General features: G+C 65.9%; 41 protein-coding genes and 5 pseudogenes. 21 read left to right on the top strand and 25 right to left on the bottom strand.

All coding sequences use genetic code 11. From position 1 onward, the window contains the following. Nucleotides 1-129: 129 nt before the first annotated feature. The gene (locus Q7514_RS31450; protein ID WP_017681400.1) at nucleotides 130-717 is read right to left on the bottom strand and encodes a hypothetical protein; all 588 of its coding nucleotides are present in this window, start codon (nucleotides 715-717) and stop codon (nucleotides 130-132) included. 129 nt (nucleotides 718-846) lie between these two features. Between Q7514_RS31450 and Q7514_RS31445 the strand changes: the two genes are divergently transcribed. Next, nucleotides 847-1,029 (top strand): hypothetical protein, encoded by a 183-nt coding sequence (locus Q7514_RS31445; protein WP_006936872.1) that lies wholly within the window; start codon nucleotides 847-849, stop codon nucleotides 1,027-1,029. A gap of 262 nt (nucleotides 1,030-1,291) precedes the next feature. Here Q7514_RS31445 and Q7514_RS31440 read toward each other — a convergent pair whose 3' ends face one another. Beyond that, nucleotides 1,292-2,035 (bottom strand): methyltransferase domain-containing protein, encoded by a 744-nt coding sequence (locus Q7514_RS31440; RefSeq protein ID WP_017681401.1) that lies wholly within the window; start codon nucleotides 2,033-2,035, stop codon nucleotides 1,292-1,294. Nucleotides 2,036-3,291: 1,256 nt separating this feature from the next. Between Q7514_RS31440 and Q7514_RS31435 the strand changes: the two genes are divergently transcribed. From Q7514_RS31435 to Q7514_RS31420, 4 genes are all read left to right on the top strand, one after another. Then, entirely contained in the window at nucleotides 3,292-3,813 is a 522-nt protein-coding gene (locus Q7514_RS31435; protein WP_017681402.1) for a hypothetical protein, read from the top strand. Nucleotides 3,814-3,967: 154 nt separating this feature from the next. Beyond that, nucleotides 3,968-4,276, top strand: coding sequence for a hypothetical protein (locus Q7514_RS31430; RefSeq protein WP_026137924.1), 309 nt, complete (start codon nucleotides 3,968-3,970; stop codon nucleotides 4,274-4,276). 664 nt (nucleotides 4,277-4,940) lie between these two features. Next, the gene (locus Q7514_RS31425; protein WP_330137165.1) at nucleotides 4,941-5,969 is read left to right on the top strand and encodes a PDDEXK nuclease domain-containing protein; all 1,029 of its coding nucleotides are present in this window, start codon (nucleotides 4,941-4,943) and stop codon (nucleotides 5,967-5,969) included. A gap of 831 nt (nucleotides 5,970-6,800) precedes the next feature. Further along, nucleotides 6,801-7,661 (top strand): hypothetical protein, encoded by an 861-nt coding sequence (locus Q7514_RS31420; protein ID WP_330137164.1) that lies wholly within the window; start codon nucleotides 6,801-6,803, stop codon nucleotides 7,659-7,661. A gap of 1,076 nt (nucleotides 7,662-8,737) precedes the next feature. Here Q7514_RS31420 and Q7514_RS31415 read toward each other — a convergent pair. Next, on the bottom strand, nucleotides 8,738-9,679 hold the full coding sequence (locus tag Q7514_RS31415) for an AraC family transcriptional regulator (RefSeq protein ID WP_330137163.1): 942 nt from the start codon (nucleotides 9,677-9,679) through the stop codon (nucleotides 8,738-8,740). 548 nt (nucleotides 9,680-10,227) lie between these two features. Here Q7514_RS31415 and Q7514_RS33345 point away from each other — a divergent pair. Continuing rightward, a pseudogene (locus tag Q7514_RS33345) lies at nucleotides 10,228-11,428 on the top strand (IS701 family transposase); the annotation flags it as partial. Between the two features lie 101 nt (nucleotides 11,429-11,529). On the opposite strand, the gene Q7514_RS31395 reads toward Q7514_RS33345, so the two are convergent. The 10 genes and pseudogenes from Q7514_RS31395 to Q7514_RS31350 form a co-directional block, all read right to left on the bottom strand. Next, nucleotides 11,530-12,723 (bottom strand): NAD(P)-dependent malic enzyme, encoded by a 1,194-nt coding sequence (locus Q7514_RS31395; protein ID WP_330137162.1) that lies wholly within the window; start codon nucleotides 12,721-12,723, stop codon nucleotides 11,530-11,532. A 1,217-nt stretch (nucleotides 12,724-13,940) separates the two neighbouring features. Further along, nucleotides 13,941-14,279, bottom strand: a pseudogene (locus Q7514_RS31390) (4-hydroxyphenylacetate 3-hydroxylase N-terminal domain-containing protein); the annotation flags it as partial. 837 nt (nucleotides 14,280-15,116) lie between these two features. After that, nucleotides 15,117-16,187, bottom strand: coding sequence for an alcohol dehydrogenase catalytic domain-containing protein (locus Q7514_RS31385; RefSeq protein WP_330137161.1), 1,071 nt, complete (start codon nucleotides 16,185-16,187; stop codon nucleotides 15,117-15,119). A gap of 31 nt (nucleotides 16,188-16,218) precedes the next feature. Continuing rightward, nucleotides 16,219-17,211, bottom strand: a complete 993-nt coding sequence (locus Q7514_RS31380) for a 2Fe-2S iron-sulfur cluster binding domain-containing protein (protein WP_330137160.1) — start codon at nucleotides 17,209-17,211, stop codon at nucleotides 16,219-16,221. After that, on the bottom strand, nucleotides 17,208-18,245 hold the full coding sequence (locus tag Q7514_RS31375) for an aromatic/alkene monooxygenase hydroxylase subunit beta (protein ID WP_330137159.1): 1,038 nt from the start codon (nucleotides 18,243-18,245) through the stop codon (nucleotides 17,208-17,210). Before Q7514_RS31375 ends, Q7514_RS31380 begins: the two co-directional genes overlap by 4 nt. A 1-nt stretch (nucleotide 18,246) precedes the next feature. Continuing rightward, nucleotides 18,247-18,552, bottom strand: coding sequence for an MmoB/DmpM family protein (locus Q7514_RS31370; protein WP_159927694.1), 306 nt, complete (start codon nucleotides 18,550-18,552; stop codon nucleotides 18,247-18,249). Between the two features lie 9 nt (nucleotides 18,553-18,561). Beyond that, nucleotides 18,562-18,930 carry a Rieske 2Fe-2S domain-containing protein gene (locus tag Q7514_RS31365; protein ID WP_159927696.1) on the bottom strand — a complete coding sequence of 123 codons (369 nt, stop codon included), beginning with the start codon at nucleotides 18,928-18,930 and terminating at the stop codon, nucleotides 18,562-18,564. After that, nucleotides 18,927-19,172: a toluene-4-monooxygenase system B family protein gene (locus Q7514_RS31360; RefSeq protein ID WP_330137158.1), complete on the bottom strand. Its 246-nt coding sequence runs from the start codon at nucleotides 19,170-19,172 to the stop codon at nucleotides 18,927-18,929. The genes Q7514_RS31365 and Q7514_RS31360 overlap by 4 nt, the downstream gene beginning before the upstream one ends. A gap of 16 nt (nucleotides 19,173-19,188) precedes the next feature. Then, nucleotides 19,189-20,658: a ferritin family protein gene (locus Q7514_RS31355; protein WP_330137157.1), complete on the bottom strand. Its 1,470-nt coding sequence runs from the start codon at nucleotides 20,656-20,658 to the stop codon at nucleotides 19,189-19,191. Between the two features lie 466 nt (nucleotides 20,659-21,124). Beyond that, nucleotides 21,125-21,535, bottom strand: a complete 411-nt coding sequence (locus tag Q7514_RS31350) for a hypothetical protein (RefSeq protein WP_330137156.1) — start codon at nucleotides 21,533-21,535, stop codon at nucleotides 21,125-21,127. A gap of 1,068 nt (nucleotides 21,536-22,603) precedes the next feature. On the opposite strand from Q7514_RS31350, the gene Q7514_RS31345 reads away from it, so the two are divergent. Then, the gene (locus Q7514_RS31345; protein WP_330137155.1) at nucleotides 22,604-22,732 is read left to right on the top strand and encodes a hypothetical protein; all 129 of its coding nucleotides are present in this window, start codon (nucleotides 22,604-22,606) and stop codon (nucleotides 22,730-22,732) included. A gap of 346 nt (nucleotides 22,733-23,078) precedes the next feature. Here the strand turns inward: Q7514_RS31345 and Q7514_RS31340 are convergent, their stop codons facing one another. Then, nucleotides 23,079-24,254 carry a PucR family transcriptional regulator gene (locus Q7514_RS31340; RefSeq protein WP_330137154.1) on the bottom strand — a complete coding sequence of 392 codons (1,176 nt, stop codon included), beginning with the start codon at nucleotides 24,252-24,254 and terminating at the stop codon, nucleotides 23,079-23,081. A 374-nt stretch (nucleotides 24,255-24,628) separates the two neighbouring features. Between Q7514_RS31340 and Q7514_RS31335 the strand changes: the two genes are divergently transcribed. The 8 genes and pseudogenes from Q7514_RS31335 (at nucleotide 24,629) to Q7514_RS31300 (ending at nucleotide 35,682) form a co-directional block, all read left to right on the top strand. Continuing rightward, nucleotides 24,629-25,471 carry an alpha/beta fold hydrolase gene (locus Q7514_RS31335; RefSeq protein WP_330137153.1) on the top strand — a complete coding sequence of 281 codons (843 nt, stop codon included), beginning with the start codon at nucleotides 24,629-24,631 and terminating at the stop codon, nucleotides 25,469-25,471. Between the two features lie 38 nt (nucleotides 25,472-25,509). Beyond that, nucleotides 25,510-26,370, top strand: coding sequence for a VOC family protein (locus Q7514_RS31330; RefSeq protein WP_330137152.1), 861 nt, complete (start codon nucleotides 25,510-25,512; stop codon nucleotides 26,368-26,370). Between the two features lie 108 nt (nucleotides 26,371-26,478). Beyond that, nucleotides 26,479-28,290: an FAD-dependent oxidoreductase gene (locus tag Q7514_RS31325; protein WP_330137151.1), complete on the top strand. Its 1,812-nt coding sequence runs from the start codon at nucleotides 26,479-26,481 to the stop codon at nucleotides 28,288-28,290. After that, nucleotides 28,283-29,980 (top strand): FAD-dependent monooxygenase, encoded by a 1,698-nt coding sequence (locus Q7514_RS31320; protein WP_330137150.1) that lies wholly within the window; start codon nucleotides 28,283-28,285, stop codon nucleotides 29,978-29,980. Before Q7514_RS31325 ends, Q7514_RS31320 begins: the two co-directional genes overlap by 8 nt. After that, nucleotides 29,977-32,097, top strand: coding sequence for an acetate--CoA ligase family protein (locus Q7514_RS31315; RefSeq protein WP_330137149.1), 2,121 nt, complete (start codon nucleotides 29,977-29,979; stop codon nucleotides 32,095-32,097). The genes Q7514_RS31320 and Q7514_RS31315 overlap by 4 nt, the downstream gene beginning before the upstream one ends. Further along, nucleotides 32,094-33,794, top strand: a complete 1,701-nt coding sequence (locus Q7514_RS31310) for a (2,3-dihydroxybenzoyl)adenylate synthase (RefSeq protein WP_330137148.1) — start codon at nucleotides 32,094-32,096, stop codon at nucleotides 33,792-33,794. Before Q7514_RS31315 ends, Q7514_RS31310 begins: the two co-directional genes overlap by 4 nt. Further along, a pseudogene (locus Q7514_RS31305) lies at nucleotides 33,791-34,856 on the top strand (cupin domain-containing protein). The gene Q7514_RS31310 and the pseudogene Q7514_RS31305 overlap by 4 nt, the downstream one beginning before the upstream one ends. A gap of 4 nt (nucleotides 34,857-34,860) precedes the next feature. Continuing rightward, on the top strand, nucleotides 34,861-35,682 hold the full coding sequence (locus Q7514_RS31300; protein ID WP_330137147.1) for a fumarylacetoacetate hydrolase family protein: 822 nt from the start codon (nucleotides 34,861-34,863) through the stop codon (nucleotides 35,680-35,682). 63 nt (nucleotides 35,683-35,745) lie between these two features. Here Q7514_RS31300 and Q7514_RS31295 read toward each other — a convergent pair. From Q7514_RS31295 to Q7514_RS31250, 10 genes and pseudogenes are all read right to left on the bottom strand, one after another. Further along, nucleotides 35,746-35,943: pseudogene (locus Q7514_RS31295) on the bottom strand (transposase); the annotation flags it as partial. Nucleotides 35,944-35,981: 38 nt separating this feature from the next. Continuing rightward, nucleotides 35,982-36,719 carry a GntR family transcriptional regulator gene (locus tag Q7514_RS31290; protein WP_330137146.1) on the bottom strand — a complete coding sequence of 246 codons (738 nt, stop codon included), beginning with the start codon at nucleotides 36,717-36,719 and terminating at the stop codon, nucleotides 35,982-35,984. A 96-nt stretch (nucleotides 36,720-36,815) separates the two neighbouring features. Beyond that, nucleotides 36,816-37,514, bottom strand: coding sequence for a GntR family transcriptional regulator (locus Q7514_RS31285; protein WP_330137145.1), 699 nt, complete (start codon nucleotides 37,512-37,514; stop codon nucleotides 36,816-36,818). Between the two features lie 81 nt (nucleotides 37,515-37,595). After that, on the bottom strand, nucleotides 37,596-38,126 hold the full coding sequence (locus Q7514_RS31280) for an NAD(P)/FAD-dependent oxidoreductase (RefSeq protein ID WP_330137144.1): 531 nt from the start codon (nucleotides 38,124-38,126) through the stop codon (nucleotides 37,596-37,598). A 42-nt stretch (nucleotides 38,127-38,168) separates the two neighbouring features. Further along, entirely contained in the window at nucleotides 38,169-38,960 is a 792-nt protein-coding gene (locus Q7514_RS31275) for an enoyl-CoA hydratase/isomerase family protein (protein ID WP_330137143.1), read from the bottom strand. Further along, the gene (locus Q7514_RS31270) at nucleotides 38,957-40,774 is read right to left on the bottom strand and encodes a CoA-transferase (RefSeq protein WP_330137142.1); all 1,818 of its coding nucleotides are present in this window, start codon (nucleotides 40,772-40,774) and stop codon (nucleotides 38,957-38,959) included. Before Q7514_RS31270 ends, Q7514_RS31275 begins: the two co-directional genes overlap by 4 nt. Continuing rightward, on the bottom strand, nucleotides 40,775-41,524 hold the full coding sequence (locus Q7514_RS31265; protein ID WP_330137141.1) for an SDR family NAD(P)-dependent oxidoreductase: 750 nt from the start codon (nucleotides 41,522-41,524) through the stop codon (nucleotides 40,775-40,777). After that, on the bottom strand, nucleotides 41,521-43,479 hold the full coding sequence (locus Q7514_RS31260; RefSeq protein ID WP_330137140.1) for an NAD(P)/FAD-dependent oxidoreductase: 1,959 nt from the start codon (nucleotides 43,477-43,479) through the stop codon (nucleotides 41,521-41,523). Before Q7514_RS31260 ends, Q7514_RS31265 begins: the two co-directional genes overlap by 4 nt. A gap of 88 nt (nucleotides 43,480-43,567) precedes the next feature. Then, a complete protein-coding gene (locus tag Q7514_RS31255) occupies nucleotides 43,568-45,160 on the bottom strand; it encodes a class I adenylate-forming enzyme family protein (protein WP_330137139.1) in 1,593 nt (530 codons plus the stop codon). A 198-nt stretch (nucleotides 45,161-45,358) separates the two neighbouring features. Further along, entirely contained in the window at nucleotides 45,359-46,309 is a 951-nt protein-coding gene (locus Q7514_RS31250; RefSeq protein WP_330137138.1) for an alpha/beta hydrolase, read from the bottom strand. 291 nt (nucleotides 46,310-46,600) lie between these two features. Between Q7514_RS31250 and Q7514_RS31245 the strand changes: the two genes are divergently transcribed. The 6 genes from Q7514_RS31245 (at nucleotide 46,601) to Q7514_RS31220 (ending at nucleotide 50,489) form a co-directional block, all read left to right on the top strand. Next, on the top strand, nucleotides 46,601-47,986 hold the full coding sequence (locus tag Q7514_RS31245; RefSeq protein WP_330137137.1) for an MFS transporter: 1,386 nt from the start codon (nucleotides 46,601-46,603) through the stop codon (nucleotides 47,984-47,986). A gap of 382 nt (nucleotides 47,987-48,368) precedes the next feature. Next, on the top strand, nucleotides 48,369-49,163 hold the full coding sequence (locus Q7514_RS31240; RefSeq protein ID WP_330137136.1) for an SDR family NAD(P)-dependent oxidoreductase: 795 nt from the start codon (nucleotides 48,369-48,371) through the stop codon (nucleotides 49,161-49,163). Next, entirely contained in the window at nucleotides 49,160-49,705 is a 546-nt protein-coding gene (locus Q7514_RS31235; RefSeq protein ID WP_330137135.1) for a nuclear transport factor 2 family protein, read from the top strand. Before Q7514_RS31240 ends, Q7514_RS31235 begins: the two co-directional genes overlap by 4 nt. A gap of 2 nt (nucleotides 49,706-49,707) precedes the next feature. Continuing rightward, complete coding sequence (locus Q7514_RS31230) at nucleotides 49,708-49,887, top strand: hypothetical protein (protein ID WP_330137134.1); 180 nt, start codon at nucleotides 49,708-49,710, stop codon at nucleotides 49,885-49,887. A 133-nt stretch (nucleotides 49,888-50,020) separates the two neighbouring features. Beyond that, complete coding sequence (locus Q7514_RS31225; RefSeq protein ID WP_330137133.1) at nucleotides 50,021-50,272, top strand: hypothetical protein; 252 nt, start codon at nucleotides 50,021-50,023, stop codon at nucleotides 50,270-50,272. Between the two features lie 28 nt (nucleotides 50,273-50,300). Further along, nucleotides 50,301-50,489, top strand: a complete 189-nt coding sequence (locus Q7514_RS31220) for a hydantoinase/oxoprolinase N-terminal domain-containing protein (RefSeq protein ID WP_330137132.1) — start codon at nucleotides 50,301-50,303, stop codon at nucleotides 50,487-50,489. On the opposite strand, the pseudogene Q7514_RS31215 reads toward Q7514_RS31220, so the two are convergent. After that, nucleotides 50,470-50,601: pseudogene (locus tag Q7514_RS31215) on the bottom strand (IS481 family transposase); the annotation flags it as partial. The gene Q7514_RS31220 and the pseudogene Q7514_RS31215 overlap by 20 nt on opposite strands.

The following is a 50,601-nucleotide window of genomic DNA, read 5'->3' as shown; positions in this document are numbered from 1 at the left end:
TTCACCCCCCGCCGCGGGGGCACGGGCCTCCCGGGGGGATACGGCGACCCGCGCTGAAGATGGCGGCGGGAACGTTGGTACCTCGTCGTGTCGAGCATCCTTGGGGTCCGCGTAGGGCTGCGGCCGGTGTCACGGTGACGGTCCGATCCCGGGTCCCGGGGGCATTCCCGAATCCGTGGTGCGGGGCAGGGGGGGGGGTAGTGGTCCGCTGTCCTTCGCGCTTCTCTGCCGCACCGCGCCGCGGTGACCACCGAGTCGCTCGCGCCGCAGCTGCCCGCCCGCGGTGTCGGCGTACGCGATCAGGTCGCCGTCCCACCGCAACTCGTGCGCGTGCCGGCGGTCAACCCTCGCCCGGACCGTCGTGGGCGCCCCGATGTGGGCGAGGGCGCCGGTGAGCGCCGCGAGATCCTGCGTGTCCTGGGCGCAGGATTCGACCAGGATGCGACGCGCCCCGAGCCCGGCATTGTGTACCGCCACCGCGGCCGGCAACCGGCCGGGGGACCTGCCGGTGCCGGCGACCGGCGATCGGGGCGGTGAACAAGGGAGTCTGCCGGATCGGCGGTGTGCGGGCGAAGGCCGCCACGATCCGCCGCCGGTCACCCCCAGCCCGCCCCGCATCGGCCGGTGCTTCGCGACCTGCCCGGTCCGGATCGGCTGTCCGTCGACGCCGTCGCGGGCGCGCTGCGCGCCGTGGCCGGTCCTGCCGGCGCGACCCACGCACGGCTCCTACCTGGTCGGAGCCTGCTCGGCGCGCCTACCCGAGAACCGGTGCCGCCTCGGTTACGGTCGCGGCAGCTCACGAGTTGAGGGGCGAGAGCGCCCCCGGTCATCGAGGGGGCGCCCGGCATGGAGACCGACGAACAGCTGCACCAGTGGGCGTGGCAGCTGCGCCACGACGGCCACGACTGGAGCGAGGTCGCCACCGAACTCGGCTGCACCGAAGACCTCGCCCGCGCCATGGCCGACCGGCACCGCCGCGACACCGAAGCCCAGGCCCAGGCCGACCAATTCTCGCTGTTCGACCTGTAACCCCGGCCGGATCTGCACTCCTCGGTGCGGCCACCCGCAGCGTGCCTCGGTGCTGCCGGTGACGTCGGTACGCTCGCCGCCGTCCCCAGCGGAACCGGCGCGCGCCCGCCCGAGAAGGCCGGATCCGTGCGGTTCGCGATACCTGGTCAGCAGCACTTTCGGCGGAGGCGATGCAGAGCTTTCCCGGAATGCTCCAGAGCATTACCCGTCCTGCTCGGCGAGGGCCCACCCTGCGGACTTTCTGGCCGAGATGTGAGTGCGCTCAGACAGAACCTGCAGCCACCGAACCGTGTGAGGCGATGTGGCGGCACACCAGCATGTGGTGAGCACCCCTTTGGAACCGATAGCCGACCTCGACGACTTCACCGGCGATGTCGTGGTTCCGAAGGTCGGTGAGGAGATCGTCCAGGCGCGGATAGCGAACCGACGATCCTGAGGCCACGAGCGGAAAGACCCGCAGGTCACCGCGGGCGACCCGCATCAGTTCGCGGATCGCGTCGAGGTGGAAGGTGTGGTCGAGGCGGTCGGAATAACTGAACAGCAGGTGTGAGCTGAGTACGAGATCGAAAGCGGCATCGGGGAACGGCAAGGACGGCAATCGCCCGGCGACGTAGTGGCGCGGATTCAGGCGGATATCGGCGGCGAATTCCTGGACCGCATGCCGGCGCACGCGTGCATGCTGGTCGGGGTCGGCGAAGAACGCCCAGTCGAAGTGCTCCGTGTGGGCTCGGATGTACCGGTTCCCACGTTCGGTTTCAGCTGCCGCAACGACGGCGAGTTGTTCGGTGTCGCGGTCGAAGTAGGCCCTATCGCAGGCCGTCACGTCGCCGCCGAGGCGGTTCACTGCGCTGGTGAACCCCGCGGCGCCGCCAGGACAGTCCAGGATTTTCCGGGACAGGTCCTCGTCGGTGAGGTGGAACATCGACCGGTACTCGTCCAGCGAACGGGAGCTGATCAGCATCTCGCCGATACCTGTCGCGTGGGCAGTATCGCCGTTGTGGGTCACGGGTGGTTCCTCTCGGATCGAGACCGCCTCACCCGCCGACCGGTATCACTGTCGTGCAGAGACGTGAGCGTCATCGACCGCGGAGAAGGCGGCCGGACAACACAGTTCACAAGGCCGCTAGAAGTACGGCCACCAGTGCTGTGTCAGGGTCATCACCGCCCTATTGCAACACGGCAAAGATCGAACCGGTGCACCGGTCAGAGTCGGATCGCCCGTCCGATCGATCAACGAATACGAGGCCATGACCTCTTTCGAGTTCGTGACCTCGTTCGTCGCAGTTCGTGGAACTGCTCGATCCGCGCCGCGATGGAGAACGGCACGCGGACACCCGTCCGACGCGCCCGCAGCAAGCCGCGTCCGCTGCGGCCGCGGTGACGGTGTCCTCGACAGGGCCCAGCTCCGGCAGGTTCGTCGCGGTGGCGGGCCCGGCGAACCGTGGCCGCTTCCCGGCGCCGAATTGAGGCGTTGTAGCGCTATAACGCCCGGTGCGGATCCTCTCAGGCTCCGTATGCCGCGGCCCGACCGGAATCTCCCTCCGGCTGCGCATTTCCCGGAGCGTACAGTCCTGCAGGCCAGCATTACTCGGCTACGCACGCCCGCCCCATGGCAGAATCTGCCGCCGGGCTGTCACCCGGTCGACACACCTGCGCGGCACCGGCACACCACAGGGGAGAGGGCCGACCGGCTGCGCCGTCGGCGCGACGGCTCGAGCACGCCGGCGCCGCGGTCATGGGTGATCCGTTGACCCGGGTGAAATCGGGCGTGTCTCACCACGAGGGCGGATCTGCCACGAGCCCGCCACTCGCCGTGGGATTCCGCAGCGAGGATTCGAGACCCGCCCCGCAGCCACGTCGAATGCCATCTCACCCGAGCGGGGCATCGGGCCATCGAGGGGCCATCCCAGAGGAGATGTGGCCACGAGTCTCGAGGCCCTGCAGTGTCGTCGACATCGTGCGCGGTCCTTGGTGCGCCTGCGGCGCACACCGAATCGAGCTCCGCTGCGCTCCGCCCTGTCGAAGAGCCTGATTTTGCCCTTCTGGCCTTCCGATTTTGACCGGCGGTCCGCTACGCGCAACCCCTGGGCGCTACGCGGCCTGACGGCCCGGAAAATTCTCTTCTCCGCTGCGCTCCGGCGAGATTTTTCCGTCCCAGAAGTTGCACTCCACGGCCCTCATGCCGGTCCAAATTCTCCGTGCCAGAAGGGCAAAAGAACAGGCGGACCCGCGCCGGTTCTCACCTCGAGCAGGAAGGTCGCCATGACCCCGTCGCAGACCCCGAGCTTTCCGAGCTTGACCACCCGCACCACCATCATGATCGCCGGAGCGTCGCAGCAGGTGCGGCTGGATGTGACCAGCGCCCTGACCGCAGCCGCGGCGGTGTTTGCCACGATCGGCGCGGTGCGGATGGTCTTCACCGACCCGGCGGTCGCCCGGGGCCTGGTTGCGGTGCTGCGCCGCCCGGCCACCGGCGGGTTTCTTATGGCACTGCCCGAGCAGTTCCTGCTGCGCCCGGACCGCTTCACGACCGACGAGCATCTGGTGACGGTGAACTGGTCCCAGGTCCCCACCTCCAAAGTCACCGCCGGTGGAGCGTTCGATTCGCAGCGTCGCCGTCACGTCCACTGGGTCGACGTCGAGGCCGGTCCGCTGACCTTCCGGTTCTTCGACAAAGCCGGACACACCGCGTTCGTCGCCGAGCTGGCCCGCACGGTGCAGGTGGCCCGGTCGGTGCTGCTCCCGGCCGACGAGAAGGCCCTCGCCCAGGGCGGTGGCCGCTGACCCCTCCAGCGAATTGTCCACAGTGAGTTATCCACAGTAGGGCCGGTTCTCCACAGAACCGGCCCTACCGCCTGTGTGCGCCCCGGTCGCGGCCGGGGCGGCCGGGCACACTGGCGTGCACCGAAGCAGTACCGACCAGAAGGAGGACGCGCTCGTGCACACCTGGACTGTCACCTGCGATCCGGCCGTCGCGCAGGCTTCCGGCACCGCCGCCACCGAAGTCGACGCCGTGATCGCCGGCGCCGCCGCATTGCGCCGCCTCCTACGTACCACCCGCCAGCCGGGGCAGGACTCACCCTTCGTGCATCTGAGCATCGACACCCGTCCCCGGATCGGGATCACGGCCGGGGTGGACGGTCCCGGCGCCGTGCTCGAGTGGATCGACGACTACGAACACCAGGCCACGCTGGCGGCCGCGGTCAACGACAGCATCCTGGACCGCACCCACCGCGAGGCGCGCTGACCCCGGATCCCACGCCGACCACGACAAGGACACGAGGAGCAGCTACCCCCAACCTGGACACCGAGCCGGCTCCGCGGCGCCCGGTCTCGCTGTTCCGGTCTCGTCGCCTCTCGTGGCCGCCGGGCCGGTACCGGAGCAGCAGAGGCGGATCCCGGAGCCGGTACTCGACCGGGTCCGGCGCCTTCCGGCGCACCGATGCGTCCGCGGGCCGCGGCTGTCGGACCGGGGTACCTCGTCTTCTCGCCAGGGCCGCGTCGGGACCACCGTGGCATGGGGGAGGTCGTCCACGAGGGCGCCGGTCGGACGGGGCGCACCGCACGACGGGGAGGACACCCCTCCTGAAGGACCTCGCCGCAGTGTCCGACCACGACGGTGGGGGCGCCGACGCGTTCGCCGAAGCGGTCGAGCCGGGTCACCCGACCGCGGCCTGGAGGCTACCGCGCCGGGACGGGTCCTGAATCGAGGGGAGCAGGCGCCGGTGCAGGTCCTCGAGCTCGTCGTCGCGCCGGCCGCGCTCGGCGGCCGGCTCGCCGAGCGCGCGGACGGTGAACCTGGTCGACGGCGCGGGCCGACAGGCCCGCCACCCGCCGGGTCCGGGCGAGCCGTTCCGCCGCCCCCGGGGAGGTGCCGTGGCGGGGGCGGCGAGGTCCACTAGCGTCGAGGAATGTCCTCCCTCGTCCCGACCGACTACGCCGCCACACTCGAGAGCATCAAGCGGCTCGTGCACGAGGCGCGCTACATCGCCCAGCGCCGGGTGAACACCGAACTGCTCCGGCTCTACTGGCAGATCGGTGCGACGATCATCGAGCGACAGAAGACAGCCCCCTGGGGCAGCAAGGTCCTGGCCCGGCTCTCCGCGGATCTGCGCGCCGAGTTCCCCGGGGCGAAGGGGTTCTCCCCGGCCAACCTCAAGTACATGCGCCGGTTCGCCGAGGCGTGGCCCGACCCCGAGGCAATCGGTCAACGACCCGTTGGCCAATTGCCCTGGGGCCACGTCATCGAGTTGCTCGAAAAGCTCGACGACGCCGAGTTGCGCGACTGGTACAGCGCCAAGGACCTCGCCCACGGCTGGAGCCGGCCCGTGCTGGCCCACCAGATCACCACCCGTCTGCACCTGCGGGAGGGGGCGGCCCCGTCCAACTTCCCGCACGCGCTCGAACGCCCCGATTCCGAGCTCGCGCAGCAGATCACCAAGGATCCGTTCACCCTCGAGTTCCTCGCCATCGACGGCGACGCCGTCGAGCGAGAGCTCGAGGATCGACTCGTCGAGCGCATCATCGACACCCTGCGCGAACTCGGACCCGGGTTCGCGTTCGTCGGCCGCCAGGTCCACTTCGAGGTCGAGGGCGACGACTTCTTCGTCGACCTGCTGTTCTTCCACGTCGAGCAACTCCGGTACGTGGTCATCGAACTCAAGACCACCAAATTCGACCCGCGCGACGCCGGCCAGATCGGCTTCTACGTCACCCTGGTCGAGGACCGGCTGCGCCGGCCGCAGCACCAGCCCACGGTTGGGATGCTCCTGGTCGCCGACAAGAACGAGTCCGTCGTCCGGTACGCCCTGGCCGGCACCACCCAGCCGATCGCCGTCTCCCGCTACGACCTCACCCCCGCCGAGCAGGCCGCGCTCCCCGCCGAGGACGCCCTCACCCGCGCGGTCGCCCTCGAGCTCGACGACCCCACCCCGCAGTAGGCACCCCCCTCGGCACCCCACGTCCCGGGGTGGATCCGGTGGGTGAAGAGGGGGTTCGTGTCCGACAGGGGGAGCGTGCGGTCCGGCAGCGCCCACCGCTGGAGCCGCCACGAGCAGCTCCCCTCCACAGCGGGGGGACAGGACCGGCGACATGGCCCCACGGAAGTCCCCCGCCGGCCGGCTCCGCGTCGTCCCTCCACGGCATCGGCGTGGTGCACACCTCGAGCAGCCGGGTTGCCACCGGCCTCGGCTCAGCAGCGGGGGATGCGGGCAGGACGGCATGGTGCGGTCGCCCTCGCGCGTCCCACGGCCAGCCCCACACCTGCGACCCGAGGCCGACCGCCGAGGCCTCGAAGTCCCACGCCACCAGATGATCCCGCTCGACCCACGCTTCGAACCCCGCGCTGCCGGCCCGGCGCCGGGCGCGGCACCGGCCCCCCGGAAAGCTCCGCTGCTCGCGCCGGGGTGCGAGCGCCCCGACCGAACCGGCTCGTCGGCCGCCGCCGGCAGCCACTACCCACGGCACCGTCGCTCCACACCGCGCTCGGCCCATGGGCACCGTCTCGACCCCCCGTCGGCCCAGCAGCCCTCCTCTGCATGTCCCGGCACCGAGGCATCATCTCCGGCCACATCCGTGAGAAGCGTGCCAACCCCGGCACCCGGTCCGGTGAGAAACGCGCCGCCCCCCCTTGGGCGAGAACCGGCAGCCGACCCCCGACCCGGGCATCGGGCCGGGCAACCCAATCGTTCGTACGTATCATGTTACGTACGAAACGGTACGTTTGAGGTAAGATCACGCGCGGCTCAGGAGGCGAGAGGGAGGGCGGGGCGATGACCGAGGGCAGTAGGGGAGGGCGGCGCCGCGAGTACGCCTCGGACGCGGACCGGGTCCGGGCCTGGCGGCAACGACAGAAGGAGGCGGCCCGCGCCGAGCGGCTCGAGGCGGCCACCCCGACCGATCCGGCCCAAGCCGTGTCCACCCTGGCCGAGGCGGTCCCGCTGCTGCGGCAGGAAACCCAGGCCGCCCTCGCACGCCTGAGCGAGGTGGCCGCGTCGATCACCGCGGCCACCGCGCTGCTGGCCGACCCGGCCGCGCTCGACGCGCACCTGCGCCGGGTGCAGGCCGACGCCGACAAGGTCCGCGCCGACGCCGGCGCCGAGATCGCCCGGCTGCGTGAGCAACTCGACGCCGCCTCCGACGACCGTGCCGACGCGGATGCGGCCGCGGCCGCCGCCGTCGCGCAGGCCGACGACGCCGCCACCGCGCTCGCCGCGGCCCGCCGCGAACACCAGAGTGAACTCGACCGCCTGCACGCCGACCACACCGCAGCCCTGGACGCGTGGACGACCCGGTTCGAGGAATCGGAGGCGGCGCACCGTCGGCGAACCGCCGACCTCGAGGCCCTCGTCGAGGAGCAGCGCGACCAGCTCGCCCGGCTCCGCGCCGCCGCCGATCAGGCCACCGCCACCGTCGGCCGGCTCGAAGCCGACCTGGCCGCCGCCCGCGCCGAGACCGCCGCCGAGCGCGATCGCACCGAGGCCGTGCGCGCCGACCTCGCGGCCGCCCGCGCCGAGACCGCCGCGGCCCGCGCCCAGGCCGAGGCCGCCCGCGAACGCGCCGACGAACTGCGCACCGAACTGCGCGACCTGCGCACCGCCGCCACGAGATCGGAGCCGACCGCACTGCGCTGACCTCCGAGGGCTGCACTCACCGTGGGGGCATAGATGGCCGCGAATCCGCCGGATCGGTGACGGGCGGATGCCGAGGCTGCCGGTCCGACCTCCCCGGGGGCCCCCAGGGTGCTGGTCATCCCGGTCGACGAGGGGGGACCGTGAATTGAGGTGCTCGGCTTCCTCCACCATTCCGAAGTCTGCAGAATACGGAGATCAATAATTCTCCGAACCTCATGTCCGCTACCCGATATCCCACACTGGAAGAGGCTGGCTATGCTCGATCCGACCAGATTCGGCGGGGTACCGGTGACGTTCGATCCGTCCCCACCGGTACGGTCACCGGCGGCACGGCGACGCCTGCGCGTTGTGTGCTCGGCTGTCCGCTCTGCGCGTCGACGGAGCCCGTCGAATGCTCGGTGTCGTCGCCGGCTGCCCTCATGTGATGGAGGTAACACCGAACCGGAGGAATAGGGAAGGGAGCGCGCCGTCACCACGCACGACGTTCGGGCACTGGCCGCCGGTGCTAGCCAGGCTCGGACATGCCTCGGCGGCAGTCGCGGTGTGTCGTGTCAAGCGTGCCGCCCTGCGTCACGGCTCATCCGTGTTCCGGTCCGGATAGAAAGCAGGAATCCGATTGCGCGGCCGTCGATCTGCCCGCGTAGGAGATCCCCGGTTTGCCGGTCGATCGGTGTGCTTCGACTCTTCCGGCCCTTCCGCGACAAACGGCCTACGCGGCGGACCCGAGATGAAATTCGGCGATCTTCAGATCGGTCAACTCCGAAACTCGCATCCCGGTGGTCACCGCGGTCTGCAGTAGTGCGTGGTCGTGGTCGCTCGGCCTGTGTGGTTCGGTCGGGTGCGGCCAGAGTGCGGAATTTTCCGCGGTCGTCAGGTGGTCACGTCGGTGCGTTGGCGTCGTTTCGGCGGAATGGCCAGGACGCGGCCGAACGTGCCGGCATGTTCCGGATAGCGATAGGCGGCGTAGGCGATCAGCGAATGCACCGCCAGTTGGGAATTGCGGGTGGTGACCGCGTTGCCGCGGTCCGCTCATCGCTGGAGCGCTACGCCGGTGACCCGTTGGTAGTCGTACCGCGTCAGTGAGGGAGATTCTTTGATGTCGACTTGCGTAGTGTCTCCGAGGGCGCCTCGCCGAACTTGTTGCGATAGGCCACAGCAAAGCGACCGAGGTGCGCGAATCCCCATCGGTACGCAGTGTCTGACACTGACGTCCACAACGCCGGGTTGCTGAGATCCGCGCGCACACGCTGAAGGCGGACCTCACGCAAATAGTAGGTCGGGGATACGCCGACGTAGCGTTGGAAACCGTCCTGCAGCGTCCGGGCGCTGACCCCTATCGCACGAGAGAGATCCGACATCGACCATGGTTGGTCCGGTTGCTGTTCGAGCAGGTCGATCGCCTGCTTCACTGCACGCGGCCGAGCGGGTCCGTGTGTGCTGAGTAGCAGCTCGGAATAGTTGTGCGGCTGGCCGACCAGTAAGCCGGTCATCACCAGTTCTTCGATTCGTGCAACCAGCAGCGGCTCGTGACCCGTCTCCGCGTCGCATTCCATCTGAGCTTGCAACAGCCTGACACTGTCAACCCAGGTGCGCAGTGACGGGGAGGTCAGATCCATGCTGAAGTCGAAGCACAGCGGTGCCTTGATCTCGCGGCACAGCAAACCTTCGAGCTGCCGTTCCAGGGCGTGGCGTTCGATGCGTACGAAAATCATGCTGTAGTCGGGGCTGAGGGTGATCATCGAGGGGTCTTCGGCCCGATACGCCACGCCGAGGGACGGTGTCGATGCAGCGGTCTCGTGCTTGCCCCGCTGAGCTTCCGCCTTTCCGGTGAGCGGCAGCGTGAAAAAGTACAGCGCTTTGGTCGTCGGCGCCTCCAGCGTGATACGAGATTCGTACCTCAAATACGCAAGAGTCGTGTTGCCGAGCTTGGCCGCGTTCATACGGGCATCCGAAGAAACCGCACCTGAGGCCTTGACGTAGTGCGGAACGAGTAGCCGCCCGCCGACATCGCGGATCACATCGAGGTCACCGGTACGGAACTGAGAGCAATGTGCGAGGGGTTCCGTCGACATGTAGAAAAATTCACCTCTACCTCTATGGTTCCCCCGCGCAAGCGCGTGCCATTGGGGGGCGGACGCACCGACCTACGCAAGTATGTTGTGACTCGCGTCACGACATTATACGCCAGATGCGGTTCGAGCGGATCGGTACCTCTGAACGGCCCCCGAACCGACGATTCCTCGGCGTGCCTGCTGCCGCATGCTCCGCGTGCTTCGATGGCGATGAGCCTCGCAGCGGTCCTCACCGTCCTCGCCGTCCGGTGTGTGCCACGCCGAAGCTGAGGACACGGCAAAATTATGGGAAGTCGTTTTGAACTCGTAAGTGGTGGGACGAGCGGCTTCGCCCACCACTGCCCATCACTGGTCAGCGACTAGTAGGACCTTGTTAGGTCTATCACGGTTGGGTGCGGGGTCTCGAGTTTCGGCGCGATCTTCGAGACGATGATCGGGTGGATGCCGCAGCCCTGTCCGAGGTCGATGAACGTCTCGATTCCTTTGTCGGTTAGGTGTTCTCGTCGCTGTCACGGAAGGACAGGATGGCGACGGCTGGGGTATACACGCGGGGGTTGATGCACAGTGGTGAGCGCAAGTCGATGCAGCCGATGGCGGCTCGGCTCGGTGTCGATCATTAGGGGTTGCAGCAGGTCGTGACCACCTCGCCGTGGAAAGTCGAGCCGGTACGGATGGTGCTCTCACGCAAGGCGTGCGAGCTCATCACACCGGACACGTGGGTGGTCGATGACACGGGGTTCGGCAAGGACGGCGGTTCCTCCCCGTGTGTGGCCCGGCAGTACTCGGGCACGTTGGGCAAGGTCGGCAACTGCCAGGTCGCGGTCAGTGTGCACGCCGCGTTCGACGCCGCGTCGTGTCCGTTGAACTGGCGATTGCTCCTTCCGTAAAGCTGGGACGAGACCTGCGCCGATGGTCCGGATACCGCGCGCGTCGTCGCGGCACGCCGGAAGAAGTCGGCGATACCCGACGGGGGAACGGCACCGGCGGAAATGGGAGATGGCGGTCGAGATGATCGACGAACTGATCGCTTGGGGCCGTCCCCGGCCCGATATCGTCGGTCACCGACGCCCGGCTACGGCGAGGGCGCACAGTTCCGCGCGGAACTCTCCGACCGCGATATCCCTTACATGGTGGAAGTCAAGGGGGCGACCGGCCTCGACCCGGCCGACGCCCAGCCCGAGACCCCGCCCCGAATCGGCCCCGGCCGCCCTTTCACCGCCCGTTACCGGGTGCCGAAGTCCAGCTGCAAGGACATGGTCATCGCCGCCGGACCGGATGCGGCACGAGACGTGTCGTGGCGGCGCGGCACCAAGACCACACCCGGCAATCCTGACGCCGTCATGCGCTCCCAGTTCGTCGCCCTGCGGGCCGACCCGCCGGCCACCGAGTCCCTCGCGCCACCGACGGGTCGGTCGAGCAGGTGTGGCTACTGTCCGAATGGCCCATCAGTGCAACAGAACCCACCGACTACTGGCTTCCACCCTGCCTGTCGACACCCCGATCGACGAACTCATCCGCCTTGCGAAACTCCGCTGACACATCGAACACGACTACCGCGAACTCAAAGTCGCCCTCGGTCTCGACCACTTCGAAGGCCGCTCCCGGCTCGGCTGGCACCACCACGCCACCCTCCTAACCGCCGCCCACCTGTTCCTGACCACTCTGCGACCGACCCAAAAGCCGGTGGGCAGGGCTGACCCTCTACGGCATCGTCCGCGACATCCAACGCGCACTCGCCATCTGGATCGGCACCTGCCCACTGTGTCACCACAGGCTTCCAACCTAACAAAGCCCTACTAGTCGGTGACGCCTTCTGCACGAGCAGCGGCGGCGACTGCCTCCGCGACAGCGGGGGCGACGCGAGGATCGAGCGGGCTGGGAACGATCTTGTCTACAGTCAGCTCGTCACCGACGACTGTGAGGATTGCCTCGGCGGCGGCGAATTTCATACGTTCGGTGATCCGGCGGGCACCGGCATCGAGCGCACCACGGAACACACCGGGGAAGGCCAGCACATTGTTGATCTGGTTCGGGAAGTCACTGCGCCCGGTGGCCACGATCGCCGCATGCTTGCGGGCGATGTCCGGGTGGATCTCCGGGTCCGGGTTCGACAACGCGAACACGATCGACTCCGTCGCCATCGTCGCGATGAGCTCCTCCGGCACGGTGCCCCCGGACACCCCGAGGAATACATCCGCCCCGTTAAGGGCTTCGACGATGCCGCCGCGGCGGCCGGTCGGGTTGGTGCGCGCGGCCAGATCCGCCTTGACCGCGTTCAGGTCCTGCCGGTCGGCGGAGACGATGCCCTTGGAGTCGAGGACCGTCACATCGGCGATCCCGGCAGCGAGCAGGGTGTTCGCGCAGGCCACACCGGCGGCGCCGGCACCGGAGATGACCACCCGCAACTCGTGGAGGTCGCGGTCCTGGACCTTGACCGCACCCTTGAGGGCGGCCAGGACGACGATGGCGGTGCCGTGCTGGTCGTCGTGCATGACCGGGCAGTCCAGGGCCTCGATGAGGCGCTTTTCGATCTCGAAGCAGCGCGGCGCGGAGATGTCCTCGAGGTTGACCGCACCGAAACTCGGGCGCAGCCGGGTCAGGGTCTCGACGATCTCGTCGGGGTCCCTGGTGTCGAGGACCAGCGGGATCGAGTTCAAACCCGCGAAGTTCTTAAACAGGGCGGACTTGCCCTCCATCACGGGAAGAGAGGCGCGCGGGCCGATGTCCCCGAGGCCGAGCACCGCGGAACCGTCGGAGACGACCATTACCAGGCGGTTGGTCCAGGTGTAGCGGTCGGCGAGGGTCTCGTCGAACGCTATCGCGCGGGAAACCTCGGCGACACCAGGAGTGTAGGCGATGGACAGGGCGCGCTGCGTATCGAGGGCGGTCGTGGTCTCGACCGAGAGCTTCCCCCCGATGTGGCCGGCGAAGATCTCCTCGTCGGTCAGCTCGACCTTCTGGGGTGCGGTCATTTCCGAAACGATAGACATGTCACTCCTGTGGTATGGGGTTCGGCGTGGATCTGGACCGAGCGATGATCGATGCCTGTGATTGAGATTCTGGGAGCACGCACCGTCCCGGAGATGATCATTCGGGAATCGGGATTGATCAAATGCCAGCCCGCCAACAAACTAGTTGGGAAGGTACACCAATGCTCACGGTATTGCAGGACCTGTCCAAACGATGAGCTGCGGTGCCTGCCCGACGTTGCTCGACAAGATTGTCCCGCGACAGCGCACGGCAGGCACTCGATATCATATAGTGCGCGAACGTCGCCGTCGATATGTCGACGTCTGTTGACAAACGCCGACCCAGAATGGGCGACGTCTGTTGACGCGCAACGCCTGTCACGAACGAGCGGGATCTGCTCACCGTAGTGTGGGCGACAGATGTGAAGGTCTCCGCGTATGAGCGGCAAGCGGATGCATACCGACATCTCTGCACAGTGATGGGCTTCCTCATTGTCTGTCTGCTTGGGGCGCACACCGAACGTGAGAACTACTGCGGGGAAGCCAGTTTGCGTTCCCCATCCCGCCCCGCGGCCAGTGCTCGGTGTTTGGAAAGGGGCAAATGCAGCCCTGTCGGCTTCCGTCGGTGGACTTCTCCCACTCCCGGATCCACCGTGTTCTCGTGGATTGCACATGAGGTAAGGCGACGGAGATAGGCGTGGTGGTGATTCTGTGCGGGAATGTGCAATGAGCCAGCAGGATCCTTCAATTCTCGTCTGGCCAAACGGATTGTTCGCGTCGCCGCGCATTGGGTCGATCGAGGCCGCGAAACTGGCGCTCCGACCGGATGCCATTGCACGTATCGTATTTTCTCGAGACCTGATCAGTCGCCCCATGCCGACATTGCACTGGCCAGGCACTCGGGATCTACGCGGTTGGATTCGCACCGCATGCCAATCCGGCTCCCCGACCTCGGAATAGGAGGAGGTAATCATCGTGCTGCCGCCCCTGGTGATCGTCGATTGTCCGGCCCTCACCCGCGCCCTGAAGGCACCGACCCTCCCGGGCCTCGATCCCACCTGCCCAGCTGTTCAATTCGACGAGGAGGTCCTCCATCGGCATCGTTTGGGTCACACTGTCCGCGGCTGCGTCTTTCGTCCGAAGCGGCGCCGATTCGGCGCGGTCACATCCGATCCGACAAGCGGCGTGGCGAGCTGAATCGCCTCCCACACCGTGGCGAACGGTGGGGTATGCGAGAGATCGATCGTGGCAGGGTCGTCGATGCTCATCATCGTCACGCCACCGCTGCCGGTGCCCGTGGGAGTCGTCAGCGTGTAGACGTGCTCACCGGTGTATATGGCGTCGTAAAGGCGGGCGGTCGTCCGGTCGGGGCTGCGGGATACCGGATGCGTGGTGACATCCGTCGCCCCTTCCCCGTGCAGCCAGAGCTCGCGGTCGACGCGCAGCGACTCGCTGTACTCGTCTCCGGTCATCGGGCGCGACGCGAAGTTGGCGGTGCGGTTGGCTTCGCCGTCTGCGGCGGTATTGACCTTGGTGCGGTCGACGGTGATCTCGGCGCCAGATTCGGTGGTGGTCATGGTGTTCCCTTCGGTCAGGACTATGAGGCAGCCTGAGCGAGCTGCAGGTGGTGCGGAGTGAGCGATGCGGCGGCGTCGAACCATCATCTGTGGGGGCCCGTCGAGCCAGCCGTTCCACGCCGTGCTGCCCCGAGACGGCACCGAGATTGTGGAAGGTGCTGCGGTAGAGGGCAGTGGGTCCGTCCGCGAGGCGCCGGACGCATCGAGGTTCACGCCGATGAGGATGACGTGTCACCGCCGTCGTAGGAAGCCCGGGGCGAACACGTCAGCGTCGCCGGATGGCCGGACAAGTGCGGGAGCGATCGGGGCGCCCGTGTTGAGCGATTCCGGCCATCCGGGTGCGTACGGCAACATCCCCTGACCGGTCGCATCGTGTCCGTCACCGGCGGACGGGAAGTTTCGGCGTCGGAGCTGGCGGCAATTTACTGCCCGGCATCTGTTCGGCAGAACTATCGGACGCAATCGACCGGACCCTCGTCTAACACCGGCGACCCTGCCCGGACTCGACGCGAAAGGCACAGTGGAACAACCCAACACGAGACGGCGGATGATCAGCCACGGCCATGCGCCCGTCCCATGCCGTACACCGAGGCTCGCAGTGACCAGAGCCGTGAATCGGTGTTTTCGGGCTTAGCCACTCACTCTGCGGCACCGTACAGGCTCCGGTCTTGCGCCGCCCCCCTTATAGGTTGGTCGGCGTGACGTGCCGAGAACTCTGCCCTCCTGTTCTCCGGGGGGATTCGTTGGCCGCAGTCCTGCGGCCTGGTGCCGTCAAAGAGCACGGGCGGCTACCCTGCGTTGTGTACGCGTCGGCGCCACCATGGCCGTCAGGCCCAGTTACGGTGTTATCAACGCTTTGAGGAATCCTTCTTCACGCGTAGTGAACTGTTCAGCTGTAGAAGGTAATTCGGACAGGCTTACGCGATGTGTGAGCACCGCAGTGGGATCGATCACATTGTTTTCGATGAGCTGCATCGCATGCCATTGGGCGGTGTGGGCATTGGCGAATCCGTTGAGCACCAACCTTAGGTTCTTGAAATGCATGTCGAAGAGTGACACCGGGTGATCGCGCTCGACGTAGACGCCACCGCCGCTGATCGTTCCGCCGGGCCGTGCGAGAGCCACCGAGAGATCGAAAGCGTCACCGCGGCCCGCAAACTCAACGACCTTGTGTACTCCGTGCCCGTGTGTTGCATCGAGGACCGCCTGGATTGACGTGTTTACAGCGTCCGCGCTGGCATCCATCGGCACCGCACCGAGTAATTCGGCTCGTTTGCGGCGGAAAGGCACGGGATCGAACGCGTACACCGTTGCGTTGGTGTGACGGCGGACCAGGTCGAGTGCCAACAGGCCCGTGGCCCCGCAACCGACGACCGCGACGGTATCGGTCAGTTCGATCTCTGCCGCGTGTACCGCGATTGCGGCTGCCGGCAGGTTGCATGAGAGGAACGGAACGACGTCATCGGGGACCGAGTCGGGAACATGCTCGAGGTGGTCGTCTGCCAACGGTGACCGTACATACTCTGCGTGGCTTCCCCCGAGGTCTCCGAATGCTGTGCCGAAGCCGTAGATCGCCTTGCCTGAGGTCAGGCAATGCGCGGTCTGGCCAACTCTGCAGGACTGGCAGCGACCGCAGCTGACCGAGTAGGGAAATGTCACCCGGTCCCCGACGGCGAAGCGGTTGACGGCTGATCCGACTTCGACCACCTCGCCGCAGATCTCGTGCCCTAGTGTTGTGTGACCGGGCGCAACAAGTTCCTCGACCTCGCCGTTGTAGAGGTACAGATCGGATCCGCACATGGATGTGGTGATCATCTTGATGATGACGTCGCCTGGCTGTTCGATGCGTGGATCGGCCACCTTCTCGATCCTGACGTCCTTGGGTCCGTGGTAAACGGCTGCTCGCATGTCTGCCTCCCTTCTCGGGTAGTGAGTTGACTTACCCGAAACGGTCGTAGTGGATGGTATCGATTGATTGGCCGCCTGTACTCAGTAGCTTCAGGACTGCGTCTACCATTGGCGGTGGTCCGGCCAGGTAAATCCGCCCACCTGCGAGGCTGTCGGCATGTGCGGCGAGCGCGTCGGTCACGTAACCGCTGGACGTTGAGACGTCCGCGGACGGAGTCGATGAGGTGGTGTGAAGGCGACCGTCGGGCAGTCCCGCCAGGAGGTGGGCCAGTTGCGACCGACCGACCAGTTCGGTGACGGATGTTGCGCCGTAAAAGGCCCGCACGGGACGGGGGTCGTTGGTTGCCGCCAGTTGGTGCGCAAGGGCGAGTATCGCCGACACTCCTGTGCCGCCGGCAATCAGGAAGATGGGCCGCTCGTCTTGGCGTAGCCACATGTCGCCGTATGGCAACTCGATGGGAACAACCGACCCCAGGGGCAAGGAGAAGAGGCGTTCGCTACCTCGACCGCCCGTGTAGCGCTTGGCGATGAACTCGACGTGATGATTCCCGGACGTGGCCGCCATCGAATAACATCGCCGTAGATCCGGGCCGAGTTCGAGAACTGCGAATTGGCCTTCTCGGTACTCTGCCCGCCGATCGAGCCGGAAACGGAACCGGCGGATGTCGGGAGCGAGCTCGTCCACCTGCGCCAAGTGCGCGGTGTAGTCGCCGGTTCCGAGATGAGTCCGCGGGGATTCATCGGTCCGGGTTGCCTTGACGACAAGGTCTGAGCCGGCCGCGCTTTGGCACGCCAGGATTCGTCCTCGCCTGGCGTCCCGCGGATGAATCGCTGGCGCGGTGTCGAAGAGCGTGTCGGTCTGGCCCTCGATGAGCGTGAGCTTACATGTCCCACAGGCTCCCCAGCCGCACTCGAAGGGCAGCCAGACCCCGGAGCGCCGGGCAGCGGCGAGAATGCGCTCACCCTTGCGGATTTCGAACTCCTCACCGCCCGGCGTCACCCGTACTCGATAGGCTGATGTCACGGCTCGTTGTCCCCGGACGGCACCATGAGGCCGCAGGCCTGCAGGTGCTGATGCTGTGCGGATGCGACGGCCTCGGTCAGTTCGATGGCCGCCAATGGCTGTGGCGCCTTCTCGAACATCTGACCGAGATTACTGACGGCCTCGAGCATGAGCGGTTGCCATTGCGCGACCCAGCCGCCGAGCACGTCCGCCAGCTGCGGGTCACGCTCGAGGGAGTACCGGACGAGCGCGGCTGACCAGGTCTGACTGCGAGTGCTGTCTTCGCCGAACTCGGTGAAGAGCGTCCGCAGGAACTCGTCTCCGTTCTCCCCGGCCAGAGCGGCGAACTGCACGTTGAACACCGTGTCGAGAAGTGGCTTGATCACGAGGTTCAAGGCCGCAAAGCTTTCGCCCCAGTCGTACGCGATCAGGAGCCGTTCCAATGCCTCGCGCGTCGGCTGCCACAGGGGATCGTGTTCCCAGCTGGTCCGCGCGACGTCCGTGGATGCGAGCCGGTCCCCGTGGGTGTTCGCGAGAACCTTGGTCCAGTAGGCCACGCGCTGAATGCGGCGCAACTCATCCGCGGCCTGGAAGTTAGCGCAGTTGGTGATGAAGGATGATGGGGCCATCTGGCCTACGTACAGTCCCGTCATCTGCAGGATGTGCAGCGGAAAGCGTAGTGGTACGAGTAGCCGTTCGAGCGTCGCCACCCACTCCGGAGTCAGGCCCCGGGCAGACTCAGCGTGTTCGTGTTGGTCGATGAGTTTGTCGACGAACACTTCCCGCTCGTCCTGCAGTGCGACGTAGTCCTTATAGGTGAGTTTGTATGGGTCGCGGAACTGCTCCCAGTCCTCTACCTGGAATGGTGATCCTTCCCGGTGCTGCAGATACCAACCGTTGAGGGGCATTCCTGCATGTTCGAACGGTTGCGGATTGCGACGGAAGTGGGTGTGAAACTTCGATGTGACGACCTCGTACGGCGACGGCTTGCGTCGCACATCCCCCAATAGGCTCCATGTCTTGGGTTTGGGTTTGATCCGCGCGTTGGACGCCATCTCAATCTTTCCTTTCCAGAAACCAAATGATCTCATCGTCTTTGACCTGCTTCATGCGACCTGCGAATCCGCTCAGTGCTGGTTCGAGTTCCACCAGTGGAAAGGCCCGCCCGAGTTCGCGCTCCAGGCTGAGTTGGGTGAGCCGGCAGTACTCGGGTACTTGAATGCGGACATACCCTCCCTCATCGTGAACCTGGACATCGGAGTCCGGATTGTCAGCGATGATGGCTTCCGCAACGGCGTCGGCGAGATCCATGTCGAGTCCGCGCATGAGCGGTCCCACCATCTTGAGTGTCACGTCTGTCATCTCCGCCTTCTAGCTGTCATTCGCTCGGTTGTGGTGTCGTACGCCGTCGCACGGTATTCCAACTTGGATCTGTTCATCGGCGACGCGGACGGGGAACCGGTAGAGCCGGCAGCCTGTGGGATTGAGCCCGTCTCCAGTTCGCATGTCGAACTGCCAGTGATGTCCGGGACATTCGAGGACACCCGATTCGTCGTTCCAGTTCCCGTCGGCGAGCAACACTTCCTGGTGCGGACACATGCCCTGGAAAGCCAGGATCTCGCCACCGGCGTGGTGCACCAACAGAACCTGCTCCCCATGCAACTCCACGTCGATGATGTCGCCTTCCCACAGTTCACCGAGTTCGAGTGCGTCGGCCCATCCGACCTCGACGTCACTCATCGATATCCCACCTGCAGCACATCGAGCGGGGCTACCCCCGCATCGGCCACGGTGGCGGTTTCCGCCAGTACCTGGCCGTGGAACCGGACTTGCAGAGGCCCGGACTGGGGAGCGACGCGTCGGCCGGCGGCGTGGTGTGCAACCTTCTCCGCGACGACTGACATCGGGTCCGCGTCGTCGATCGGTATGAGCATGACGACGAAGTCATTATCGAATATCCCTTGTACAGGATACAAAGCCATCTCGAGCACCCTTCTTTCAGCTGAAGCGGCCGCTGCCGGGTTGGCCGGCGAACGCCCACGCGTAGTTCGTTGCGTCCTGTCCTTGTTCCTCCGGAGACAGACTCATGTAGTCCAGGGCGCCGTCGATAGTCGGTGGCTGGATGACCCCGCTCAAGAAGCGATCGATGATCGTGAGTTGCCCGGCGAAGCGCTCCGGGTTCTGCTCATAGACCCACTTGCATGGTTCTGAACAGAAAACGAGGCGCCGATCCTCCGTGTCGACCATCAGCGGCTCGGGGGTGTCCAACTTGCCGACTAGGAATCCGGCTGGGTTGACGAGCGGGATCTGGCACATGTTGCAGACCATCGGAAACGTTTCTGGCAGTGTGAGTTCGGTCTTGCCGGCGCGGACGTTCTCCGTGATGACGTCCCACTGCTTGCCGAACGTATCGTTCCAGCCGGGGTACTTCTCCTCGAGCCATACGCGTTCCTCGGGCGAGACACCTGCATCAGGGTTCCACCAGACGGTCGGTCGCCACGTCCATACGCCAAGATGAAGGCCGTGGTGATACCAGTCCAACTCCTCGAGGAAGTAGTCCTTCCAATACCACGGAACCTCGAGCCCGAAGTCTCGGAACTGGTCCATGAACTGTTTGATCACCATCTCGCTCATGAACTCCTTGAACGAATGCTTGCGGTGCTCAAGGGGCGTGTAGTAGTCCATTGACAAACCGGTCAGCAGAGCGAAGATGTGCCAGGTGCGCCAGAACATATGATCGACGAGCTTTTGCGCGATGTCCGCTTGGCCGTTGGCGATGAGGACCTTGATCGTCGGTTCCCCCTGCTGAGCATGCCGGGCCTCGTCCGTTTGGATCGACGAGATCAAGGATGCGAAATCGACATCGCCGACCTTCATCGCGTCGGCGGCCATTCCGAGGAACTGCAGGTTCGTGAACCCGGTCTCGAAGGTGAAGGTCAGCTGGATGGCCGTGGATACAGCGTCATTAGCCGTGAACATGTCGTCGAAGAGGCTGCGCGCTGCGATCGCGCCCCATTCGTTCGTATGAAGCGCCTTGTGCGCCCAGTCTGCTCGAGGTTCCTTTGCCAGCAGTCCGTGGGGAACGAATGTCTGGATCTGGCCGTGCCTGGTCTCGTCGAGCGTCCCGTAGGTGGCCATGTTCCGCCACGCGGCACAACGACCGAACCGCCCCATGCGGGCTTCACCGATACCGGCGAGATACTCAGGAACTGCGATGGCACCGTAGTGCGCTAGGATCGCCGATTTCCATCCGGGGTCGAGGCTTTCGTACATCGCCGACCGGGCGAGTATGGAATTCACTGCGTATACCGATACGTCTTTGTCGACCTGATTGTGGACGTACTCCGGATATGTGATCTTGTACGGTTCGTCCCAGGTCCACCACTGTTCCGCAGGTACGCCGTAACTGTTGGACTGAACCTGCGGCCACACCTGGTCTTCCTCGACATATCGGAGTGTCCAGTTCATGTCCCGCGTTAGGTCGTACCATTCGGATCGCGCCAATTGTGGCATGTTGTGTCCTTACCCTTCTTCTTGTTGTGCGGACCGGAGGCGGCGAGATCCACGTCCGCTGTGGGGGAGTCTCATGGCCTCGGGCGCGGGTGCCCTGCATCGGGCTCGTATTGGTGATGTGAAAGAGAACGTTCGTCGAATGCGTCCGACAAGTAGAAGGCACAGATCCGGCGGATTGGGCCGTCCGAGCTGCATGCCGACCCAGGCGCTTCCGGTGTGGCCTAGGGGGAATCAGCCAAGGCGACGTCTCTTGTTCTATCGGGGCTTACGCCCTGCAGCGAACGGTTGCGTAACGATTGCTGCGTTCGATTCTCGTACGTATCCCACTGTCAAATCAAATGCAGCAAGAGTGCCGCGGGCGACTTCAGTCACCCGAGGTGACCGAATGCGCAGTCGGTAGTTCTCGCCGATCTGATCCCGCCTATCCGTGCGTTCGATGTATGACGAAGGTGTGCAGCACAACGAGCGTGCCGTCCCCGAGGCGGGATGGTCGAATAGCAACCTCGGCTTCGCCGATGGGGAGGGTGTCGTCGACGACCAGCGAGAACTCGCACCGGTCGTATCCGGGCGCACTCACGTATATCTCGATCACATTGGTGCCGGCACATGAACCATGCGCCAATATCTCGAATCCTCCCTCGGGTTCGGCGTCGAGAAGTACACCCCACACTCCGACGACGGCGCCGGGCACCGCGATGCCATCCTCGCCGACAATCTCACCTGCCAGAAGGATTTCAGTTGTCCCGATGTCAATTTCACGCATCGTGAGCGCCACAGGGGAGGCGAGGTGTGTGGAGTTTTCGCCGGGTGACGTGACGCTGGTGACAGCCATATGAATCCTCCTTTTTCTCAGGTCGGCAGTCCTATCGAGTCTGATCCATGCGGGGAACGCCGGGAATGCACATGAAGCGGGACGATTACACAGGTACACAGAGTAATTCGCACGCTTCGGCAGTCGCGCCGCGGATCGGCATGCGACCAAATGGCCGTCATTGCACGTACCAGTCCTCCGTTGTCAATCAAGTCCTTCGCGGGTCCCGGACCAGGCGGCTCGATCCGTCCAACCAATGCGCGTTCTCCGTCAATCCATGACCGGAAGGGGCGTTGGTGTGCCGGCGCGGCGTTTTGTACCGTGTCGGGGCTTGACGGAATATCGCCATGACGCTCGATCTTCTTTCATAGCTACGTCCCATTGTGTCTCGCTCCTGTGGCAAGACGTTAGATGCGTCACACGTCGGTGACTGTCCACCGTGCGCAGGGACTGTCCGGATCGCGCAGAGACTTCGGAATCGCGGGGTTTGTCGTTTACTACGTTCCTTGCAGGGTTTTGCGTCGGCGGTTGCCCGCCTTCGGTTGTCGGTATATCGGCCGAGGTGTCGGAAACCCCAGCGGTAGACCATATGGGCGACCGCATCCTGGAACGGATCCGGCCTGAATCAGGTCCTGATGGGTGTGTTCGAGCTGGATTCCTCGGAGAAGGTCAGCGGTGAGTGACCGTGTACCGCGTAAATCCGTCCTGCATGATGCGCACGCTGGCGCCGACGAAGTGTGCCCAGTTCGCTGACGGTCCACGGCTCCTCGGGGCGGGCGTGGATCGGTTCGATGGCCAGCCCCCCGACACGGGCATCGCGGCGCTCCGAGGAAGCCCGCAGGAAGGGGTCGATTCTCCGCGCTCTCGACACCGTGAAGGTGGGGGAGGTCGGGCGCATCGTCGCGCCCAGCGCGGAGCCCCGGAGTACCGCCCAGCGACTGCGGGAGGCGAGCAAGGTCCTGGGTCTGTCGCTCGGCCAGCGCCTCGACTACCACTACCCGCAATTCCAGTTCGATGAACAGCGTCACGAGGTGAAACCGATCGTCGCGTACGCCAACGTGCGGTTGGGCGCGGTCGGTGATCCGGGGTGTGGCCTCGTGGTGGATCAGCCCGAGCGAGCTGTTCGACGGACAGTCGCCACTGGATCTGCTCAAGCAGAACAGGCTGACGGAGATCGCGGTGGACAACGTCGCCGCCGACGACGCCGAAGGCATGTGAGTGCGGGCCTACAACAACAGACCCGCGGAAACAGCGTTAATACCCGCCGACTCGCTCTGGGCGGACTTCGGGCTGATCGTCGGCTGACCGGTAGCACAAAACCGACCCTGCCAGGGTAAACGTCGTAATATCGGGTACCGGCACCAAGGTGCGGCAGGCACTGCGAGCGCGCCATCCGAGTCCGGTGAGCGGCTTCAGGGGCGAATCAAGGCACTCCCGATGAGCCCCAAACCCGGCCACCGGCCCTTTCCGCCCACTTTTCGAGGCCGGGGACATACCGAACGTGGCGACCGTAGCCCCTGGTGCGGGACCACCCGGGAGGTGCTGCGGTGGCGCGGCCGAGTTCTCACCCACGGAGCCACAGGGCTGAGAGGCGGGCGACCCGTAACCCGGCGTGCAGGTCCAGTCGGGTCACGCCGTCGGAGAGTTCGCAGCCGGTGACCTCACGAATGCGGTCCAGTCGGTAGTACAGCGTGCTGCGGTGGACGTTCAGGTGCTGGGCGGTGCGCTGAACCTCGCCGCCGTTGTCGAGGTAGGTCTCGAGTGTCGAGGCAAGTTCGCGCCCGTTGGGTGCTGCGAGCAGGCGCTGTACCCCGGGAGGGAGGTCGTTCGGAGTCAGGCGGTCCAAGGGGAGTTGCAGCAGTAGGCGGTCGAGACCCAGGCCGTCCCAGAAGGCAACCCGCCCGTACCGCCGCGCATCGAGCGTCGATGCGCGGCAGGCGATCTGAGCCTCGTGGAAGGAATCGACGGCCTCGTTGAGCGAGCGCTTGACGCCGCCCACTCCGGCTGTGACCTGCTCGAGGTCGGCGGACGCCAGGATCTGTCCGAGTCGAGTTTTGTTGACCGGGCGTGGAAACAGCACGATCCCGTCGGTGCCTAGTACTGCGCCGACAATCTTGACGGTCGTCGACCGGCTCGTGAACTCGAGTGTTTCCTCGACTGCCAGCCGGGTCACGGAGCGCGGTGCCAGGTCTGGGGCGCGGAAGACCAGAACCGAGTACTGGTCGACATCCTCGATCAGCCCTTCCTGCAGCAGGGTTGCTGCGGCGTGTCGTCGTTCGACGACGGAGTCACCGAGGAGTGCTGCGAGCACGAAACGTGAATGTTCCCCGCTGTGGCGAGCCTCCGACAGCTTCAGGGACAGCAGCATCGCGATCTCCGGACACGCGGACTCGAGCGCGGACGCCTCCTCGGCGGCGGATCTGTCCGGGGACGGCCGGTCGTCGACGAAGTAGAGGTAGCCGAGCGGTCGCTTGTCGTGCCGCAGCGGCGTCACGACCAGGGCTTCGCGGTTGGCATCGGCCGGAACCCGCACGGGGTGGGTGGCGGTGCGCAGCCCGTGCACCCTCACCACGGAGTCGGTGACGGGAGCTGCCGAGCCCGCGAGGAGCCGGCCGAGCCGCGCCCGGCGTACGGCGGTGTCGTGGATGCTGTATGCCACGACCTTCAGTTCCAGGTCGAGCACGACGAGAGGCGTGCCCAGGCGGTCTGCCAGATCTTGAACGCTGTCGTCGAGGCTCAAGGCGGTTCCTCTCCTCCGTCGTGGTGTCGGATCGCCCCGTACCGGCGCGGCGGGTGAATCGGGCGGCCCGCGCCGGACCGGACCAGGGCTTCCGGCATCGTGTCGGACCCCATCCTGCGGGATCGTGCACGACAAGTCCTCCGACACGGTGTCGAAAATTCCGCCCGAACCGGCGACATCTCGTCCGAAGCGCACCAGCGCTCAGCCCGGATAGCGTGGGTCACACATCGCATCCGAACGTGGATGTGATCACGGCAACCGTCGATCCCCGATCTTGGTGACGCCAATTCGATGCCACCGATCTTCCCCCGTTCCGGGGGCGACAACCCCTCGTCGCCGGACCCGCAGACGTGACACGAGAGGAACTCGATTCCATGACCGAAATTGCCCAGCGCACCGTCGAGACCAACGGCTACAACACCCACCTGTGGGACAGCGGCGACGAAGGCCGGGAGACCATCATCCTCCTGCACGGCGGCGGCCCGGGTGCCAACGCGAAGTCGAACTGGTACGACTTCATTTCGGAGCTCGCCGGTGAATACCGCGTCATCGCACCGGATCTCGTCGGCTACGGCCGCACCGACCACCCGGAGGGCATGCCCGGCAGCCTCACCGGGTGGATCCGCATGCGCGTCGAGCAGGTGCTCGCCACCATGGACGCGCTCGGCATCGAACGGGCGCACCTGGTCGGCAACTCGATGGGTGGCTCCGTCGCGATGCACCTGGTGATGACCGCCCCAGAACGCTTCGACCGCATCTCGTTGATGGGCAGTGCGGGAGGCGAATCGCATCCGACCCCCGAGGTCATCCGGATGGTCAGCTTCTACAAGGACCCCTCGATCAGCGCGTTGGAGAACCTCACGAAGTGGTTCGTCTACGACGAGAACGCCCTGGGACGGTCGATCCCGGAGATCGTCGCCGAGCGCCACAACGAGGTCATGCGCCCCGAGGTCCGCCGCTCGTACGAATGCTTCTTCTCGTCGTCGCCGACGGAGATGAAGGTACCGCAGTCGGCCCTGCGCCGGATGCCGCACCCGTTCCTGATCGTGCACGGCCGCGAGGACCGCTTCGTCACCCCCGATTCCAGCGTCTACCTGCAGCAGCACCTGCCCAACGCGCAGCTGCACATCTTCAACCATTGCGGCCACTGGGTGCAGGTCGAACGCCGGCGCAGCTACGCCGCCCTGCTTCTCGACTTCCTCGCCGACAAGTACTGACAGTCGCCCACCCAACACGAGATCGGAATCCGACGCCCATGGACATCAAGCAGCTCGGCTACCTCGGCCTCTCCGCCCGCGAACCCGACGCGTTCACCGCGTACGCCACCGACATCCTCGGCATGCAGCAGGTCGCCGGAGAGGACGGCACCACCCACTTCCGCATCGACGACCGGCACCACCGGGTCACCGTCGAGGCGTCGGACCGCGACGGCGGCGCCTACTACGGCTGGGAAGTCGAGGACGCCAACGCACTGAGCGCCGCGATGGACGAACTCAGCAACAACGGCGTTCGCGCCGTCGAGGCGACCGACCGGGAGCTCGAGATCCGCAGGGTCGCTGGCATGACGCACTTCCTCGACCCGGCAGGAAACCGGGTCGAGCTCTACCACGGTCCCGCGGCCGGCGAGGGCGAGTTCACCTCCGCCCGCGACGTCGAGCGGTTCGTCACCGGTGACCTCGGCCTCGGACACGTGGTGCTGGCCAGCCCGGACATCGAGGTGCAGCAGCGCTTCTACACCGAGGTGCTCGGCTTCAAGATCAGTGACACGATGCGCAAGCCCTTCCAGGCGACGTTCATGCACACCAACCCGCGCCACCACAGCATCGCGTTCGTCGACGGCCCGTTCTTCGGGATCAACGAGCCGTTCCTACATCACTTCATGCTGGAGGTGCCGGACATGGACCAGGTGGGCCGCACCTACGACCTCGTCCTCGACCGCGAGGTACCCGTCGCGATGACCCTCGGTCGCCACACCAACGACAAGGTGTTCTCGTTCTACGCGCAGTCCCCGGTCGGGGTCCACACCGAGTTCGGCTTCGGTGGCGTCCTCATCGACGACGAGACCTGGGAGGTCACGGAGATCCCCGGGCCCGACCTCTGGGGCCACCGCCACTGAACCGCACACCTTTGCTGCGGACCGGGTAGCCGGTAGAGGCGCGACATCCCCTCCCACCGCAACCGAATCCCGGATCGGGACACACGCATCGCCCAAGGAGCTATAGACATGGATACCCCCGCCACCACCGTGGAAACCGAAGTCCTCATCGTCGGCGCCGGGCCGGCAGGGGCGGCCGCCGCCGCCCTGCTGTCGACCTACGGAATCGACAACATTGTCCTCAACAAGTACGGCAGCGTGTCGAATTCGCCGCGCGCGCACATCACCAACCAGCGGACGGTCGAGGTGTTCCGGGACCTCGGGCTCGAAGGCGAGGTGATCCGGCAGGCGACCCCGCAGCACCTGATGGGGGAGCACGTCTACGCCACCAGCCTCGCGGGCGACGAACTCGGGCGGCTACGAACCTGGTACACCCATCCGCATTTCAAGGCCGAGCACGACTTGGCCAGCCCCTGCTCGGTGTGCGACCTGCCGCAGGACCTGCTCGAGCCGATCCTTGTGGGCGCCGCGTCCTCGCGGGGCAGTTCCGTCCGATTCGACACCGAGCTGCTGACGTTTACGCAGGACGACGACGGCGTGACGGCCCGCGTGCGGGACCGGCTGGCGGGCACCGAGTACCACATCCGCAGCAAGTACCTGATCGGTGCGGACGGTGGAAACTCCACGGTCGTCAAGCAGCTGGGCCTGCCGCTCGTCGGTGAGATGGGGAGCGGCGGCTCCATCAACGTGGTGTTCGAGGCCGACCTCACCCGCTTCGTCGAGCACCGCCCCGGCGATATGTACTGGTTCGTCCAGCCCGGGGTCGGGCACGGCGGCGGTGGCATCGGCGTGCTCCGGATGGTCCGCCCCTGGGCGAAATGGATCGGCGTGTGGGGGTACGACGTCACCGCCGGCACCCCCTCGCTCACCGAGGCGGACGGGATCCGGATCGCCCATCAACTCATCGGCGACGACAGCGTCCCGGTCAAGATCGAGTCCATGTCCACCTGGGCGGTCAACCAGGTCTACGCGGAGGACAACACGAAGGGCCGGGTCATGTGCGTCGGCGACGCGGTGCACCGGCACTCGCCGATGAACGGCCTCGGCTCGAACACCTCGATTCAGGACAGCTACAACCTGTGCTGGAAGCTGGCGCTGGTCCTGCGCGGTCAGGCGGCGCCCACCCTGCTCGACAGCTACCGCGAGGAGCGGGTCCCGGTCGGCCGGCAGATCGTCGACAGGGCCAGCCGCAGCGAGGGTCTCATGCCGCCGATCTTCCAGGCACTGAACCTGCCGAGGACACCGGACGCACAGTCGATGCAGAACGCGCTCGCCGCGCTGTCCGAGCCGACAACGGCAGCGTGGGAGCGTCGTCGCGCGTTCGACTCCGCGCTCCAGGACACGATCATGTGCTTCAACACGCACGGGGTCGAGACCAACCAGAACTACCGGTCGAACGCGGTCGTACCGGACGGGACGCCGGATTCGGACGCCCCGCGGGACGAGGAGCTCTACCACTTCGCGACCACCCGGCCGGGCCGACACCTGCCGCACCTGTGGGTCACGCGTGACCAACAGCGGGTCTCCACCTTCGACCTGTGCGGCAAGGGCGGTTTCTCGCTGCTGACCGGAGTCAGCGGCGGTGCGTGGCGGGACGCAGCGCGCGAGATCTCCGAGCGACTGGGGGTCCCGATCCGGGTCCACACCATCGGTCACGGCGGCGACTACGAGGACAGCTACGGCGACTACGCCGCCCAGTCCGAGGTCGAGGAGGACGGCGCCATCCTGGTTCGCCCCGACCACATCGTCGGCTGGCGAGCGGCCACGCTGCCTGCGAACCCGGCCGCGGCACTGGGCGATGCGCTCGAACAGATCCTCGGATTGCGCTCCGGTTCGTCGGCCGCGACCGACGACGGCGTGAAGGTTGCAGTCGATGCTTGAGACGACAGCGCAGAGAACTGACAGCACGTCGCCGCTGCGTGTCGCGTGCGTCGGTGGGGGACCGGGCGGGCTGTTCGCGGCCATCGCGCTCGCACACGCCCTTCCTGACGCCACCATCGACGTCTACGAGCGGAACCGTGCGGACGACGTCTTCGGGTTCGGTGTGGTGTTCTCGGACGCCACCCTGGATGCGATCGATCGGGTCGATCCGGTGCTACGCGACGCGCTCGCCGCGGACGGACGCCGCTGGGACCGGATCGCGGTCCACAGCAACGGCGAGGTGGTGTCCGCCGGTGGAAACGGTATGTCCGCCATCCACCGCCGTGTCCTGCTGGAGGCGTTGCACGAGCGGGCGTCCGAGCTGGGCGCGCGACTGCACTTCGAATCGCCGGTCACCGTCGACGAACTCGACGCCGGCGGGAGCTTCGACCTGATCGTGGGGGCCGACGGCGCCAACTCCATCGTGCGGGAACGCTTCGTCGACCGGCTGGGGCACACGGTGGACGAGGCATCGGTGAAGTTCATCTGGTTCGGCACCACGTACGACTTCGACGGGCTGACCTTCCTGCACGAGCGCAGCGAGCACGGCAACTTCGCGGTGCACGCCTACCCCATCGGTTCCGGGCTGAGCACCTTCATCGTCGAGACGGACGAGGACACCTGGCGGCGCGCCGGCCTCGACGAGTTCGACACCGCCCAGCTGCCCGGAGCGTCGGACCTCAAGACGCAGCGGTACCTCGAGAAGCTGTTCGCCGACCGCATTGACGGACACCCGCTGGTGGCGAACAATTCCCGGTGGGCCAACTTTCGTACCCGACGCACCGAGCACTGGTCCACCCGCGCCGCCGCCGGAACCCCTGTAGTCCTGCTCGGCGATGCCGTGCACACCGCGCACTTCTCGGTCGGTTCCGGCACCAAGATGGCGATGGAAGACGCGGCGGCCCTGGCGGCAGCCTTGGCAGCCCACCCCGGAGAGCTCGACACGGCGCTCGACCGGTTCGAGGCTGCACGTCGACCCCGGGTGACCCGGATCCAGGACTCTGCCCTGCCGAGCCTGTCGTGGTGGGACCACTTCTCCGACTACCAGCGCGCGCTCGAACCCTGGCAGTTCGGGGCCCACTTCTTCACCCGGGCCATCTCGGCGGAGAAGATCCGGGTCCGTGACCCCGAGTTCGTCGGCAGGTTGCGGCGGCGGTGGCTCGAGCGACACGGCAACGACCCGCTACGCACCCCTCTGCGGATCGGGGACCACCAGCTGTCCTCGCGGCTGCTGACAGCCGCGGACGGGCCGAACGGCACGCTGCTGCTCGGCGACGGTAGCACCTCCGTGCCCGCCGGCCCGGACGACGCGTTGAGCCACTCGGCGGTCGCGGTCCTGATTGCCCCCACACACGACTCCACCTCACTCACCGTGGAAGACCGGGACCGGATCGACCACCTGTGCGCGGCCCGGCCGCACGCGGTGGCCGTGCGCGGCGGCACCGCGCTGACCAGAGTTCTGTGCGCCGAACGAATCCGGTTCCGCCACGGCATCCCGGCGGTGCTCGTCGAGAGCCTGGAGGCGGTACGCGCCCGACGGTCGGTCGACATGAACGACAACGCGTACACCCTTGTCCTTTCGGGCCGAGCCGACGCCGTCGCCGTCGAAGACGACCCCTCGACACCCACCGCCACCGAGGTCCTCCGATGACTGCTATCCACCAATCGATCCCGTCGCTCCACCAGCTCGACCGACTCTTCGCCCCCGGCTCGATCGCGGTCGTCGGGGCCTCGACCTCGCCGGGCAAGCTCGGCTCGGTGATGGTCGAGGCGATCGCCCGCGGAAGCGGCGGCGCCCTGCCCGTGTACCCGATCAACCCGAGGGTCGAGTCGGCCGGCTTCCATCCCTCGATCGAGGCCGCCGCGGCGGCTCACGGCACACCCATCGACCTCGCCGTCCTGTGCGTTCCCGCGGCCGCGACGCCCGCGGCCCTGCGGGCGGCCGCCGACTCCGGTGCAGGTGCCGCCGTGATCTGTTCCGGCGGATTCGCCGAGGCAGGACCCGCAGGGGTCGCCGCCCAGCGGGAGCTGGCACGGATCCGGGCGACAACCGGCATCCGGGTCCTGGGCCCGAACACCTCGGGATTCTTCCGCCCCGGGTCCGGCACCCGAGTCAGCTTCGTGCCCACCGTCGAACACATCAGGCCGGGCACCGTCGCCGTCGTCTCGGCCAGCGGCGGCATGAACCACGCCTTGTCGTTCCTGCTGTCGGAGCGGGGCGTGGGGATCGGTCTCGGTGTGGGTCTCGGCAACTGCGTCGACGTGACGAGCGCCGACGTCCTGGACTACCTGTGCGCCGATGACTCGACAACGGCGGTCGCGCTGCACGTCGAGTCGGTCGCCGACGGGCGCGCCCTGCTCGACGCCGTCCGCGCAGTCACGGCCTGCAAGCCGGTCGTCGCGCTCGTGGTCGGCCGCGCCGATGTCGCGGCGTTCTCCGAGTCTCACACCGGGGCGCTGGCAACGTCGTGGAAGGTCACCCGCTCCCTACTCGCCGAGGCCGGTGCGGTGGTCGTCGACACCGAGTACGAACTCGTCGACGCGCTCGCTGTCCTCAGCCGCACCCGGCTGCCCGCTGCCGCGGCGCCCGGCATCGGGCTCGTCACCGCTCAGGCCGGGCCGGGTCTGGTGATCCTCGACGCGCTGCGCGCGCACGGCATCAGGGTGCCGCCTCTCGCCGAGTCGACGCAGCGCGAGATCGGTGACCTGCTACCGCCGATGACGTTCCAGGCAAACCCGGTCGACACGGGGCGACCGGGAGCCACCTTCGCCGAGGTCCTTACCACGACGGCAGCCGACCCGGCGATCGACGCGCTCGCCGTCTACGCGCTGGCCGAACCCGGGGCGATCGACCTCTCCGCCGCGGTGCGGCAGTCCGCGGTGGCGACCCGGTTTCCCGTCGTCGTTGGTGTCGGGGGGCCGGCCGACTCGATCGCAGAGTCTTCGGCCGCGGCCGAAGACATCGGTGTGCCCGTCCTCGCGAGCCCGACGGCGCTGGCCACCGGGGTGCGGGCACTGGTGCAAGACGCGCGTGCCCGGTTCATGGCCTCCCCGCCCCGTACCGACGACATGGCCGACCTCGACGCGGGCCCGTCCTTCCCGATCGACGAGCACGGCGCCAAGAACATCCTCGACACCGTCGGGATCCGCACCCCGCGGCGCCGCGCGTGCCACGATCGCGCTGCCGCGCACCGGGCGCTCGACGAGTTGGCATGCCCGGTCGCGGTGAAGACACTCGACGCCACCGTGATTCACAAGACCGACATCGGGGGAGTGCACCTGGGAATCCACACCGCCGCCGAACTCGACGACGCACTGGACGCGCTCGACCGGATCGGCGCACCCGCCTACCTGATCGAGAGGATGGCCGAGCCGGGCGTGGACCTGTTCCTCGGCGTGCGCCGCGACGCCGTCTTCGGGCCGATTGTGGTCGCCGGTGTCGGCGGAACCTCCGCCGAGGCGATCGGTGACATCGCGATCCGCAGCCAGGACATCACGCCCGGGGGCGCCGAGGCGATGCTCGACGACCTGGCAAGCGCCGCCGTACTCGATGGCTGGCGAGGCGGACCGGTCCTCGATCGCCGTGAATTCGCCCGGGTCGCGGTCGCTCTCGCACGGTTCGTCGCCGACCACCCCGAGGTCGGCGACGTCGAGATCAATCCGCTTCGCCTCACGGCCCAGGGCCTGATCGCCCTCGACGCGGTCGTCCTGCCGTGCAGCGACCTCGAGGCCGAAAGGCAGCAGGCGACCGAAGGTCGACCGCAATGACTACCCCCACCTCGTCCCCGGCCACCGAGGATGTGGTGCACTGGCCGGCAGACCTCGCCGCCCGGTACCGCACCGAAGGCTATTGGCAGGGGCGATCGCTCGGCTCCTACGTCGCCGACCACGTTGCCGCACATCCAGATCGGGAAGCCCTCGTCGACGGGGACACCCGCCTGAGTTACCGGCAGCTGTGGGACCGATCGGCCGCGCTCGCGCAGTACCTGCTCGACCTGTCGATCACCCCCGGTAACCGCATTCTGGTCCAGCTGCCGAACTGCTGGGAGTTCGTCGCCCTCACCCTCGCGTGCTTCCGGATCGGGGTGATCCCGGTGATGGCGCTGCCCGCGCATCGCCGCCACGAGCTGACGCACCTGGCGGCACTGTCGGAGAGCGTGGCGCTCGTCGTCCCCGACTGCGATCGGGACACCGACCTACGCGAGGTTGCACAGCAGGTCGCCGCCGACGTACCGACGATCCGGTCGGTGATCGTGCACGGCGACTTCACATCGGCCCTCGGCGAGGCCGCTGTTCCCGAACACAGCCTGGCCTCCGGGCTCGCCACCACCGCCCGGTTCGCCTCGAGCGAGTACGAACCGTCCGGAAGTGACATCGCCTGTTTCCTGCTCTCCGGTGGCACAACCGGCCTACCGAAGCTGATCCTCCGCACCCACGACGACTACGCCTACAACATCCGGGCCTGCTGTGAGGTGTCCCGCTTCGACGCGGACACCGTCTACCTCGGCACCCTCCCCAGTAGCCACAACTTCCCGTTGGCTTGCCCAGGCATCCTCGGCGCGCTGTTCGTCGGCGGCCGCACCGTGATGCTCTCCTCGCCGGCGCCGGAACGGGCTCTGCGTACCATCGACGCGGAAGCGGTGACCGTCGCCGCCGCGGTCCCCGCGGTCGCGCAGGCCTGGATCGAGCACCAGCGTGAACACGGAACCCTGCGAGGAAACTCGTTCGCGGTGCTGCAGGTGGGCGGATCACGCATGCCGGACGAGCTCGCCGCCCGCGTCGAACCGGTGCTCGGAGCCAGGCTGCAGCAGGTTTTCGGGATGGCGGAGGGGCTGATCAACATGACCCGCCTCGACGACGACTCCGAGGTGGTCGTCAACACCCAGGGGCGTCCGGTCAGTGAGGCCGACGAAATCGCGATCGTCGACGAAGCCGGGCAGCCGGTGCCCGATGGCACGCCCGGAGCCCTGTTGACCCGCGGCCCGTACACCCCGCGTGGCTACTTCCGCGCTCCCGACCACAACGTCCGGGCCTTCACCGTGGACGGCTGGTACGCCAGCGGTGACATCGTCATCCGCCGCCCCGATGGCAACCTCGTCGTCGCCGGTCGGGACAAGGACATGATCAACCGTGGCGGCGAGAAGATCTCCGCCGAGGAGGTCGAGAACTTCGCCTACCAACTCGACGGTGTCGACATGGCCGCCGCGGTCGCGATGCCCGATCCGCGCCTCGGCGAGCGGGTGTGCCTCTACCTCACCCTCACGCCCGGCCACCGGGTCGAACTCGACGACGTCGTCGCCGCCATGGACGCGGCGGGGGTCGCCCGATACAAGAGGCCCGAACGGGTCGAGATCGTCGATGCGATGCCCACGACGAAGGTCGGAAAGATCGACAAGAAGGACCTGCGGGAGCGCATCCGCGACCGCCTCGCTCACGAGAGCGCGAGCCGAGGAGAACAATCATGACCATCGAGCCCGACCCCGAGCTCGCGCAACTCTACGCGGACTTCGAAACCGAGCACCTCAACCCGCTGTGGACGCAGCTCGGTGACCTGATGTCGATGGTCCCGATGTCGAAGGCCGTTCCGTTCGTGTGGAAGTGGTCCACTCTGTACCCGCTCGCGCAGCGCGCCGGCGACCTGGTGCCGGTCGGCCGCGGCGGCGAGCGGCGGGCGATCGCCCTGGCGAACCCCGGTCTCGGCGGCGTCCCGTACGTGACCCCCACGCTGTGGGCGGCGATCCAGTACCTCGGTCCGAAGGAAACCGCGCCGGAGCACCGGCACGCGCAGAACGCCTTCCGGTTCGTTGTCGAGGGTGAGGGCGTCTGGACGGTCGTCAACGGTGATCCGGTCGCGATGCGTCGCGGCGACTTCCTGCTGACGCCGGGCTGGAACTTCCACGGCCACCACAACGAGACCGACCGGCCGATGGCCTGGCTCGACGGCCTGGACATCCCGTTCGTGCACTACACCGACACCGGTTTCTTCGAGTTCGGGTCCAACGGCGTCACCGACGAGTCGACGCCGGACATCTCGCGGTCCGAACGGCTGTGGGCGCATCCGGGTCTGCGTCCGCTGGTCGGTCTGGACAGGCAGACGAGCTCGCCGATTGCGTGCTATCGGTGGGATCACACGGACCGGGCACTCGACGAGCAGCTGGCGCTCGAGGACGAGGGCCACGCCGCGACCCCGGAGCCCGGTCACGCCGCGGTCCGCTACACCAACCCCACCACCGGGGGCGACGTGATGCCGACCATCCGGGCCGAGTTCCACCGCCTGCGTGCCGGCGCGCACACCCGGGCGCGCCGCGACGTCGGCTCGACGGTGTTCCAGGTGTTCGAGGGGCAGGGCCGGTTTCCTGCTCCCCGGCACCGAACACGTCGTCGGCAAGGGCGACATGATCGTCGTGCCGTCCTGGGTGGAGTGGTCCCTGGACACCGACTCCGGGGTCGACCTGTTCGCCTTCTCCGATGCGCCGATCATCGAGCGCCTGCACTTGCACCGCGCCCACATCCTCGAAGGAGCCTGACCTCATGCGACTTGCCACCCTGCGCCAGGGCTGCGGCACCGCCGCCGTCCGCGTCGATTCCGACACCTCCAGTACCGTCATCGACGGCTACGCAGACCTGTCCGCGCTCCTGGCAGATCCTGACTGGAAGGCGTTGTCCGAGAGGGCATCCGGTATGTCGGTCGACCTCACCGGCGCCGACTACGCCCCGGTCGTCCCGAGCCCGGGCAAGATCGTGTGCGTCGGCCTGAACTACGGCACCCACATCAAGGAGATGGGCCGGGACCTGCCCGAGTACCCGACCCTGTTCTCGAAGTTCAAGGAGGCCCTCACCGGCCCGTACGACGACGTGGTCGTTCCCGCATACGCGGCCGGCCAGATCGACTGGGAGGCCGAGCTGGCCGTGGTGATCGGCAAGCAGGCGTACCAGGTGCCCGAGACTGACGCTGCCGAGTACATCGCCGGCTATTCGGTCATCAACGACTACACGATGCGTGACTACCAGTACCGCACGCTGCAGTGGGACCAGGGCAAGACGTTCGAGAAGACCAGCGGCTTCGGTCCGCACCTGGACACGGACTACACGCTCGGCACCAAGATCGAGACCCGCCTCGAGGGCGAGGTCATGCAGTCGGCCACCACGGACGACCTGGTGTTCACGCCGGCGAAGCTGGTGGACTACATCTCGCACATCGTCACGCTGCAGCCGGGCGATGTGATCATCACCGGCACCACCGGCGGCGTCGGTCACGCCCGCAAGCCCGCCCGGTACGTGCAGGGCGGGGAGACCGTCGAGGTGAGCATCGAGGGACTCGGTTCGGTGCGGAACAAGACGATCGTGAAGTAGGAGCGTCGGCTGTGTGGTTCAACGATCTCGACCCGCCCGCGCGGCTGCGAATTGCCCGCCGTGCGGCCGTGACGGGGAGTTCACCCGGGTGCCGTCGACGTGGGTTTTGGTGCCGGTCCCGTATTGGTCGATCCAGCCCGTCAGGGTGCCGCGCACGACCCCGAGATCAGCGGCGATACCTCGAATCGTCGCGCCCGGCGTGGACTCGTACAACTCGACCGCCTGGCGCCGAAACTCCTCCGAGTAGTTCTTTCGTGACATGACTGAAGATCATCTCGCTTCCCCAGCGGATGCTGGATTCAGCGTGTCCAAGAACCGGGGTCAAGGCCCCAGAATCCGCGTTCGGTGAGCATGGCCACGGTCTGCTCGGCTTGTCGTGCGAAGTGATCTTCGACAGCAACTCGGGCCTGGGATCCTTTGCCAGTCTTCAGGAGTTTGAGGATCTTCCGGTGTTCGCGGTGTGTGAGCTCGGCGGAGGCGGCGTCGAACTCGGCGAACCCGCGAGGTATGGAGCTTCCGAGTACTCGCAGCACAGACGTCAGGCGACTGGACTTGGCCGCAATGTTGATCACACGATGGAACTCGAAGTGCAGCTGTTCCTGTTCGTCGTCGGACTCGCAGGACTCCATGGCGGTAGCGAGCTGCTGGAGTGTCGAGAAGTCGGTTTCTGAGAGGTTCTGGGCGGCCCGCTCCGCGGCGAGGCCCGAGATCTCGCCGAGCATCCAGTACTGGTCTCTGATGTCATCCGGTGACAGGGATGCAACGTAGGCGCCGCGGCGTGGTGCGATGTTGATGAAGCCCTCGCCTTCGAGGGCGCTGACTGCTTCACGGATAGGAAGTTTGCTGATGCCAAGCTCGGCGGCAAGCGCGTCTTGATCGATCTTGACGCCGGGCCGCAGGTGGCCTGCAAAGATTCTTCGTCGAAGTTCGTGGGTTGCAACTTCCTTGAGGCTGGTCGGCAAGGAAACACTCGACGTCGTGTGGTGGGATTGTTCGCTAGTTACCACGCTGTACCCACCTTGATGCTCGAAGAACATTTCGGCAGCGAAGCCTATCAACGAGCTCGCTGGGAGTTGGCTGGTGGCGATCTGACGCCGGGACCTGGAAGCCGCCACTTTGGAGGGGAAGTCGGTTCATGTCGCGGAGGTACCGTCCCAGAACCCGCGCTCCTCGAGCATCGCGACGGCCTCGTTTGCGCCTTGCAGAAAGTGGTGTTTCATTGCCTGTCGAGCGTCGGGTCCCGAGCGTGAACGCAAGGCATCGAGCAAGTCTCGATGCTCCGCGTCCGCTTCGGCGGCCATTCGTGCGTGGGACTCGTAGAAGCCGAGTGGGAGGGGGCTGCCGAGCATCTTCAAGGTTGCGATGAGACGCGGAGAGGCCGCCGCATGATTGATCAAGCTGTGAAACCTGAAATTCAATTGCTCCCGGGCCTGTTCGGTGGTGGCTCGTTCCATTCCATCGGCAAGTTCCTCGAGCTCGTTCAGTTCCGCATCGGAGAGGTACTGAGCGGCACGCTCGGCGGCGCGACCGGAGATGGAGGCCAGCATCCAGTAGTGGTCTCGGATGTCCTGCTGGGAGAGCGGTACGACAAAGGCGCCCCGGCGCGGAATCATCTCGATGATTCCCTCGCCCACGAGGGCGGCCAGGGCCTCTCGAACGGGGATCCTGCTCATACCGATCTCTTCGGCGAGAGATTCCTGATCGACCCGCATCCCCGCTCGGAGCTCTCCTGCGAAGATGCGCCGCCGAATCTCGTCCATCGCCACTTGCTTCAGACTGCTCGGGAGCGCGACCTTTCTGGCTGCAGGATAGGCGGCCTCTGTGTACGCCATGCCAGTCGACCCCATTCCACTCTGAATACAATAGCCCCGTAACAGATACTATCTGCAGGATATCGGTTACATTATACGATCCTACGTAGCGACTCGGGGGCTTGTGGACTGCGGGGTGAACCAGAGTGTCGGCGACCGTGCTGCCCCGCAGAACGACGACGCGTTCGGTGCGCCGGGCGTCGTGGTGGCCAGGTAGGCCTCGGGGCTCTTCGACCACTTCTCCGACAGCAGTGTTCCGTCGCGTCCGCGGATCCGGTTCGCGATCGGTGGATGACTCACGTCGAAGCCGGTGCCGAAGATGATGACGTCGATTTCGCGGCGGGTGCCGTCGGCTCCGACGACCACGCGTCCGTCGACCTCGGCGAGGGCGTGCGGAATCAACTCGACGTTGCTCTTCGTCAACGCCGGGAGATACGTGTTGGACAGCAGGAGGCGTTTGCATCCGAGCGTGAAGTTCGGTGTCAGGGCCGCGCGAAGTGCCGGGTCCGGTACCTGCCTGGCCAGCCAACAGGTGCCGATAGGGTTGAGGAGCCGGGCGGTCCGTTCGCGGCGCATCACCGAAGTGAGCGTCCACAGGATGACGTCGAGGAGCCGCCGGAACGCGCGCTGCACCGCGGGCACCCGCGCGAACACCCACTGGGCGATCCGGTGCGGTCAGAAGCGTGGCTTTCGACCTTCGCGGTGCGATGCCAGGCCCTCGCGCACTTCGGGTCCTCCGAAGCCGTAGAACTCGAGCGCGAGCGAGGAGTCGAAGATGGCGCCGGCGACCTGCCGGTACCAGTTGTTCAGCGATTGTTTGGTCCATCGGATGGCGTTCGGGGCACCGGTGGCCAGTTCGAGGGCGACCTCGCGGGCTGTGGAAAGGACGTCCGCTTCGTCGACGCACAGGGAGACGAGACCGATGCGCTCGGCTTCTTCCCCGCTGAGTGGGCGGCAGGTCATCAGGTAGTACTTGGCTTTCGCCATTCCACACAGCAGGGGCCAGCACACGGCGGCGTGGTCGCCGGCCGCGACACCGAGCCGGGTGTGGCCGTCGATGATCTTTGCGGTTCTGCTGACCACCGACACGTCGGCGAGCACGCCGGCGACGAGTCCGGCACCGACCGCCGGCCCGTGGATCGCGGAAACGATCGGTTTCGAGCAGTCGATGATGTTGTAGACCAGGTCCCTGGCCTCGCGCATCGTGCGGGTGCGGGTGTCGTAGTCGTTGCTCAACTTCTCGACCAGATCGAACGATCCTCCCGCGGAGAATCCTCTCCCTTCGCCGCGTAGGATGATTGCCTTCACGGCCGGGTCGGCGTCGAACTCCCGCCAGATGACGGCCAGATCGGCGTGGGCGTCCTCGCTGACGGCATTGAGGTGGGGGGCGTCGAGCACGAGTTCGATCACACCTGCCTCGTCCGGTCCTTCAACGCGCAGGTTGGGGTAGTTGTCGTAACGGCTCATGCTCGGTCTCCAGAGGGGGTGGGCGCAGGATCTTCGGAGCGGTCCCCGGCGCGAGTGGGGGTGGTGTTTCGGTCACGGTGCCCGAGGAACAGACCCGTTCGGTCGAACGAGCGCAGTCGTTGGACGTCCTCTGGCGTGACTGGGGGGAGTTCCTGCAGATCGTTGCTGATCGTGAGGTCCCACCCGCAGTGGGTGCGGACGTGGGCGATCCGCTCGGTGAGCGGTTCGGGGCCGGGAGCGATGTGTGTGAGTACGAGGTCGCCGTTGTGCATGGTCAGTGTTCCCAGATCGGTGACCACGGCGTGGACGCGGTGGCCGGGACTGGTGACGTAGCTGCAGTCCTCGACGAACCGTCGCCGGCTCATCGTGCCGATGACGAGGGTTTCGTCGGCGGTGGTCACCACGTCGTTGCCGCCGCCGGAGCCCACCAGGTAGGGCCCGGGGTCGATTCGGGTGGTGTTGATGTTGCCGTGTCGGTCGATCTGGGCGGAGCCGACACACGCGATCGTGCGCAGGCGTGGGCACCCGATCAGACCGCCGAGAACCTGCTCGGTGTCGAGCAGCATGGAGGCGGCGGGGAAGTTGGCGAAGCTGAAGATGTACGGGTCCCCGGGTTCCGGTGTGTAGTTCCACAGCCCGAGTTCGGCCGCGAGTGCGACTTTATGGCCGGACGATCTGGCGCGTTCGGCACCCACCCATGCCGCGAGGTTGGCCAGGCCTGCCCCGGCGAGGACCGCGTCGGCGGAGGTTGCCGCGATTCTCCGGTCGAGTAGGTGGCTGAACCACACCGCCGCATGCTCGGCGGCGGTGGGTGGTGTCGTGGGGTCTATGGTGTCGGCCGACGGCAACAAGCTGTGTGTGGACCGGGCGAGTTCGTCGAGCCGGTGAGACCCGAGTTTCGCCAGGTAGGCGTCGTGGTCGACCGGGTCGAGGATCCATTCTCGGATCCAGTCGTCGAAGTCGGGTCTTCTGCTTGCCTCCCGGGCGTCGATCCAGAACGGGATATCCTCGGCGTATCCGTCGACGGGAAGCCTGGCGCCGGCGGTACCGGGGAACACGCCGCCCGGGTGCGCGCCGAACGGAGCCTCGACAATGCCGAGTACCCGGTGCGCGGGGATCCGGACCAACGATGACCAGGGGCTCAGGTCATCGACCACCTTCTCCACCGTTGCCAGCACACCTCGCCGGGCGGCAAAAGCGCCGACCGCCCCTTCGAACATCGGGGGAGCGATCGCCAGGTTTCCCTGCCGGTCGGCGACGGCGGCGTGCACCAAGGCGACATCCGGTACCAGGGGGGCGACCAGGCTGACCCGGCCGAAACTCGAGTCGACTTCCTCGTACGCGGCGTTCGCAGTCATCGACGATCCGCGGACCGACCCCGTGACGACGGCGGGAACGCCGGTGGCGGCGGCCCGCAGTCGCTGGATATAGGTCAGAAACGACCAGTTCTCCACCTCGACAGTGCCGGACGAGTACGCCTGTTGGAACACCGGATTGGGTGTGAACACGGGGAACGAATCGCCCGAGTACACGGTGATCACCTTCCTCACCGCGCCCGATCGGAAGAGCACGGCGCCGAGTGAGGAGAGGCTCGCCATTATCAGGGTGAAACCGGCAGGGGTTCCCCAGTGTTGGCGAACGAGCTCACGAACGAGGGCGCTCCAGCGGCTGTGTCCCATGATGACGTGAATGGCGTCGCCGGGATGGATGTGACGGGAGACGGCCTCGGTCAGGGTGCAGAAGTCGACGTTGCGGTTCCTCGCGCCGGCGGGAGGAACACTCTCGGCGACGGTCGCTGGTTCGGGTGCAGTCACTCAGGCACCCACCTTGATTGCCTGCCCGGTCACGTTGCGGCTGTCGGTGGAGGCGAGGAACAAGATCACATCGGCTACCTCGTCCGGCTCGCCGTCCCGCTCGAAGAAGCGTTTCGCGCGGTACGAGTCGACGTACTCGGCGGCAACTCCGGCGGTGAGGCGCTCGTTCCAGATCAACCCGGGAATCACGGCGTTCGACCGGATCCCCTCCTTGGCGCCTTCCACCGCCAGTGCCCGGGTCAGTCCGAGAACACCCGCCTTGGCGGAGGCGTAGGCGACCTCGCCGAACGGCGCCGGCGACTCGGCGGCGAGGGAGGAAACGTTGACGATCGCCGGGGACGACGACTGGCGCAGCAGTGGCCAGGCGGCACGCGCGTGGAGGAAGTGGGAGGTCAGGGAGGTGTGAAGGACGGTGTTCCAGTTCTCGAGTGTCATGGACGGAAACTCCGCCAGTTGGTTGAGCCCGACGCTGTTGATCAGAACGTCGAGGCGACCGTACGTCGATGCCACTTCGGCGAACAGGTCGTTGACCTGGTCCTCGTCCGCGGCGTCGACAACCGTCGCAAGCACGCGGTCCGCAGGATATATCTCGGCCAGCTCGGATCGAAAGTGGTTTATTCGCTTGGTATTTCGGTCGGTGATGACGACGGTGGCCTCTTCACGCAGCAGGCGTTTGACCACTGCGGAGCCGATTCCGGCGCCCGCCGCGGCGTTGACGAGCACGACATTCTTTTCGAATCGATTGGTCATCGGATTGCCTCCTGGCGTTCGTCGACGGGTTTCTGCAGCCGGTAGTCCGACAAGTTGGCGTCGTTGGTCATGGTCCACCAGTCGACGACCCGCCACGGATTGCTGACCACGACTCTGCCGCGGGAGTTCTGGTAGTAGCTGTGGACGCCGGGGTGGGTCCAGATCATTCGCTGGTGTGCCGCATCGACATCGTCGTTGTACTTGTCGTTGACTTCCGGCAGGCAGTCGACAACCGTGGCACCGGCCTGAAACATCTTGCCCAGCAGACTGATCACGTACCTCATCTGGCATTCCAGATAGAAGATCAGACTTCCGCCGTGTCCGGCCTGGGTGTTGGGACCGTACAGGCAGAACATGTTCGGGAAGTCGGGCACCGTGGTTCCGAGGTAGGCGCGAGCGTCATCGCCGTCCCAGACTTCGCGCAGCGAGCGTCCCGACCGGCCGGTCAGCTCGAACGAGGACAGGAAGTTCACGACATCGAAGCCGGTGGCGAAGACGAGGACGTCCAATTCGACCTCGCGTCCGTCGGCCAGTCGTACTCCCTTCGGGGTGATCTCCGCGATCGAGTCGGTGACCAGTTCGACGTGGTCGCGGGTGAGGGTGCGGTACCAGCCGTTGTCGAGCAGGATGCGCTTGCCGAAGGGCGGATAGTTCGGGGTGACCTTCTCGATCAGGTCGGGGCGCCCGTCGAGTTCGGACTCGATGTAGCGGGTGAAGAACTTCCGGTGGCCGTCGTTGATGGCGTTGATCGAGCGTTCCGGGTGCGGCCAGGCGGGGTCGCGCTGCAGTGCGCTGTACAGCTTGTCGTTGAGCGTCCATGCCAGGCGTTGGCGGTACCACGACCGGTAGAGGGGAACTTCCTGGAGGAGGAATCGGACCGACTCCGGTACCGGTGTGCGGAACTTCTCGAAAGGGGCAACCCAGTGGGCCGAGCGTTGAAACAGTGTGAGCGTCTGCGCCTTGTCGGCGACGGACGGGACGACTTGCATGGCACTGGCGCCGTTGCCGATGACACCGACTCGCTTGCCGGAAACATCGAGGTCGTCCGGCCACGTGGCGGTATGACAGGTGCGGCCCTCGAACCGGTCCATCCCGGGCAGGTCGGGAAGTTTGGGTTTGCCGAAGGCGCCGACCGCGCTGATCAGGATGTTGGAATGAAGGACCTCGCGGGTGCCGTCCGGGCGCACCACGTCGACGATCCACAGTTGGCGGCCTTCGTCCCAGCGCGCCGACGTCACCGTAGTAGAAAACCTGATGCATTCGCGCAGGTACCACTTGTCGGCGATGCCCTCGAGATACTGGTGCAGCTCATCTCGTGAGGCATAGTAGTGCGGCCAGTCGGCGATGTCCGTGGAGAAGGAATAGAGATAGCTGGGGACGTCGACCCCACAGCCGGGGTAGTGATTGTTGAACCAGCATCCACCCACGCTGGGGTTACGTTCGAGGACGGTGCAGTCGACGCCGACGTTGCGGAGCTGCCGGGCGGCCAGCATGCCGGAGATCCCGGCGCCGATGACGATTGCCGAGTAGCCGGGTGCCGGTGCGAACGGCGCGGTTTCTGCGGGTGCGGCAGGGCCTGCGGCGCGCAGATCGTCGAGAATCATCGGGCCGTACTCGGCGGGTACTTCCTCACCCATTGCGACCGACAGCATGCGGGTCATCAGGGCTTCGTCGGGTTCCGGGATCGCCACGGGTTCGCCATCGTGCCACCGACAGATGGCGTCCGCCGCTGCCTGACGAATGTCGTCCTGGACGGTGTCGGGGAGGCCGCCGGTGTCGTTCTCACTCAGTCCTTTTCCGCGAGTGGGGCGGTAGGGATCGTCCAGCCACCGCAACTCTCCGGTCAGCTGAACCAAGACCATCAGTAACGTGGGGATGTTCGCGTCGCGGACCGCGTCTGCGACGACTGAGTCGTAGGACCGTTTTCCGCGAGGGTTGTGTGAACGGCTTGTCATATCGAGGTGCTTTCGGGTCGGTAGAAAATCGTGGTGTGCGGTGCGAGTTCGGCAGCTGCCGGCCGCACTCGGGGAGCGTGCCGGTGTTTCAGCCGTTCACCAGCCGGTCCCGGCCGATCCAGAACCGCTCCTTGACTTCCCGCCGCTTGATCTTTCCTGTCCCCGTCTTCGGAAGTTCGTCAACGAATTCGACGGTACGCGGCCGCTTGTACGGGGCGATCGACGACAGACAGGCCTGCTCGACCTGGTCCTGGGTCACTTCGCACCCTTCTCGAAGGGCGATGACGGCATGGACGGTCTCCCCCCAACGCTCGTCGGGAATCCCGACGACGGCGACCTCTGCCACTTCGGGCAGGCTGTAGATGGCGTTCTCGACCTCGGTGGGATAGACGTTGAACCCGCCGGAGACGATCATGTCCTTCTTGCGGTCGACCACGTGGAGGAAGCCATCGGTCATCCGCCCCACATCGCCGGTGGCGATCCAGCCTCCTTCGAGGAGGGTCTCCGCGGTCTCGGCGGGCAGATTCCAGTAGCCGGACATCGCTGCGTCGCCGCGAACCTGGATCTCTCCGGACTCGCCGTCGGCTGCGGGGCCGTCGGCGGTCATCAACCGCATCTCGACGAACGGGCTGACTCGCCCCGCGGACGCGAGGCGCTCCGGAACTGTCCCCGCTGGGTCGAAGTCGTGGTCCTGCTTGGAAAGGTAAGAGTTGTAGGGCATTTCGGTGAGGCCGTAAGACTGAACAAACACGGGACCGAATGCCTTGATTGCGCGTGCGAGACGGTCCGGGGCGATCGGCGAGCCGCCATAGATCACGGTGTGCACACTCGAGACGTCATACTGTCCGGATTCGAGGGTGGGAAGAAGCATGTTGATCATGGTCGGCACGAGCGGAAGAACTGTGGCGCGGTGCTTCTCGACGACGCTGAGCAGTTGTCCCGGATCGAAATGGTCGAGGGCAAGCTGCTGTGCACCCCGCATGAAATAGGCCATCATCGCGTAGCCACTCAGATGAGTGAGGGGCGCGGTATGCACGAGGAAGTCGTCAGTCGACGCTCCGGGCAGTTCCACCAGGATATTTCGCAGGATCGACAGCAAACTTCGGTGAGTGTGCATGACACCCTTCGGTTTGCCACTCGTGCCGGAGGTGTAGGGCATCCACACCAGGTCGTCGGGTCGGATGTCGACGGCTTCGGCTTCTGCGTCTCCGAACAGGGAACTGAACGGGATCGCGGTGGGAGCGCTGACATCGTCGATGCTCACCAGCCTTCCGCTGAAGGAAGCGAGTTCAGCCGCCAGCTCGCTCGTGCGTTCGCCGTCGACGATGACGATCCGGGCGCCCGCATCGTGAACGATTTCGGCCACTTCCCGCTGGTGCAGGCGGTAGCTGAGCGCGACGCGGACGAAGCCGCCGATGGCCAGGGCGTGGTCGATGGTGAAGCACTCGGAGCGGTTCTTGGTCAGAACGACGACGCGGTCACCCTTGGTGGCGCCGAGGGATCCGAAACCTGCGACAAGGCGGCGCGCGTCCCGGCCCAGCTCTCGATAGGTGGTGACGTTGCCGGACAGGTCGACGACCGCCGGAAGATCTGCGTACTCGGCGTATCCCCGCCGCAGAACGGATGCCACGGTAGGTCCCGGAGCCTGTGTGTCGTTCGGGGTGTGCAAGTTGTTGGTCACGTGGGGACTCCTTCGATCACGTGGGGATTATGCTCACTCTCGGCAGCGTCTGATATTCAATATACAAAAATTGGAGCGATGGCGAAAGGGTGTGTTTCGGAAACACCGCTCGGCGAGCGAATGCGAGCCGGCCTCATCGTCGATCGGCAGGGGTGGTTCCGGCGTTCGCGACGCCCAGGAGTACGGCCGATGTGGTGATCACAATCGCGCGAGCCATCGGGCACGGTCTGCGAACGCCCGGACCGCCGCGTCGGTACCGGGGGCAATCCACTCGAATGAATGTGGAACACCAGCAATCACACGAAGTTCCGTCGATACTCCGGCGCCCAGGAGGCCTAGGGCATACCGAACGACTTCGTCCCGAAAGATGTCGATCTCTCCCACTTCGAGATAGGACGGCGGAAGGTCGGAGAAGTCCTGGCACCTCGCCGGTGCCGCCCACGGTTCTACAGCGTCACTGCCGGCGGCGCGGCCCAGCAGGGCGCGCCATCCGGTCTCGTTGTCGCCGTACGTCCAGAATGCCGACGGTTCGATATGCACGTCGGGCTGCAGCGTTCGGTCATCGAGCATGGGGTAGACGAGGAGCTGACGGGCGATGCGGGGTCCGCCGCGCTCGCGGGCGAGCAGTGCGACCGCGGCTGCCAATCCGCCACCCGCGCTCTCACCGACGACTCCGATTCGGGTGGGGTCTACCTCGAGGTCGGTCGCGTTGTCGTGTAACCAGGCGAGGGCGCTGTAGCAATCTTCGACGGGTATGGGGTGAGGGTGTTCGGGCGCGAGGCGGTAATCGATCGCCAACAGGGGGATGCCACTGTCCTGGGCGTACTTCGCGATCATGCGGTCGAAGAGTGCGACGCTTCCCAAGATCATGCCCCCGCCGTGAAAGAACAGTGCTGCTGAACCAGCCGGTCTGCCGGCTGGTCGGTACCAGGTTGCGCACAGGCGTGTGCCGTCGGCTGCCGTGATTTCGTACGGACAGCGGGTGACCTGGTCGTTGGCGGGAAGAGCGTGTGAGAGCCGATGCAGCAGCTTGGTGACCTGTGTTCGTCGTGTCCGCCAGTCGCCCACCGCGGGTGGCGTGCCGTCGGCGAGTGCCGCGAGCAGCGGTGCAGCGGCTTTCGATAGCTGGGGGTCGAGGAGAAATGGCATCGTGGTCGATCTCCGGAACGTCGAGTGCGAGGCGTTGGCAAAGTGTCGTGCGGTGGGAAACCGAAACGGCCTGCAGTGCCTGCAGTCCGCGCATCGAGCTATTCCCTTCCGCTTGAGGATATCGTATATTGGATTTCTTGGTGTGGCGTAGGCAACAGTCGGAACCTACCCAGGCAGAGTTCACCTGCATGTTCACCCCCGCGAAGGCCTCGCGCGCCTGCCGCAGGGCGTCGACATGTTGTGCATGTGCTCGCTCGAATTCATCGCCGGAGCAATAAGCGGAGGACCGCAATGGGCAAACCTGACGGACATAGCACTACGAAGGCATCCGAGCGTGACGTCTTCAAGGTGGCATCGGTCGCTGCGACTGCCACCAGCATCGAGTACTACGACTTCTTCATCTACGGCACGGCATCGGCTCTGGTGTTCCCCGCCCTGTTTTTCCCCGAACAGAGCCCCGTCACGGCACTATTGCTGTCGTTCGCGGCGTTCGGCATCGGCTTCATTGCGCGCCCACTCGGAGGGATGATCTTCGGCCATTTCGGTGATGTGGTCGGCCGGAAGAAGACGCTCGTCGCCGCGCTGGTGATGATGGGTGTGGCGTCGACGGTGGTGGGCCTGATGCCGACATACTCGTCGATCGGTCTGGCCGCACCCATCCTTCTGGTGGCGTTGCGGTTCATCCAGGGCATCGCCCTCGGCGGCCAGGGCGGCATCATCCTTCTTGCCGTAGAGGCAGCGCCCGCCCCTCGTCGAGGGTTTTTCGGAAGCTTCTCCTCCCTGGGCGCTCCCGGCGGCGTGTTGCTCGCCAATCTCGCGTTCTTGACCATCACGGCCCTGCTGCCGAACGACGCGCTGTTGGCATGGGCGTGGCGAGTTCCGTTCCTGCTGAGCCTCGGACTCGTCGCACTGGCGATCTACATTCACTTCAAGCTGGAGGAGACGCCGGCGTTCCAGCGGCTACAGCAGTCCGGAACAGACGCCGTCACCACGAAACAGGCCAAGCCGTCGGTAGTCCGGTCACCGCTCGTCACTGTGCTTCGGACGTATCCGAAAGAGATCGCCTTGACGATCGGCACGTACCTCGGCATCAACCTGACGTACTACATCTTCATCACCTTCGTTATCTCCTACGGCACCAACCCGCAGTACCTCGACATGCCGCGCAGCACCCTCCTCGCAGCGGTCCTGATCGGATCGATGGGTCAGATCATCGGACTACCGCTGGCAGGTGCGTTGTCCGACCGCTTCGGCCGCCGACGAGTGCAGTTGTATGGTGCTGCCGCGCTGGCAGTGTTCGTCTTCCCGTTCTGGGCAATGGTCGACACCCGCTCGTTCTGGTTGATCACCCTCGGCCTACTCATAGGCCTCGGTTTCCTCCACAGCCTGCTCTACGGCGTGCAACCGACGTTCTTCGCGGAAATCTTCTCCACCGAGGTGCGATTCTCCGGGGTATCGCTCGGTATCCAGATCGGATCGGTCCTCGGAGGTGCGTTCGCTCCGCTGGTCGCCACCGCACTGCTGGCACGGTACGGCTCGATCAGTATCGCGCTCTACATGTCAGCGGCCTGCCTACTCACCCTGCTCTCGCTGTGGCTGCTCAAGGAAACACATCCGAGCACCCGCCAGGCCCCGTCCCCGGCCGCCGAAGTTCGGCCTTCCGTGCTCGAATCGTGAGTTCGCGGCCACCGGACGATCGGGCGTCGGAGGTTCCTTCGTGATCACCCAGGAGTAGCGCGACGTTTCCTTCCTTCAGCAGACGTCGTGCCAGGTAGGTGTTCCGCACACGTGCAGCTCGTGCCAGCCGAGAACCGGTGAGGGATGCAGTCGCAATGCCCCTCATGTCATTCACCGCAACGGAAAGTCTTGCGGGAACTGCTGTCACAGTGGATGACTCACCACCCGGAATGGGACGCCGACGATCCGGCCGAAGTCTGTACCGCCTGGGCATTGCCTAGGCAGCAGGGATATCGTATATTACATTTCAGTGTGACAGGCGCCACAGCATGACCTCTGGGCGCACTGGAGCATGGCGATCTTCGAGCAGAGAGGAAACAGCGTGGCCAACTTGAACGGTGACGTCGCCCTGGTCACGGGGGCGGCGGGAGCCATTGGATACGAGATCTGTCGGGCCCTGCGTGATGCCGGTGCACGCGTGGCCGCTGTTGACATCGACGAGTCCGCCTTGGCCCGTGCGGTCGCGAACCTTGGCGGCGGAGACGATATCGAGTCCTTCGTCGCAGATCTCACCGACGACGAACAGACCGAGGCGCTGCCGGCAAGCGTGCGAGATCGGTTCGGCGCGCTCGACATCCTGGTGAACAACGCAGGCGCGCGGCAGGTCGCGCCGATGCTCGATATCACGTCCGCCGCGTGGCGGCGGACGCTCGAGATCGACCTCGTCGCGCCATTCGCGCTCTCGCGAGCCGCGATCCCAGCAATGATCGAGCAGGGTCGAGGAAAGATCGTCAACATCGCGTCGATGGCCGGGCTCGCGGCTTTCCGTGATCGAGCCGCGTACAGCGCGGCGAAGGCCGGCCTCATCATGCTGACAAAGGTGACCGCGGTGGAATATGGTCAGAAGGGGATTTGGTGTAACGCTGTCGCGCCGGGCGTCGTGGAAACCCCGATGACGACGTCGTTCTTCGAGTCCGAGGACATGACCGCCTCGATCCGGGCGAACACGCCGATGGGTCGCTGGTGTCAACCCGAGGAAATAGCCCAACCGGTGGTGTTTCTCAGCAGCCGAGCCTCCGACTACATCAACGGCACCGTTCTCCCGGTCGACGGCGGGTGGACCGCCGGATACGCCGGCGCGGAACTTTCACCGCCGCGAATTGGAGCATCGCGATGATCGATGACCGACGGCTCGAGGAACTGTCTGCCAAACAGGCCATCGCAGACCTGCTGCTGATCTACTGCCGGGGCATCGATAGATGCGACGCAGACCTAGTGAAGCAGGCGTTCTGGGAAGACGCCTACGACAACCACGGCGCGGACGCCGGGCCCGCATGGGAATTCGCCGACCGAATCGTCGCGTCGAAACTCGCCCGCACCGAATGGACCACCCACGCGGTCACCAACCATCTCGTCGAAATCGACGGTGATGTCGCGTTCTCCGAGGCCATCGTCCTCACATTTCAAAAACAAAGTGGCAGTGAAGAAATAAATGTCTTCTGCGGCCGCTATGTCGACCGGGTCGAGCGCCGCGACGACACCTGGCGGATCGCCTACCGGCAGATGATTCACGACTGGAGTGGCTCGACCGTTCTCGAGCCGTGGGCGCTGTCGAGCGTCGCGAGCGGCGCCTTCGTCCAGGGTGGACGCCGAAACCACGACTTCGTCACCGGTCCGGGACGAGAGCAGCTGATGAACAACGAGCTTCCGAGGAGTTGACGATGGTCACGAAAGCACGGGCGGCCGTACAAGTCGCCGACCGCAAGTACGAGATCCAGGAATTCGCGTTGCCGACGATCGAGTCGGACTCGGCGCTCATGCGGGTGGCCTGCGGATTATCGAGTCTCGGAAGTACCCGCTGGAGCGGATGCATACGCACACCTTCGGTCTGGAAGGCGTAGCGAAGGCCGTCGAAACGCTCGCCGGCCGCATCCCAGGTGAAGACGCCGTCCATCTCATGATCGCCCCCCACCTCTCCTGACGATTGTTCATCACACCTCTCCGATCTCACAGAAGCACCGAAGGAGTACCACCATGCCAAAAACCGCTGTGAAAGCGCCTGGAGTCGAAGTCGTACGCGAGCAGGTGACAGCCGAGGAGCTCACTGCGCTCGGCGTCGACCTCGACGGTGTCGATCCCGACGACTTCAAAAGGTATCCCGTGATCTCCGAAGGCGGCTGGTCGATCGTTGTCAAGAACCAGAAAACGCTCGAGACAGTCCACCGAGAACAGTGGCAGCTTCTCGGTCCGATCGAACTGACTTCCCACGGCCTGCACATCGCCTGACCCGAGTAATACAAGGAGCGAACCGCACATGATGATTGTCGGAGTGGACGTCGGTGGTACTTTCACCGACGTGGTTGCCGTCGAAGATGGCGTTATCAAGACGATAAAAGTATCCACCAACGTACAGGACACACACCTGCCAGTCTTGGAAGGAGCTCGCGAGGCCGGTGTGGAGCGAGCTGCCGTTTTCAACCACGCTAGCTGTATGAGGCCATGACGTTGGTGACACCGGTCCGGAGTTTGCTCGCGGGCGGCCGGTTACCGACGGCAGTATGCGGGCGATGATAGTTGTAGTGCACATTCCACACGTGTAGCGCCTGGGCGCGTTG

This window comes from Rhodococcus artemisiae (genome assembly GCF_036327795.1).
Lineage (GTDB): Bacteria > Actinomycetota > Actinomycetes > Mycobacteriales > Mycobacteriaceae > Rhodococcus > Rhodococcus artemisiae.
Note: the sequence above shows the minus strand (reverse complement) of the source record. Positions and strands in the feature narration are given on the sequence as shown.

Excerpts from the sequence above, each read along its gene's own strand:
- Q7514_RS31445 (WP_006936872.1), top strand. The coding sequence starts at position 847 with ATGGAGACCGACGAACAGCTGCACCAGTGGGCGTGGCAGCTGCGCCAC.
- Q7514_RS31435 (WP_017681402.1), top strand. The coding sequence starts at position 3,292 with ATGACCCCGTCGCAGACCCCGAGCTTTCCGAGCTTGACCACCCGCACC.
- Q7514_RS31425 (WP_330137165.1), top strand. The coding sequence starts at position 4,941 with ATGTCCTCCCTCGTCCCGACCGACTACGCCGCCACACTCGAGAGCATC.
- Q7514_RS31420 (WP_330137164.1), top strand. The coding sequence starts at position 6,801 with ATGACCGAGGGCAGTAGGGGAGGGCGGCGCCGCGAGTACGCCTCGGAC.
- Q7514_RS31395 (WP_330137162.1), bottom strand. The coding sequence starts at position 12,723 with ATGTCTATCGTTTCGGAAATGACCGCACCCCAGAAGGTCGAGCTGACC.
- Q7514_RS31385 (WP_330137161.1), bottom strand. The coding sequence starts at position 16,187 with ATGCGAGCAGCCGTTTACCACGGACCCAAGGACGTCAGGATCGAGAAG.
- Q7514_RS31375 (WP_330137159.1), bottom strand. The coding sequence starts at position 18,245 with ATGGCGTCCAACGCGCGGATCAAACCCAAACCCAAGACATGGAGCCTA.
- Q7514_RS31370 (WP_159927694.1), bottom strand. The coding sequence starts at position 18,552 with ATGACAGACGTGACACTCAAGATGGTGGGACCGCTCATGCGCGGACTC.
- Q7514_RS31365 (WP_159927696.1), bottom strand. The coding sequence starts at position 18,930 with ATGAGTGACGTCGAGGTCGGATGGGCCGACGCACTCGAACTCGGTGAA.
- Q7514_RS31360 (WP_330137158.1), bottom strand. The coding sequence starts at position 19,172 with ATGGCTTTGTATCCTGTACAAGGGATATTCGATAATGACTTCGTCGTC.
- Q7514_RS31355 (WP_330137157.1), bottom strand. The coding sequence starts at position 20,658 with ATGAACTGGACACTCCGATATGTCGAGGAAGACCAGGTGTGGCCGCAG.
- Q7514_RS31350 (WP_330137156.1), bottom strand. The coding sequence starts at position 21,535 with ATGGCTGTCACCAGCGTCACGTCACCCGGCGAAAACTCCACACACCTC.
- Q7514_RS31335 (WP_330137153.1), top strand. The coding sequence starts at position 24,629 with ATGACCGAAATTGCCCAGCGCACCGTCGAGACCAACGGCTACAACACC.
- Q7514_RS31330 (WP_330137152.1), top strand. The coding sequence starts at position 25,510 with ATGGACATCAAGCAGCTCGGCTACCTCGGCCTCTCCGCCCGCGAACCC.
- Q7514_RS31325 (WP_330137151.1), top strand. The coding sequence starts at position 26,479 with ATGGATACCCCCGCCACCACCGTGGAAACCGAAGTCCTCATCGTCGGC.
- Q7514_RS31320 (WP_330137150.1), top strand. The coding sequence starts at position 28,283 with ATGCTTGAGACGACAGCGCAGAGAACTGACAGCACGTCGCCGCTGCGT.
- Q7514_RS31315 (WP_330137149.1), top strand. The coding sequence starts at position 29,977 with ATGACTGCTATCCACCAATCGATCCCGTCGCTCCACCAGCTCGACCGA.
- Q7514_RS31310 (WP_330137148.1), top strand. The coding sequence starts at position 32,094 with ATGACTACCCCCACCTCGTCCCCGGCCACCGAGGATGTGGTGCACTGG.
- Q7514_RS31300 (WP_330137147.1), top strand. The coding sequence starts at position 34,861 with ATGCGACTTGCCACCCTGCGCCAGGGCTGCGGCACCGCCGCCGTCCGC.
- Q7514_RS31290 (WP_330137146.1), bottom strand. The coding sequence starts at position 36,719 with ATGTTCTTCGAGCATCAAGGTGGGTACAGCGTGGTAACTAGCGAACAA.
- Q7514_RS31285 (WP_330137145.1), bottom strand. The coding sequence starts at position 37,514 with ATGGCGTACACAGAGGCCGCCTATCCTGCAGCCAGAAAGGTCGCGCTC.
- Q7514_RS31275 (WP_330137143.1), bottom strand. The coding sequence starts at position 38,960 with ATGAGCCGTTACGACAACTACCCCAACCTGCGCGTTGAAGGACCGGAC.
- Q7514_RS31265 (WP_330137141.1), bottom strand. The coding sequence starts at position 41,524 with ATGACCAATCGATTCGAAAAGAATGTCGTGCTCGTCAACGCCGCGGCG.
- Q7514_RS31260 (WP_330137140.1), bottom strand. The coding sequence starts at position 43,479 with ATGACAAGCCGTTCACACAACCCTCGCGGAAAACGGTCCTACGACTCA.
- Q7514_RS31250 (WP_330137138.1), bottom strand. The coding sequence starts at position 46,309 with ATGCCATTTCTCCTCGACCCCCAGCTATCGAAAGCCGCTGCACCGCTG.
- Q7514_RS31245 (WP_330137137.1), top strand. The coding sequence starts at position 46,601 with ATGGGCAAACCTGACGGACATAGCACTACGAAGGCATCCGAGCGTGAC.
- Q7514_RS31235 (WP_330137135.1), top strand. The coding sequence starts at position 49,160 with ATGATCGATGACCGACGGCTCGAGGAACTGTCTGCCAAACAGGCCATC.
- Q7514_RS31230 (WP_330137134.1), top strand. The coding sequence starts at position 49,708 with ATGGTCACGAAAGCACGGGCGGCCGTACAAGTCGCCGACCGCAAGTAC.
- Q7514_RS31225 (WP_330137133.1), top strand. The coding sequence starts at position 50,021 with ATGCCAAAAACCGCTGTGAAAGCGCCTGGAGTCGAAGTCGTACGCGAG.
- Q7514_RS31220 (WP_330137132.1), top strand. The coding sequence starts at position 50,301 with ATGATGATTGTCGGAGTGGACGTCGGTGGTACTTTCACCGACGTGGTT.